At 70.9% G+C, this 52,929-nt stretch carries 50 protein-coding genes; 29 read left to right on the top strand and 21 right to left on the bottom strand.

Features of this window, described 5'->3' with window-relative positions:
• Positions 1–111 precede the first annotated feature (111 nt).
• From AC1DV7_RS12675 to AC1DV7_RS12655, 5 genes are all read right to left on the bottom strand, one after another.
• On the bottom strand, positions 112–933 hold the full coding sequence (locus AC1DV7_RS12675) for a carbohydrate ABC transporter permease (RefSeq protein ID WP_477597492.1): 822 nt from the start codon (positions 931–933) through the stop codon (positions 112–114).
• Positions 934–949: 16 nt separating this feature from the next.
• Positions 950–1,906 carry a carbohydrate ABC transporter permease gene (locus tag AC1DV7_RS12670; RefSeq protein ID WP_477597491.1) on the bottom strand — a complete coding sequence of 319 codons (957 nt, stop codon included), beginning with the start codon at positions 1,904–1,906 and terminating at the stop codon, positions 950–952.
• 1 nt (position 1,907) lies between these two features.
• The gene (locus AC1DV7_RS12665; protein ID WP_477597490.1) at positions 1,908–3,179 is read right to left on the bottom strand and encodes a sugar ABC transporter substrate-binding protein; all 1,272 of its coding nucleotides are present in this window, start codon (positions 3,177–3,179) and stop codon (positions 1,908–1,910) included.
• Positions 3,180–3,225: 46 nt separating this feature from the next.
• Complete coding sequence (locus AC1DV7_RS12660) at positions 3,226–4,284, bottom strand: LacI family DNA-binding transcriptional regulator (RefSeq protein ID WP_477597489.1); 1,059 nt, start codon at positions 4,282–4,284, stop codon at positions 3,226–3,228.
• A 167-nt stretch (positions 4,285–4,451) separates the two neighbouring features.
• A complete protein-coding gene (locus tag AC1DV7_RS12655) occupies positions 4,452–5,393 on the bottom strand; it encodes a sugar-binding transcriptional regulator (protein WP_477597488.1) in 942 nt (313 codons plus the stop codon).
• Between the two features lie 240 nt (positions 5,394–5,633).
• Between AC1DV7_RS12655 and AC1DV7_RS12650 the strand changes: the two genes are divergently transcribed.
• Genes AC1DV7_RS12650 through AC1DV7_RS12630 form a run of 5 tightly spaced genes read left to right on the top strand, consistent with a single transcriptional unit; the run spans position 5,634 to position 11,686 of the window.
• A complete protein-coding gene (locus AC1DV7_RS12650; protein WP_477597493.1) occupies positions 5,634–6,905 on the top strand; it encodes an ABC transporter substrate-binding protein in 1,272 nt (423 codons plus the stop codon).
• Positions 6,905–7,852 (top strand): carbohydrate ABC transporter permease, encoded by a 948-nt coding sequence (locus AC1DV7_RS12645; RefSeq protein WP_477597487.1) that lies wholly within the window; start codon positions 6,905–6,907, stop codon positions 7,850–7,852. The genes AC1DV7_RS12650 and AC1DV7_RS12645 overlap by 1 nt, the downstream gene beginning before the upstream one ends.
• A complete protein-coding gene (locus tag AC1DV7_RS12640; protein ID WP_477597486.1) occupies positions 7,852–8,751 on the top strand; it encodes a carbohydrate ABC transporter permease in 900 nt (299 codons plus the stop codon). Before AC1DV7_RS12645 ends, AC1DV7_RS12640 begins: the two co-directional genes overlap by 1 nt.
• Positions 8,748–10,265 (top strand): mannitol dehydrogenase family protein, encoded by a 1,518-nt coding sequence (locus tag AC1DV7_RS12635; RefSeq protein WP_477597485.1) that lies wholly within the window; start codon positions 8,748–8,750, stop codon positions 10,263–10,265. The genes AC1DV7_RS12640 and AC1DV7_RS12635 overlap by 4 nt, the downstream gene beginning before the upstream one ends.
• Entirely contained in the window at positions 10,262–11,686 is a 1,425-nt protein-coding gene (locus AC1DV7_RS12630; protein ID WP_477597484.1) for a xylulokinase, read from the top strand. Before AC1DV7_RS12635 ends, AC1DV7_RS12630 begins: the two co-directional genes overlap by 4 nt.
• A gap of 65 nt (positions 11,687–11,751) precedes the next feature.
• On the opposite strand, the gene AC1DV7_RS12625 is transcribed toward AC1DV7_RS12630, so the two are convergent.
• On the bottom strand, positions 11,752–12,948 hold the full coding sequence (locus AC1DV7_RS12625; RefSeq protein ID WP_477597483.1) for an MFS transporter: 1,197 nt from the start codon (positions 12,946–12,948) through the stop codon (positions 11,752–11,754).
• A gap of 125 nt (positions 12,949–13,073) precedes the next feature.
• Here AC1DV7_RS12625 and AC1DV7_RS12620 point away from each other — a divergent pair, with 125 nt between their 5' ends.
• Together AC1DV7_RS12620 and AC1DV7_RS12615 are read left to right on the top strand one after the other, a co-directional pair.
• The gene (locus AC1DV7_RS12620; RefSeq protein WP_477597482.1) at positions 13,074–13,529 is read left to right on the top strand and encodes a MarR family winged helix-turn-helix transcriptional regulator; all 456 of its coding nucleotides are present in this window, start codon (positions 13,074–13,076) and stop codon (positions 13,527–13,529) included.
• 38 nt (positions 13,530–13,567) lie between these two features.
• Positions 13,568–14,056, top strand: coding sequence for a cupin domain-containing protein (locus tag AC1DV7_RS12615; protein ID WP_477597481.1), 489 nt, complete (start codon positions 13,568–13,570; stop codon positions 14,054–14,056).
• A 99-nt stretch (positions 14,057–14,155) separates the two neighbouring features.
• Here AC1DV7_RS12615 and AC1DV7_RS12610 read toward each other — a convergent pair whose 3' ends face one another.
• The gene (locus AC1DV7_RS12610) at positions 14,156–15,664 is read right to left on the bottom strand and encodes a PucR family transcriptional regulator (protein ID WP_477597480.1); all 1,509 of its coding nucleotides are present in this window, start codon (positions 15,662–15,664) and stop codon (positions 14,156–14,158) included.
• Positions 15,665–15,766: 102 nt separating this feature from the next.
• Between AC1DV7_RS12610 and AC1DV7_RS12605 the strand changes: the two genes are divergently transcribed.
• The 6 genes from AC1DV7_RS12605 to AC1DV7_RS12580 all read left to right on the top strand — a co-directional run bounded on the left by AC1DV7_RS12605 (position 15,767) and on the right by AC1DV7_RS12580 (position 22,199).
• Positions 15,767–17,035 (top strand): NAD(P)/FAD-dependent oxidoreductase, encoded by a 1,269-nt coding sequence (locus AC1DV7_RS12605; RefSeq protein WP_477597479.1) that lies wholly within the window; start codon positions 15,767–15,769, stop codon positions 17,033–17,035.
• Positions 17,036–17,151: 116 nt separating this feature from the next.
• Entirely contained in the window at positions 17,152–18,366 is a 1,215-nt protein-coding gene (locus AC1DV7_RS12600) for an acetyl-CoA C-acetyltransferase (protein WP_477597478.1), read from the top strand.
• A gap of 70 nt (positions 18,367–18,436) precedes the next feature.
• Positions 18,437–18,736, top strand: coding sequence for a metal-sensitive transcriptional regulator (locus AC1DV7_RS12595; protein WP_477597477.1), 300 nt, complete (start codon positions 18,437–18,439; stop codon positions 18,734–18,736).
• 28 nt (positions 18,737–18,764) lie between these two features.
• Positions 18,765–18,983 (top strand): heavy-metal-associated domain-containing protein, encoded by a 219-nt coding sequence (locus AC1DV7_RS12590; protein ID WP_477597476.1) that lies wholly within the window; start codon positions 18,765–18,767, stop codon positions 18,981–18,983.
• Positions 18,980–19,951: a hypothetical protein gene (locus tag AC1DV7_RS12585; protein ID WP_477597475.1), complete on the top strand. Its 972-nt coding sequence runs from the start codon at positions 18,980–18,982 to the stop codon at positions 19,949–19,951. Before AC1DV7_RS12590 ends, AC1DV7_RS12585 begins: the two co-directional genes overlap by 4 nt.
• Entirely contained in the window at positions 19,941–22,199 is a 2,259-nt protein-coding gene (locus AC1DV7_RS12580; RefSeq protein ID WP_477597474.1) for a heavy metal translocating P-type ATPase, read from the top strand. The genes AC1DV7_RS12585 and AC1DV7_RS12580 overlap by 11 nt, the downstream gene beginning before the upstream one ends.
• 96 nt (positions 22,200–22,295) lie before the next feature.
• On the opposite strand, the gene AC1DV7_RS12575 is transcribed toward AC1DV7_RS12580, so the two are convergent.
• Positions 22,296–23,405: a lysylphosphatidylglycerol synthase transmembrane domain-containing protein gene (locus AC1DV7_RS12575; RefSeq protein ID WP_477597473.1), complete on the bottom strand. Its 1,110-nt coding sequence runs from the start codon at positions 23,403–23,405 to the stop codon at positions 22,296–22,298.
• A 114-nt stretch (positions 23,406–23,519) separates the two neighbouring features.
• The gene (locus AC1DV7_RS12570; protein WP_477597472.1) at positions 23,520–23,870 is read right to left on the bottom strand and encodes a UBP-type zinc finger domain-containing protein; all 351 of its coding nucleotides are present in this window, start codon (positions 23,868–23,870) and stop codon (positions 23,520–23,522) included.
• 98 nt (positions 23,871–23,968) lie between these two features.
• On the opposite strand from AC1DV7_RS12570, the gene AC1DV7_RS12565 reads away from it, so the two are divergent.
• The gene (locus tag AC1DV7_RS12565) at positions 23,969–24,466 is read left to right on the top strand and encodes a DUF427 domain-containing protein (RefSeq protein WP_477597471.1); all 498 of its coding nucleotides are present in this window, start codon (positions 23,969–23,971) and stop codon (positions 24,464–24,466) included.
• 11 nt (positions 24,467–24,477) lie between these two features.
• Here AC1DV7_RS12565 and AC1DV7_RS12560 read toward each other — a convergent pair whose 3' ends face one another.
• On the bottom strand, positions 24,478–25,383 hold the full coding sequence (locus AC1DV7_RS12560; RefSeq protein ID WP_477597470.1) for a hypothetical protein: 906 nt from the start codon (positions 25,381–25,383) through the stop codon (positions 24,478–24,480).
• Positions 25,384–25,597: 214 nt separating this feature from the next.
• Here AC1DV7_RS12560 and AC1DV7_RS12555 point away from each other — a divergent pair, with 214 nt between their 5' ends.
• The 3 genes from AC1DV7_RS12555 to AC1DV7_RS12545 all read left to right on the top strand — a co-directional run bounded on the left by AC1DV7_RS12555 (position 25,598) and on the right by AC1DV7_RS12545 (position 29,454).
• Positions 25,598–26,068: a VOC family protein gene (locus tag AC1DV7_RS12555; protein WP_477597469.1), complete on the top strand. Its 471-nt coding sequence runs from the start codon at positions 25,598–25,600 to the stop codon at positions 26,066–26,068.
• A 134-nt stretch (positions 26,069–26,202) separates the two neighbouring features.
• Positions 26,203–27,756, top strand: coding sequence for a DHA2 family efflux MFS transporter permease subunit (locus tag AC1DV7_RS12550; protein WP_477597468.1), 1,554 nt, complete (start codon positions 26,203–26,205; stop codon positions 27,754–27,756).
• A gap of 51 nt (positions 27,757–27,807) precedes the next feature.
• Positions 27,808–29,454 carry a glycoside hydrolase family 13 protein gene (locus AC1DV7_RS12545; RefSeq protein WP_477597467.1) on the top strand — a complete coding sequence of 549 codons (1,647 nt, stop codon included), beginning with the start codon at positions 27,808–27,810 and terminating at the stop codon, positions 29,452–29,454.
• A 59-nt stretch (positions 29,455–29,513) separates the two neighbouring features.
• Here the strand turns inward: AC1DV7_RS12545 and AC1DV7_RS12540 are convergent, their stop codons facing one another.
• The 3 genes from AC1DV7_RS12540 to AC1DV7_RS12530 form a co-directional block, all read right to left on the bottom strand.
• The gene (locus AC1DV7_RS12540) at positions 29,514–29,945 is read right to left on the bottom strand and encodes a VOC family protein (RefSeq protein WP_477597466.1); all 432 of its coding nucleotides are present in this window, start codon (positions 29,943–29,945) and stop codon (positions 29,514–29,516) included.
• A gap of 159 nt (positions 29,946–30,104) precedes the next feature.
• On the bottom strand, positions 30,105–31,121 hold the full coding sequence (locus AC1DV7_RS12535) for a GTP pyrophosphokinase (protein WP_477597465.1): 1,017 nt from the start codon (positions 31,119–31,121) through the stop codon (positions 30,105–30,107).
• A gap of 49 nt (positions 31,122–31,170) precedes the next feature.
• Entirely contained in the window at positions 31,171–31,725 is a 555-nt protein-coding gene (locus tag AC1DV7_RS12530) for a DinB family protein (protein ID WP_477597464.1), read from the bottom strand.
• A 133-nt stretch (positions 31,726–31,858) separates the two neighbouring features.
• On the opposite strand from AC1DV7_RS12530, the gene AC1DV7_RS12525 reads away from it, so the two are divergent.
• Entirely contained in the window at positions 31,859–32,779 is a 921-nt protein-coding gene (locus tag AC1DV7_RS12525) for a serine hydrolase (RefSeq protein WP_477597463.1), read from the top strand.
• Between the two features lie 65 nt (positions 32,780–32,844).
• On the opposite strand, the gene AC1DV7_RS12520 is transcribed toward AC1DV7_RS12525, so the two are convergent.
• The gene (locus AC1DV7_RS12520; RefSeq protein WP_477597462.1) at positions 32,845–33,882 is read right to left on the bottom strand and encodes a fatty acid desaturase family protein; all 1,038 of its coding nucleotides are present in this window, start codon (positions 33,880–33,882) and stop codon (positions 32,845–32,847) included.
• 163 nt (positions 33,883–34,045) lie between these two features.
• Here AC1DV7_RS12520 and AC1DV7_RS12515 point away from each other — a divergent pair, with 163 nt between their 5' ends.
• Positions 34,046–34,915, top strand: a complete 870-nt coding sequence (locus AC1DV7_RS12515) for a DUF429 domain-containing protein (RefSeq protein ID WP_477597461.1) — start codon at positions 34,046–34,048, stop codon at positions 34,913–34,915.
• A 90-nt stretch (positions 34,916–35,005) separates the two neighbouring features.
• Here the strand turns inward: AC1DV7_RS12515 and AC1DV7_RS12510 are convergent, their stop codons facing one another.
• The 4 genes from AC1DV7_RS12510 to dnaB form a co-directional block, all read right to left on the bottom strand.
• Positions 35,006–35,134, bottom strand: a complete 129-nt coding sequence (locus AC1DV7_RS12510) for a hypothetical protein (protein WP_477597460.1) — start codon at positions 35,132–35,134, stop codon at positions 35,006–35,008.
• Positions 35,134–35,373 (bottom strand): hypothetical protein, encoded by a 240-nt coding sequence (locus AC1DV7_RS12505; protein WP_477597459.1) that lies wholly within the window; start codon positions 35,371–35,373, stop codon positions 35,134–35,136. The genes AC1DV7_RS12510 and AC1DV7_RS12505 overlap by 1 nt, the downstream gene beginning before the upstream one ends.
• 197 nt (positions 35,374–35,570) lie before the next feature.
• On the bottom strand, positions 35,571–35,900 hold the full coding sequence (locus AC1DV7_RS12500; RefSeq protein ID WP_477597458.1) for a VOC family protein: 330 nt from the start codon (positions 35,898–35,900) through the stop codon (positions 35,571–35,573).
• A 118-nt stretch (positions 35,901–36,018) separates the two neighbouring features.
• Positions 36,019–37,404 carry a replicative DNA helicase gene (gene dnaB / locus AC1DV7_RS12495; RefSeq protein WP_477597457.1) on the bottom strand — a complete coding sequence of 462 codons (1,386 nt, stop codon included), beginning with the start codon at positions 37,402–37,404 and terminating at the stop codon, positions 36,019–36,021.
• A 514-nt stretch (positions 37,405–37,918) separates the two neighbouring features.
• On the opposite strand from dnaB, the gene AC1DV7_RS12490 reads away from it, so the two are divergent.
• The gene (locus AC1DV7_RS12490) at positions 37,919–39,226 is read left to right on the top strand and encodes an ATP-grasp domain-containing protein (RefSeq protein WP_477597456.1); all 1,308 of its coding nucleotides are present in this window, start codon (positions 37,919–37,921) and stop codon (positions 39,224–39,226) included.
• Here the strand turns inward: AC1DV7_RS12490 and AC1DV7_RS12485 are convergent.
• A complete protein-coding gene (locus AC1DV7_RS12485) occupies positions 39,213–40,463 on the bottom strand; it encodes an MFS transporter (RefSeq protein ID WP_477597455.1) in 1,251 nt (416 codons plus the stop codon). The genes AC1DV7_RS12490 and AC1DV7_RS12485 overlap by 14 nt on opposite strands.
• A gap of 262 nt (positions 40,464–40,725) precedes the next feature.
• On the opposite strand from AC1DV7_RS12485, the gene dapA reads away from it, so the two are divergent.
• The 8 genes from dapA to AC1DV7_RS12445 all read left to right on the top strand — a co-directional run bounded on the left by dapA (position 40,726) and on the right by AC1DV7_RS12445 (position 48,089).
• The gene (dapA, locus tag AC1DV7_RS12480; protein WP_477597454.1) at positions 40,726–41,637 is read left to right on the top strand and encodes a 4-hydroxy-tetrahydrodipicolinate synthase; all 912 of its coding nucleotides are present in this window, start codon (positions 40,726–40,728) and stop codon (positions 41,635–41,637) included.
• Between the two features lie 210 nt (positions 41,638–41,847).
• Positions 41,848–42,120 (top strand): DUF2277 domain-containing protein, encoded by a 273-nt coding sequence (locus AC1DV7_RS12475; protein WP_477597453.1) that lies wholly within the window; start codon positions 41,848–41,850, stop codon positions 42,118–42,120.
• A 147-nt stretch (positions 42,121–42,267) separates the two neighbouring features.
• Positions 42,268–43,236: an ABC transporter ATP-binding protein gene (locus AC1DV7_RS12470; RefSeq protein ID WP_477597452.1), complete on the top strand. Its 969-nt coding sequence runs from the start codon at positions 42,268–42,270 to the stop codon at positions 43,234–43,236.
• Positions 43,233–44,132 carry a hypothetical protein gene (locus AC1DV7_RS12465; RefSeq protein ID WP_477597451.1) on the top strand — a complete coding sequence of 300 codons (900 nt, stop codon included), beginning with the start codon at positions 43,233–43,235 and terminating at the stop codon, positions 44,130–44,132. The genes AC1DV7_RS12470 and AC1DV7_RS12465 overlap by 4 nt, the downstream gene beginning before the upstream one ends.
• On the top strand, positions 44,129–45,046 hold the full coding sequence (locus AC1DV7_RS12460) for an ABC transporter ATP-binding protein (protein ID WP_477597450.1): 918 nt from the start codon (positions 44,129–44,131) through the stop codon (positions 45,044–45,046). Before AC1DV7_RS12465 ends, AC1DV7_RS12460 begins: the two co-directional genes overlap by 4 nt.
• A gap of 3 nt (positions 45,047–45,049) precedes the next feature.
• Positions 45,050–45,757 carry an ABC transporter permease gene (locus AC1DV7_RS12455; RefSeq protein WP_477597449.1) on the top strand — a complete coding sequence of 236 codons (708 nt, stop codon included), beginning with the start codon at positions 45,050–45,052 and terminating at the stop codon, positions 45,755–45,757.
• Between the two features lie 142 nt (positions 45,758–45,899).
• Positions 45,900–47,372, top strand: a complete 1,473-nt coding sequence (locus AC1DV7_RS12450; RefSeq protein WP_477597448.1) for a DHA2 family efflux MFS transporter permease subunit — start codon at positions 45,900–45,902, stop codon at positions 47,370–47,372.
• Positions 47,373–47,399: 27 nt separating this feature from the next.
• A complete protein-coding gene (locus AC1DV7_RS12445; protein ID WP_477597447.1) occupies positions 47,400–48,089 on the top strand; it encodes a DNA alkylation repair protein in 690 nt (229 codons plus the stop codon).
• On the opposite strand, the gene AC1DV7_RS12440 is transcribed toward AC1DV7_RS12445, so the two are convergent.
• On the bottom strand, positions 48,076–49,275 hold the full coding sequence (locus AC1DV7_RS12440) for an MFS transporter (RefSeq protein ID WP_477597446.1): 1,200 nt from the start codon (positions 49,273–49,275) through the stop codon (positions 48,076–48,078). The two genes, AC1DV7_RS12445 and AC1DV7_RS12440, sit on opposite strands and share 14 nt — an antisense overlap.
• A complete protein-coding gene (locus AC1DV7_RS12435) occupies positions 49,268–50,080 on the bottom strand; it encodes a PIG-L family deacetylase (protein WP_477597445.1) in 813 nt (270 codons plus the stop codon). Before AC1DV7_RS12435 ends, AC1DV7_RS12440 begins: the two co-directional genes overlap by 8 nt.
• A gap of 188 nt (positions 50,081–50,268) precedes the next feature.
• Here AC1DV7_RS12435 and AC1DV7_RS12430 point away from each other — a divergent pair, with 188 nt between their 5' ends.
• Positions 50,269–52,746, top strand: coding sequence for a glycoside hydrolase family 3 protein (locus tag AC1DV7_RS12430; RefSeq protein ID WP_477597444.1), 2,478 nt, complete (start codon positions 50,269–50,271; stop codon positions 52,744–52,746).
• Positions 52,747–52,929: the final 183 nt, after the last annotated feature.

Genomic DNA, 52,929 nt, shown 5'->3' with positions numbered 1-52,929 from the left:
GAGCCGTGAGGCCCACGGCGGCGACGGCTCCCGCACCGACCAGGAGCTGGCGACGCGAGGGGGTGAGGGAAGCTGAGGTGGTCATGTGGGTGAGGCTCCAATCGGGTTGGGTCACTTGATGCCGGTGGTGGCGATGCCTTCGATGACTCGTCGCTGGAGGACGAGGAACAAGGCGAGGATGGGGACGATGACGACCGTGGCCCCGGCGAGGAGCAGCCCGTACTCCGTGGAGTTCTGGCCCTTGGCATAGAGCGAGAGCGCGACGGGCAGGGTGAACTTGCTCTCCTCCTGGGCCACGACCAGCGGCCACAGGAAGTTGTTCCAGCTGCCGAGGAACGTGAGCATCCCGAGCGTCGCGAGGGCCGGCCCGCACAGCGGCAGGATGATCCGGGCGAAGATGCGGAACTCTCCGGCACCGTCGACCCGACCGGCGTCGAGCAGGTCCCGCGGCAGGCCCGAGATGAACTGCCGCATCAGGAAGACCCCGAACGGCGTGACCAGGAAGGGCAGGATCAGCCCCGGCAGACTGTTGGTCAGGCCGATGTTGGTCACGAGGACGAACAGCGGGACGAAGGTCACGACACCGGGGATCAGCAGTGTGGCCATGACGACGACGAACAGGGCCTTCTTGCCCCGGAAGTCGAGCATGGCCAACGCGTAGCCGACCATCGAGCAGAACAGCATGTTGCCGGCCGTGACGGCGACGGCCACGACGGTGCTGTTGAAGAAGTACTGCTTGAAGTTCAGCCGGGAGAACAGCTGGGTGTAGTTGTCCAGGGTCGCGGTCTGCGGCCACCACGTCGGGGGGTTCTGCAGCAGCTCGCCCTGCGTCTTGAAGCTGCCGAGCACCATCCAGACGAAGGGTGCGACGACGACTACCAGCACGACCGTCAGGACGGCGTAGAGCAGCCAGTTGGGGCGGGTCCGAGTCATGGTTTTTCCTCAGTCCTCAGGTGTTCTCGCGCAGCAGCCGGAACTGGATCGCGGTGACGACGGCGATGACGACGAAGATGATGTAGCTCATCGAGGCCGCGTAGCCGTAGTTGCCGAACCCGAACTGCTGGTACGTGTACATGGACAGCGAGATGGTGCTGTTGAGCGGCCCGCCGTTGGTCATGACGAACGGCTCCTCGAAGAACTGCAGGTAGCCGATGCCGGTCGTGACAGACACGAACAGCAACGTCGGGCGCAGCATCGGGATCGTGATGAAGCGGAACCGCTGCCAGGCGCTGGCGCCGTCGATCGAGGCCGCCTCGTGGAGGGACCACGGCACGCCCTGCAGTCCGGCGAGGAAGATGATCATCGCCGTGCCGAAGTTGCGCCATGACGCCATGAGGATCAGACCGGGCATCGACCAGTGCGGGTCGCCGAGCCAGTTGGGCCCGTCGACGCCCACCCAGCCGAGCGCGGTGTTGATGAGGCCGAACTCCTGCTGGAGCAGGAAGCGCCAGACCACGGCCACGGCGACGATCGAGGTGATCACGGGGAGGTAGAAGCCGAGGCGGAAGGTCGACCGGAACCGCGTGATTCCCTTGTCCAGCGCCACGGCTGCTGCCATCGCGATGCACAGGGTGAGCGGCATGCCGATGACCACGAAGTAGGCGGTGTTCAAGGCGGCCTTGCGGAACACCGGGTCGGAGAAGGCCCGCGTGTAGTTGTCGATGCCGATCACGTTGACCGAGAACGGCGTCCGCAGGTCCTTCGACTTGGTGTCCGTGAAGCTCATGAAGAGCGACTGAAGCACCGGCCACGCCGTGAAGACGAGGAAGAGCAGGCAGAACGGGAGGGCGAGCATCCACGCTGCGACGCCCTGTCGGTTCGCACTCCCCGGCCGGCGCCCCTGCCGGGGGGTCGGGCTCGTGGAGCCCTTCCCCCCGACCGGGGTCACCTCGGTGGTGGTGGTCATGTTACTGACCGGTGCCGATCGACTCGGCCTGCTGCTGCACGGTCTTCAGTGCGGCCGCCGGGTCGGCGCCCTGCTTGGTGACCTTCTCCATCTCGGTGTCGAAGCCGGTCACGACCTGCTCCCACGTCGGGAAGGTCGGCGGAGCCTGGGCGGTCTCGAGCTGCTTGCCGAAGGTGGCGAGCTTCTTGTCGGCGCTGATCGACGGGTCCTCCCAGGCGGACTTCACCGAGGGGAGGTCGGCCGACTGCTGGTACCACTTGACCTGGGTCTTGGGGTCACTGAGCCACTGGACGAACTTCCAGGCGGTGTCGCGGTTCTTGGCCTTCTTGAACACCACGAGGTTCGAGCCACCGACGAACGAGGAGCTCTTGGTCTTGGCCGGCACCTGCATGACGTCGTACTGGTCCTTGGTGACCCCGGCCTTCTCGACGGCCGACATCATCCACGGTCCCGAGAGGAACATCGGCACGCGGCCGCTCTTGAAGTCCGGCTCGGTCGTCGGGGTGTTGGGGGCGGCCTTGTCCGAGATGCCGTCGGTGAAGTAGCTCTGGTAGTACTTCACGGCCTCGAGGATCTTCGGGTCGTCGAAGTTGTAGGCCTTGCCACCGTCCTTGGCGAGGTTGGCGTCGTTGGACCAGGCGAAGGGCATGATCGACTGCCACGAGCCCTGGCCTCCGGCCTGGAAGCCCATGCCGTACTTGGCGCCGGCCTTGTCCTGCATGGCCTTTGCCATGGACTTCAGACCGTCCCAGTCGGTCGGCGGGGTGGTGATGCCGGCCTTCTTGGCGAGGTCGGTGCGGTAGAACACCAGTCGGGTCTCGACGTACCACGGGACACCGAACGACGTCCCGTCGACCTCGGTCGTCTTCTGGGCGCCTTCGAAGAAGACGGACTTGTCGATCGACGACGGGGTGGGGTCGAGGGCGTCGAACCCGGCGAACTCACCCATCCAGGTGGTGCCGACCATGGCTGCGTCCGGCGTGGTGCCGGCGGTGATGGCGGTCGCGAACTTGTCGTGCGCCGAGTCCCACGGGATGGCGGTCACGTTGACCTTGACGCCCGGGTTGGCCGACTCGAACTCCTTGGCCAGGGTGGGCAGCTTCTCCCCCTCGGCGCCCATGGCCCACACGGTGATGGTGCCGGTCGCCTTGCCGCTGCCGACGTCCTTGGCGGTCTCGGAGCTGGCGCTGCCGCCGCTGTCGCGGCCGCATGCGGTCAGGGTGAGCGACGCAATGGCCAAGGTGGCCACGGCGAGCGCGGGAGTGCGTCTCATCAGGGTTCTCACTTTCCTTCGGGGGGGAGGGGGCGGGGAGGAGGGTTCAGGGGACGGGGGGAGGGTTCAGTGGGGCGGCGCGTGCCGGGGTGGTGGCCGGACAGCCGCAGGAGGCACGGATCACGACCTGGGTGGCGATGACCTGGGGGCTGTTCTCGGTCGTGGTACCCGTGATCCGGGCGTTCAGCCGTTCTGCGGCCAGCGCCCCCAGCTCGCGGACGGGCTGACGGACGGTGGTCAGTCCGGGCACGACGTACCGGGCGGTCATCACGTCGTCCCAGCCGACGACGGCGACGTCGTGGGGGACGCTCAGGCCGCCCTCACGGAGCCGCTTCATCACGGCCAGGGCCAGCTCGTCGTTGGCGCACACCAGGGCGTCGGCCTTGAGCAGGCCGTCCAGGACGAGATCGGCCAGGTCGGTGCCGTCCTTCTCGCGCAGCTCGACCCGCACCGGTGCAGCGGCACGGCGGTGGGCCTCCTTGTGGGCGGCGACGAACCCGGCATACCGGTCGCGGATGTCGGGACCGGAGTCGGGGTCGCCGGCGAAGAGGACACGGCGCGCGCCGTGGCCGAGCACGTGCGCGGTGATCTCGTGGGCGCTGTGGGTGTTCTCGGAGCTGACCGTGTCGAGGTCGGGGCGCGCGTCACCGGCGATGAGGACGACCGGCTTGCTGCCGTGCAGGGCAGTCACGGCCTCCTCGGGGATCGCGGCGGAGCCGAGCATGGCCAGGCCGTCCACCCTGGTGGCGAGCTTGCGCACCGCGCGGGTGAGGTCCTTCTTGCCCTCGGCGAGCATGAGGACGACGCTCTGCCCGAGGTCGGCCGCTCGCGACTCGAAGCCCATCAGCAGCTCGGAGTAGTAGGGGCCCGACAGCTCGGGCAGCACCAGGCCCTGCGCCTCGTGCCGCCGGACGGCGAGGCTGCGGGCGGCGGAGAGGGGGACGTACTTGAGCTCGTCGACAGCCGTGAGCACCTTGGCCCGGGTCGCCTCGGACACCGTCTGGGACCCCTGCAGGACCCTCGAGACGGTGGCGATCGACACCTTCGCACGGTCGGCGACGGAGTAGATCGTCGCCCCGGAGCGGGTGTCTTGCGAGGACGCCATCGGCTGCCTTTCGTCGTTGAAAGCGCTTACATGATTCCCTCGACTATGCCCGGTGCGTGCTGATCGCGCAAGAGGTCGCTCTTGTCCGGACCATGCTGACGTGCACGAATTGCCCTCATCCGCCAGCGCGCGGCTCCTCGCCGCGAGGGCCGTGCGCAGGCCCGCCGTCAGGGGCGCAGCAGGGCCTCGGCGAGCGACGAGTCGCACACCAGGCTGTGGACCAGACGCCCCGCCAGAGCCGCCCGCACGGCGCGCTCCTTGCTCGCGCCGGAGGCGACCGCGACCACCTCGGGGATACGGAGGAGGTTGTCCGGATCAAGGGTGATCAGCCGCGCAGCAACCTTGGGGCGCAACGGTTTTCCCGCTCCGTCGAAGAAGACGCCCGCCAGCTCGCCGACGACCCCACGCTCCGTCAGCTGCACGCGCTCGGCGGGCGTGAGCAGGTCGTGGATCGTCGACGACCCGGCGGCCCACTGGCCGATCCCGACCACGGCCTTCGTCACCGCGGCAGCCCGTGCCAGCCCCTCGGCGACCGCGGGCTGACGCCGCAGCGCATCGGCGCTGGCCTTGGTGTCGAGGACGAAGGGCGCATAGAACACGTGGGCGGCGCTACCGGCGAGGCGCGAGGCCCGCCGGACGATGTCGACGGCACTGCTGTCGAAGTCCTCGAGCGCGATCGCGCCCGTCAGCTGGACCACCTCGACCCGGGGCAGCGAGGTGAGCGAGGCGACGAGGGCGTGGACGTTGCGGGACCACGGCAGCCCGAGCACGTCGCCGGGCTCCAGCACCTCGGTGAGCAGGTCCGCGGCCGCGCGGCCAAGCAGGGCCAGCACGGCGGACGCGTCGGCGTCGGCGGTGTCGACGACCACGGCATGGGTCAGGTCGAAGCGCTCCTGCAGTCGAGCGGAAGCGTCGACGTCGAGGGAGCCCTGGCGCACGATCTCGATGCGGACGAGACCACGGTCGCGGGCCGCCTCGAGCAGGCGGGCCACCTTGAAGCGGCTGATGCCGAGCTCGTCGGCGATCTCGACCTTGGACTGGTTCTGCAGGTAGTGACGACGCGCCACGGCGGCCAGCAGGACCAGTTCGGCGGGGCCGTCAGCTAACACGTCCTCATCCTTCCCGTTGACAGCGTCGCGAGTCGCCGATTTACTCGACTTACTCGTTTGGGCATCATGCCGCTCATATGAGCGCAGGTCAACACAGAGCCGCCCACGACGACGTGGCCGGCGACGGAGGAGGACGCGGTGCGAAGTCGCAACTCGAAGTCGGGACGGGTGGTCGTCGTGACCGCCACCACCGGCCTGGCCCTCAGCGTCTCGGCCTGCGCCGGCTGGGGCGGGGGCGGGATCGGCGGTGGTGGCGCAGACAGCATCAACGTGCTGATGGTCAACAACCCCCAGATGGTCGACCTGCAGAAGCTCACGGCCGACAACTTCACGAAGGAGACCGGGATCAAGGTCAACTTCACGGTGCTGCCGGAGAACGACGTCCGCGACAAGATCAGCCAGGAGTTCTCGAGCCAGGCGGGCCAGTACGACGTCGCCTCGCTGAGCAACTTCGAGATCCCCATCTACGCCAAGGCCAAGTGGATCGCCCCGCTGGACTCCTACCTCGCCTCCGACACGGAGTTCGACCAGGCCGACATCCTGAAGCCGATGACCACCTCGCTGTCCAGCGAGGGCAAGGTCTACGGCGAGCCGTTCTACGGAGAGTCGTCGTTCCTGATGTACCGCAAGGACGTCCTCGACGCCAAGGGCATCACGATGCCGGCCAAGCCGACCTGGCAGGAGGTCGCCGACATCGCGGCCAAGGTCGACGGGGCCGAGCCCGGCATGAAGGGCATCTGCCTGCGCGGGCAGCCCGGCTGGGGTCAGCTCTTCGCCCCGCTCACCACCGTGGTCAACACCTTCGGCGGCACCTGGTTCGACCAGGACTGGACGCCGAAGGTCAGCTCACCCGAGTTCACGCAGGCCGTGAAGTTCTACGTGGACCTCGTCCGGGCGCACGGTGAGAAGGGCGCGCCGCAGGCCGGCTTCACCGAGTGCCTCAACAACCTCGTCCAGGGCAACGTCGCCATGTGGTACGACGCGACCTCGGCGGCCGGCTCGCTCGAGGCCGACGGCTCGCAGTTCAAGGGCAAGTTCGGCTACGCGCCGGCGCCGGTCGTCAAGACCGACTCCGCCGGGTGGCTCTACGCGTGGTCCTGGTCGATCCAGCAGGCCAGCACCAAGAAGGACAACGCCTGGAAGTTCATCTCCTGGGCCAGCGGCAAGGACTACGAGGAGCTCGTGGGCCGCGAGATCGGCTGGACCAGTGTGCCGGCCGGCAAGCGGGCCTCGACCTACGAGAACCCGGACTACCTCAAGGTGTCCTCTGCGTTCGCCGAGCCCACCAAGGCCGCCATCGAGGCCGCCGACCCGGAGAACCCCGGCGTGCAGCCACGGCCCGCCATCGGGATCCAGTTCGTGGACATCCCGGAGTTCCCCGACCTCGGCACCCAGGTCAGCCAGGACGTCAGCTCGGCCATCGCGGGCAAGACGTCCGTGGACGAGGCACTCAAACGTGGACAGGAGCTCGCCGCGGACGTCGCCGAGCGCTACCAGGCAAGGGGGCAGTGATGTCATCGACCACCGAAACCAGGACCGGGTCCAGCACCCCGACCCGACCACCGGCACCGAGCAAGGCCCTCCAGCGCTCTGGTGACTGGGCCCGACGGGCTCCTCTGCTGCCCGCCTTGGTCTTCACGATCCTGATGACCCAGCTGCCCTTCGTGGCGACGATCGTCATCTCCTTCATGAACTGGAACGCCTACTACCCCGACGAGCGCGGGTTCGCCGGCGTGGACAACTTCGCGCGGGTCTTCACCGACACCAACACCCGCAAGGCGGTGGTCGTCACGATCCTGCTCACCGTGTCGGTGGTGCTCATCTGCCTCGTCCTGGGGCTGGGGATCGCGCTCCTGCTCGACCGCAAGTTCCGTGGCCAGGGGATCGTCCGCACCATGATGATCACGCCGTTCCTCGTCGTTCCGGTCGCCGCGGCACTGCTCTGGAAGCACGCCCTCTACAACCCCGAGTACGGCCTGTTCAACGGACTGCTCAAGACGCTCTTCGGCGACAGCGCACCCCAGCCCGACTGGATCACCAACAACCCGCTGGGGGCGATCATCGCCGCGCTGGTCTGGCAGTGGACGCCGTTCATGATGCTGATCCTGCTCGCGGGCCTGCAGAGCCGGCCGCTGGACGTCGTCGAGGCCGCCCGCATCGACGGGGCGAGCTCGTGGCAGATCTTCACGAACATGACGTTGCCCCACCTCCGGCAGTACATCGAGCTCTCCGGTCTGCTGGGAGCGATCTACGTGGTGCAGAACTTCGACCACGTCTTCACGATCACGTCAGGTGGTCTGGGCACGGCGAACCTGCCGTACTTCATCTACCAGACCTTCTACACCGCCCAGGACTACGGCCGGGCCTCGGCCGCGGGCGTCGTCGTGGTCATCGGCACCATCATCATCGCGACCGCAGCGTTGCGCACCGCATTCAGCCTGTTCAGGGAGGACTCCTGATGAGCACCGCAGCCGAGCCCGAGACCAGCGGCACCCCCACTGGCACCGCCCGTGGGTCCGGGCCGACGCAGGAGATCAACCACGCCAAGCCACCACGCAGCGGGGTGCTCCTCTCCGCCGCTGCGTGGGTCGTGGGCGTGCTGTTCGCCCTGCCGGTGCTGTGGATGATCCTCACGTCCCTGCACAGCGAGAACGACGCGGCCAAGAACCCACCCGACTTCTTCGCACCCCTGTCGCTCGACGGCTACCGGTCGTTCTTCGACGCCGGCCCGTGGCCCCCCTTGCTCAACTCACTCACGGCGAGCGTGCTGTCGACGATCCTGGTGCTGCTGCTGGCGTTCCCCGCGGCCTACGCCCTGTCGATCCGGCCCGTGAAGAAGTGGACCGACGTCCTGTTCTTCTTCCTCTCGACCAAGATGCTCCCGATCGTCGCCGGCATCCTGCCCCTCTACCTCTTCGCCCAGAAGGTCGGGCTGCTCGACAACATCTGGTGGCTGATCCTGCTCTACACGTCGATGAACCTCCCGATCGCCGTGTGGATGCTGCGCTCGTTCCTCGCCGAGGTCCCGGTCGAGATGCTTGAGGCCGCGTCCGTCGACGGGGCGTCACTGACGCGGACGCTCAAGGACATCGTCGCGCCGGTCGTCAGCCCGGGCATCGCCTCCGCAGCACTCATCTGCTTCATCTTCAGCTGGAACGAGCTCCTCCTGGCCCGCGTCCTGACCAGCACGGTGGCGGGAACGGCCCCGGTGTTCTTGACTGGGTTCGTGACCAGCCAGGGCCTGTTCCTCGCGAAGGTATGTGCGGCGTCGTTCGTCGTCTCCCTGCCCGTGCTCGCGGCCGGGTTCGCGGCGCAGGACAAGCTCGTCCAAGGTCTGTCGATGGGCGCGGTGAAGTGACGGGGGCCCCAGCGATCCCCCTGTCCACCACCACGCTCGGCGACCTGGACGCGCGCGTCGGCCGGCCGGCATACGACCGGTCTGAGGTCACCGCGAGCATCGTCCACTTCGGGGTGGGCGGCTTCCACCGCGCCCACGAGGCGATGTACCTCGATGCCCTGATGAACGACGGCGCGGCACTGGACTGGGGGCTGTGCGGGGTGGGGGCCCTCCCCCACGACCGCCGGATCATCGACACCCTGCGGGCGCAGGACGGGCTCTACACCCTGGTGGTCAAGCACCCCGACGGTCGGCGCGAGCCGCGGGTCATCGGGTCCGTCGTCGAGGTGATGTTCGCCCCCGACGACCCGGCGGCGGTGGTCGACCGGCTCGCCGACGAGCAGACGCGGATCGTGTCGCTGACCATCACCGAGGGTGGCTACCTCGTCAACCAGGTGACCGGTGAGTTCGACGCGGGCGACGCCTCGATCCGGGCCGACCTGGCTGCGGACTTCGCCGGCGGCGACGGACCCACGACGGTCTTCGGGTTCATCGTGGCGGGGCTTGACCGGCGCCGCCGCGACGGCCGCGCCCCCTTCACCATCATGAGCTGCGACAACCTGCCCGACAACGGCGACGTCGCCAAGGCGATGATCTGCGCGTTCGCGCGGCTTAAGGACCCGGCGCTGGCTGACTGGATGGAGGCGGAGGTCGCCTTCCCCAACAGCATGGTCGACCGGATCACCCCGGTGACCTCGACCGCTGACACCGAGGCGCTGGCCGCCGAGTTCGGGGTGCAGGACGGCTGGCCCGTGGTCTGCGAGCCGTTCACGCAGTGGGTGCTCGAGGACCGTTTCGGCGCGGCGGGGCGGCCCCCGTTCGAGTCGGCCGGGGTGCAGGTCGTCGACGACGTGGTCCCGTACGAGCTGATGAAGCTGCGGCTGCTCAACGCCAGCCACCAGGCGCTGTGCTACCTCGGCTACCTCGCGGGCTACCGCTACGCCCACGAGGTCTGCCAGGACCCGCTGTTCGCCGACTTCCTGCTCTCCTACATGGAGCGTGAGGGCAGCCCCACCCTCCCCGACGTTCCCGGGGTCGACCTCGACGCCTACCGCCGCCAGCTGGTGGAGCGGTTCGCCAACCCCGAGGTGAGGGACACGCTCGCCCGCCTGTGCGCGGAGTCCAGCGACCGCATACCGAAGTGGCTGGTGCCCGTCATCCAGGCCAACCTGCGCAGCGGTGGCGAGGTCGGGCTCTCGGCCCTCGTGGTCGCCTCGTGGGCGAGGTATGCCGAGGGCACCGACGAGCAGGGCAACCCCATCGAGGTGGTGGACCGGCTGAAGGACCGCGTCATGGCCGCGGCCGCGGCCCAGGGGGACGACCCGCTCGCGTTCATCAGGGACCGTGACCTGTTCGGCGGGCTCGCCGACGACGAGCGCTTCGCCAGCGCCTACACCGAGGCGCTCGAGCAGCTGCACGTGCTGGGAGCGCGGGCGACGCTGAAACGGTGGCGCGACACGGTCGGAGGCTCATGAGCGACGCCCCACGCACCCTCGTCGCCGGGGTCGACTCCTCCACCCAGTCGACGAAGGTCGTGGTCTGCGACGCCGGCACGGGCGAGATCCTGCGCACCGGTCGCGCGCCGCACCCCGACGGGACCGCGGTGCACCCCGACCGCTGGTGGGAGGCATTCAGGGCGGCCACCGCGGACGGCCTGCTGGACGGCGTCGCGGCCATCGCCGTCGGCGGCCAGCAGCACGGGATGTGTGCGCTCGACGAGTCGGGCGAGGTGGTTCGCGATGCGCTGCTGTGGAACGACACCCGGTCGGCTCAGGCGGCTCGCGACCTGACCGAGGAGCTGGGCGGTCCGCAGGAGTGGGTCCGCCGCACGGGGTCCGCCCTGGTGCCCAGCTTCACCGTCACCAAGGTGCGCTGGCTGGCCGAGCACGAGCCCGAGAACGCCGCCCGGGTGCACGACGTGGTGCTCCCCCACGACTGGCTGACGGCGCAGATCCTCAAGGAGGGCCACGCGTTCGACGGGTACGTCACCGACCGCGGCGACGCCTCCGGCACCGGGTACTTCTCCAGCACCGAGAACGCCTACCTCCCCGACCTGCAGACCCTCGCCCTGGGTCGACCCTTCGGGGTGCCGCGGGTGCTGGGACCGCACGACGTCGCCGGCCGCACCTCCGGCGGGATGGTCGTCGGCCCCGGCACGGGAGACAACGCCGGCGCCGCGCTGGGGCTGGGGGTGCGCCCCGGCGACGTCGTGGTGTCGCTCGGGACCAGTGGGGCGGTCTTCGCAGATGCCAGCCAGCCGGTGGCCGACCCGAACGGGCTGATCGCGTCCTTTGCGAGCGCCTCCGGTGGCCACCTGCCGCTCATGGCCACCCTCAACGCGGCCCGCGTGCTCACGGCGGCCGCGCAGCTCCTGGGGACCGACCTGGCGGGGCTCGACCGCCTGGCCCTCGCGGGTGAGCCCGGCGCGGGTGGGCTCACGCTGCTGCCCTACCTCGACGGGGAGCGCAGCCCGAACCTGCCTGACGCCACGGGCACCCTCGGCGGGATGACCCGGACCAACGCGACCCCGTCGAACCTCGCCCGGGCCGCCGTCGAGGGCATGCTCGCCAATCTCGTCGCGGGGGTGGACGACGTGCGCCGGCTCGGGCTGCCCGTCGAGAGGGTCGTCCTCATCGGCGGTGCCGCGGCCTCAGCGGCAGTGCGGGCTGTGGCGCCAGGGCTCTTCGGCGTGCCGGTCGCGGTTCCCCAGCCCGGTGAGTACGTCGGTCTCGGCGCCGCGCGACAGGCCGCCTGGGTGCTGGACGGTGGTGAGGCACCGCCGCAGTGGCCGGTGCGCATCGAGACCACCCTCGACCCGCCGACCGACGGCTCCGGTGCCGCGGTCCTCGAGCAGTACGCCACCCTGAAGTCCACCGTCCACCCCTCCCCCTCCTGACGCCCAGCATCGCGCGACCTCGCCGGAGTCCTTGAGGGTCTGGGCTGCCCTGACAGCCCAACCCCTCACAGACTCGCGTATGCCGCGTGCTCGGCCTGAGGCTCGGAGGTGGTGGCCGTGCGGCGGGCCAGGCGGTCTGCGACGACCAGCACCACGAGGGCGCCGAGGCTGAGAGCCGCGCCGTCCCAGATCGTCGAGGCGTACCCGAGACCGGCGGTGATGGTGAGCCCGCCCAGCCAGGCGCCGGCAGCGTTTCCCACGTTGAAGGCCGCAATGTTGGCGCCACTGGCGAGGGTGGGTGCGCCCCCGGCATACGTCATGATCCGCATCTGGAGCCCCGGCACCGTCGCGAATCCGAAGGCGCCCATGAGCACGAGCCCCACGACCGCCATGACCGGCGACGCGGCGGTGAGCGCGAAGAGTCCCATCACGACCGTCAGCGCCGCGAGCACCACCGTGAGCGTCCGCGACACCGACCGGTCGGCAGCCCGGCCACCGACCCAGTTCCCCCCGAACAGCCCGAGGCCGAAGAGCACCAGCAGCCACGGCACGGTCGACGACGCGAACCCGGAGACCTCGGTGAGCGTGAAGGCGATGTACGTGAAGGCGCCGAACATGCCGCCGAAGCCGAGCACGGTCACGAGCAGCGACAACCACACCTGGCCCGACCGGAACGCTCCCAGCTCCCCGCGCAGCCCCGCATCGTCGGCCGCGACCGGCTGCGAGGGGACCAGGGTGGCCATGCCCACCAGCGCGAGGACCCCAATGACGGTGATGGCCCAGAACGTGGACCGCCACCCGAGCTGCTGGCCGAGCAGGGTGCCGAACGGGACGCCGAGCACGTTGGCCGTCGTCAGCCCGGCGAACATCATGGCGATGGCGCCGGCCCTCTTCTCCGGGGCGACGAGGTCGGCAGCGACGACCGAGCCGATCCCGAAGAACGCGCCGTGCGTCAGCGCTGCGAGGATCCGCCCGAGCAGCATCACCTCGTAGGTCGGCGCGACCGCGGACACGAGGTTGCCCGCGATGAACAGGACCATCAGGGCCGTGAGGACGTGCTTGCGGTTGAACCTGGTGACCGCCGCGGTGAGGCCGATCGCCCCGACGGCCACGCTCAGTGCGTAGCCCGAGATCAGCCACCCGGCAGCGGCCTCGTCGACGCGGTAGTCGGTCGCCACCTCGGGCAGCAGCCCCGCGATGACGAACTCGGTGAGCCCGATGCCGAAGCCCCCGATGGCGAGGGCGAGGAGTCCGAGGGGCATGTCGTGCCTTTCAGTGAGTGGCTTCACGAGGATCCGAGGCTTGTATGCCGCGTGTGCAACTACCAGCGCATGCAGCAAGTTAGTTGCATGCGCTGGTTATTGCAAATGCTGGTTATGATGGGCGCATGGGTATCGCTGACGACGCCGTCGAGGTCCGCGCCCAGGGCTGGCGGACCCTTGCCGCGCTCCACGGGCTGATCGAGTCCGCGCTCGAGCGCGAGCTGACCAGCGGCCACGACCTCTCGGTGGTCGAGTTCACGGTGCTCGATGCCCTCTCGCGCCAGGACGGCTGGCACATGCGGATGTCGCAGCTGGCGCGCGCCGCTGCGCTGTCCAACAGCGCGACGACCCGGCTGGTCAACCGGCTCGAGGACCGCAACCTGATCACGCGGATCCTGTGTGCCGACGACCGGCGCGGCATCTACACCGAGCTGACCCGCTCGGGCGTGAGGCTCCTCGAGGCGGCCCGCCCCACCCACGACCGGGTGCTCGAGGAGACGATCCGGCAGGCCGAGGAGACGCCCGAGCTGGCGCCGCTCGTCGACGCCCTGCACCGGCTCCCACCCGCCGTCGCTGTCTGACCTGCGGCCCGCAGACCGACGGGGCAGGATGGGCAGCCATGAGCTACCCGCCGCCCCTGTACGACCGCGACACCGGTGAGGTCAGCGCCTCGATCCGACTGGCCGACGCGGAGCCGGACCTGGTCTATCCCAACGGGAACCGCGTGCACTACCTGTCGACGGGCGAGTCGACCGGCCGGCTGTTCGGCCTCTACCGCTGGGAGTTCGCCGGGCCGCCGAGCGGTCCCGGCTCGCACTTCCACAAGACCATCGCGGAGTCGTTCTACGTCCTCACCGGCGAAGTGAGCATCTTCGACGGCACCCGGTGGAACACCACGCGTCCCGGCGACTACGTGCACGTCCCGCCGGGCGGGTTCCACGGCTTCCGCAACGAGTCGGGTCCTGCGTCGATGCTGCTGCACTTCGCCCCCGGTGCGTCGCGCGAGGCCTACTTCGAGGGCCTGGCCCGCGTGGCCGCCGGCGAGACGATGACCGAGCAGGAGCGGGCCGAGTTCATGCGCTACCACGACAACTACTGGGTGGACTGAGCCCACCGCCGACTTCGTCTACAGATCGCCGAGCCGGACGAGGTTGGGGTGGTCCGGAGTCGGCAGTTCGTAGACGAAGTCGGGTTGGGGGCGAGTCGGCTAACCCAGTGCGGCGAGCTGGAGCCGGGTCGCGAGGCGCACCACGGGGTCGTCGAGGTCGAGGCCGGCTAGGTCGGCGATGCGGGTCATCCGGTAGCGCAGCGTGTTGGCGTGCACGTGGATCGACCGGGCCGCCTCGCCCGGCGCCCCGGGGTGGTCGAGCCACGCGGCGAGGCTGCGCAGGTAGTCACTGCGGTGCGCCTCGTCATGCTCGCGCAGCACCTCCAGCGGCCCGTAGGTGTCGGCCCCCAGGCTCGCCGCCGCGCGTGAGACCGTGACCTCCGCCCAGACCTCCTCGTGCTCCACTGCCGCAACCCCTTGCGCCGCAACGCGTTCGGTCTCCTGCGCCTCGACCCTTGACCGCTCCAGCTCCGCCGGCGTGTATGCCGCGCGGCCGGCCCGCGCGGTCAGCGTCAGGGACTCGTCCCGCGCCTGCCGGGCGACCGAGGCGAGCCAGCCCCACGTCCCGGGTGAGGTGTCGTCCGAGTCGCGCACGACGGCATACGCGCGGTCGTCGAGGTCGGCGAGCAGGGGCTGGTTCCAGGCGTGCCGGCGACCCACCGACTCCCACACGTCGAGCAGGCGCGCCCCGCCCGCCTCACCACCCAGCGCCACCACGCGCCACGGTCCGCGGGGCAGCCAGTCCTCGGCACCGGTCGCGTTGCCGGACAGCACGCCACGCAACCGCTCGACGGCGACCCGGCGGGAGAGGTCGGCCTGGGCGCGCAGGCGCAGCAGGTGCAGCGCGACGACGCTCGAGGTCTGGACGAGCTCGGCGACCATCGTCGCGGCGGGCCGCTCCTCGACCACCGCCCAGATCGACCCGAGCCACTCACCGCCGGCTCGGACGGGGATGACCAGGCGCGCCCTGGTGCCACGCGCCGCGGGGACGAAGACCGGCTCGGACGAGCGCGCCAGCCGGCGGAACACGCCCTGCGCCCGGAACGTCGCGAGCACCTCGTCGGGCACCCGGCGACCGACGATCGTCGACACGCGGGCCGGGTCGGTGAGGTCCTGGCGCGAGGAGTAGGCGAGCACGCGCGACTGGGCGTCCTCGATCGTCACCGGGGCGTCGACCAGGGCGGCTGCGGCGTCCGCGAGGGCGAACAGGTCGTCCTGCACGGGAGCGTCGGCGCGGCGCCCCGGCCCGACCGCCGCGCGGTCCAGCACCCCACGGAGCAGCCACACCAGATGGGCCCACGAGGCCTGTTCGGCGAGTTCGACGAGGGCGATGCCGCTGCGCCTGGCCCGGTCGCGGACCGTGCGTCGGCGGGCGAGCCCGCGGCGGAGCACGACCCCTCCCGCCCCGGCATCCGCGCTGCGGGCGATGAGCTCGCACGCGGCGTCGGCGGTCTCCAGCCCGACGCCGAGGACGAGGTCACCCGGCTGGCCGACGATCCCCTGCGCGGGCTCGGCGATGGTGAGGTCGTCGACCTCTGCCCCGGCGCGAGGCACCCCCAGGGCGAGCAGGCCGCCGAGGGTACCCACGAGGTCGGTGACGGCGAGCATGCGACCAGCATGAAGGTGCTTGTGGCCGGAGCACAAGTGATGCCTAGGTGTTGGTGTCGGTGGCACAAGGCAGGCCGCCCGCCGCGCTGTCACTCTCGATGCATGGCTCCCATCACCGCAGCAGGTCTCCCCGTCCCCCAGCGCGTCGCCGTCGTCGGTGCCGGCATGGTCGGTCTGTCCACCGCCTGGTTCCTCCAGGAGCACGGCGTCGAGGTGACGGTCCTCGACCGCGAGGGTGTCGCTGCGGGTTCGTCGTGGGGCAACGCCGGGTGGCTGACCCCCGGCATCGCGACCCCGCTCCCGGAGCCGGCCGTCCTCAAGTACGGCCTGCGCGCGGTCCTGTCGCCGTCCTCGCCGGTCTACGTGCCGCCGAGCGCCGACCCCAAGTTCCTCAAGTTCGTCACCGGGTTCACCAGGAACTCCACGATGAAGCAGTGGAAGAAGGCCATGGGCTCGCTCGTGCCCGTGAACGACCTGTCGCTCGAGAGCTTCGACCTGCTGCGTGACGGTGGCGTCCAGGCCGAGACCCGGGAGGCGAAGTCGTTCCTCGCGTCGTACCGCACCGAGGCCGAGCGCGTCACCCTGCTCGAGGAGATCGAGCACATCCACGCCGCCGGCCAGGACATCGCGTTCGACGCCCTCACCGGCGACCAGGCCCGCGCCATCGAGCCGAGCCTGTCCGACGAGATCGGCGCGGCCATCCTGCTCAAGGGCCAGCGGTTCATCGACCCGGGCACCTACGTGCACGCGCTGGCCGACTCGGTCAAGGCCCGCGGCGGCAAGATCATGGACGCCGCGACGGTCGCCGACATCCGCGACACCGGTGCCGGCGTCGTCGTCACCACCTCCGAGGGCTCGGTCGAGGAGTTCGACGCCGCCGTACTCGCGACCGGCGCGTGGCTCGGGAAGCTCGCGCGCCAGTTCGGCGTCAAGAACGTCGTGCAGGCCGGCCGCGGCTACTCCTTCTCCGTCGCCATCGACCACGTGCCCAACGGCCCGGTCTACTTCCCCGCCCAGCGCGTCGCCTGCACGCCGATCGGTGACCGGCTGCGCGTCGCCGGGATGATGGAGTTCCGCAAGCCCGAGGCCGCGCTCGACCAGCGCCGCATCCAGGCCATCGCCGAGGCCGCCCGCCCGCTGCTGCGTGGCGCCGACCTCGACAACCGTCAGGACGAGTGGGTCGGTTCGCGCCCCTGCACCGTCGACGGCCTGCCGCTCATCGGTGCCACGAAGTCGCCGCGCGTCTTCGCCGCGGGTGGCCACGGCATGTGGGGCATCACCCTGGGCCCGGTCACCGGACGCCTCCTCGCCGAGACCATGGTCACCGGCAAGCAGGTCGACCAGCTCAAGCCGTTCGACCCGATGCGCTGAGCCCGAGCGCCCAGCGACATCTCTCAGCAGCCCAGCAGCACGCCCAGCAGCACCCTCCAGCACGGGGGCCGGTCTCGCCGACCGGCCCCCGTGCTGCATGTCGGTACCGTGACGCCATGTCCGACGTCGTCATCTGTGAGCCCGTCCGCACGCCCGTCGGCCGCTTCGGTGGCGCCCTCGCCTCACTGACCGCGGCCGACCTCGCATCGACCGTGGTGCGCGAGCTGGTCCGTCGCACCGGGCTCGGCGAGGGCGACGTCGATGACGTCGTCCTCGGCCAGGGCTACCCCAACGGCGAGGCTCCCGCGGTCGGCCGCGTCGCCGCCCTCGACGCCGGGCTCGGGGTGGGGGTGCCGGGCCTCCAGGTCGACCGCCGCTGCGGGTCCGGCCTGCAAGCCGTGCTGTATGCCGCGGGCCAGGTTGCGACCGGCGCCGCGAGCGTGGTGGTGGCCGGTGGGGTCGAGTCGATGTCGCAGGTCGAGCACTACGCGCTCGGCCTGCGCACGGGGGTGCGGCAGGGCGGGGTCGACCTCATGGACCGCCTCGACCGGGCGCGCGCCACGGCCGGCGGTCGTGACCACCCGGTGGCCGGCGGCATGATCGAGACGGCCGAGAACCTGCGCGAGCGCTACTCGATCCCCCGCGAGGAGCAGGACGCCTTCGCCCTGCGCTCGCACCAGCGCGCCGTGGCGGCGCACGCTGCCGGGTTGTTCGACGACGAGCTCGTTCCCGTGACGGTCCCGGGCCGGCGGGGCGCCGCCGACGTGGTGGTCGAGCGGGACGAGCACCCCCAGCCCGGCACGAGTCTGGAGCAGCTGGCCTCGCTGCGCCCGGTGCGGCTGCGCACCGACCCGCTGGCCACCGTCACGGCGGGCAATGCGAGCGGTCAGAACGACGGTGCCGCGGTCTGCGTCGTGACGACCCTCGACGAGGCACACCGGCGCGGGCTACGTCCCCTGCTCGCCCTGCGCAGCTGGGCGGTGGCCGGGGTCGGACCGGAGGTCATGGGCATCGGGCCGGTCGCGGCGACGGAGCAGGCCCTGTCGCGCGCCGGGATCGCGATGGCCGACCTCGACCTCATCGAGCTCAACGAGGCCTTTGCGGCGCAGGTCCTCGCCGTGCTCCACGAGTGGGGGCTCGACCACGCGGACGAGCGGCTCAACCCCCTGGGGTCCGGCATCTCGCTGGGGCACCCCGTCGGCGCGACCGGCGCCCGCATCCTCGCCACCATGGCCCGCGAGCTGCAGCGTCGCGAGGGCCGCTACGCCCTCGAGACCATGTGCATCGGCGGTGGACAGGGCCTGGCAGCGGTGTTCGAGCGCGTCGGCTGACGACTCGACGGCGGTGCCTCGGCGCGCGATGCGGGGTTGACGAAATACCATAGGGGGGTATGGTGTGAGCATGAGCACGGACGAGACGCACCACGGCTACCACGCCCAGAAGGACAGCCACCTCAAGAGGCTGCGCCGCATCGAGGGCCAGGTCCGTGGCCTGCAGCGGATGGTCGAGGAGGACAAGTACTGCATCGACATCCTCACGCAGGTGTCGGCCGCCACCAAGGCGCTGCAGTCGTTCTCGCTCGAGCTGCTCGAGGAGCACCTCGAGCACTGCGTCGTCGACGCCGCACGCAAGGGCGGGCCCGAGGCGCAGGACAAGGTGCGCGAGGCCTCCGACGCGATCGCCCGTCTCGTCCGTTCCTGAGCACCCCACCACCCCAAGGAGACTCGTCATGAGCACCCAGACCTTCGACGTCGTCGGTATGACGTGCGGCCACTGCGCGAGCGCCGTCACCGAGGAGCTCAAGGCCCTCGACGGCGTCACCGACGTCCAGGTCGACCTCGTCGCCGGCGGCACGTCCGCCGTGAAAGTCGAGGCCGCGCGAGAGCTCACCCCGGCCGAGGTGGGCGCTGCCCTCGACGAGGCAGGCAACTACAGCCTGGCGCCGTGAACACCCCTGTCCGCGTCGCCGCCTTCGGCGCTGGGCTGGTGGTCGCGTTCTCCGGTGCCTTCGGCCTCGGCCGGCTCGCCGACATCGGTCTGCCGAGCCAGGACGTGCCCGCCCACAGTCGAGAGGTCGGGACAGGCGAGGGGGACGCGAGCGCGTCATCGGGTCACGGCCCCTCCACCGGGCACGGCACGGCTGGCCACGGCGAGGGCGCCGAGGCCGGGCAGGCCGCGGCGGACCTGCCCGGAGGGCTGCAGGTCGCCCAGGACGGCTACCGGCTCGTGCTCGACCACCCCGTGGCGAACCCCGGCAGCGGGACGCTCTCGTTCCGCATCGTCGGCGCGCACGGGCGGCCTCTCACGTCATACACCCGCACCCACGACAAGGACCTGCACCTGGTGGTCGTGCGCCGCGACCTGGCCGCGTTCCGGCACGTCCACCCACAGCTCGGGGCCGACGGCACCTGGTCCGTCCCGTTCAGCCCCGCGCCGGGCGCGTGGCGGGTGTTCGCGGACTTCGACCCGGCCGGGGCCGTCGGGCCCCTGACCCTCGGGGCAGACCTGCTCGTCCCGGGCGACTTCACCCCCACGACGCTGCCTGCGCCGGCCCCCACCGCCGAGGTGGACGGCTACACCGTGACGCTGGACGGCACGCTGACCCCCGGTCGCGACTCGACGCTCACCCTCTCGGTGAGCCGGGCCGGGCGGCCGGTGACGGACCTCCAGCCCTACCTCGCGGCATACGGGCACCTCGTGGCCCTGCGCCAGGGCGACCTGGCGTACCTGCACGTGCACCCCGACGGCGAGCCGGGGGACGGACACACCACGGCAGGCCCCGTCGTCGTCTTCCACACGACCCCGCCCAGCGCCGGCACGTACCGCCTCTACCTCGACTTCCAGCATGAGGGTGTCGTGCGCACCGCCGAGCTCACCGTGACCGCCGGCCAGGAGGTGGCACCGCATGGCCACTGACGCGTCCGGGACCGCGACCCGCGACGTCGAGCTCGTCATCGGGGGCATGACCTGCGCGTCCTGCGCCACGCGGATCGAGAAGAAGCTCAACAAGATCGAGGGCGTGGTCGCGACCGTGAACTACGCCACCGAGAAGGCCCGGGTGAGCGTGCCGGAGACCGTGTCGACCGACGACCTGGTCGAGACGGTCGAGCGCACCGGCTACACCGCGACCCTCCCGGCGCCACCGACCGCCGAGTCGGCAGTCCACGACGACCAGGGGGACGCGACCGCGGACCTGCGGCACCGGCTGCTGGTGTCGACGGTCCTGACGGTTCCGGTGGTCGTCCTCGCGATGGTCCCCGCCTGGCAGTTCACCTCGTGGCAGTGGGCCTCGCTCGTGCTGGCCGCGCCCGTCGTCGTCTGGGGCGGGTGGCAGTTCCACCGGGCCGCGTGGGTCAACCTGCGCCACGGCGCCTCGACCATGGACACGCTCGTCTCCGTCGGCACGCTGGCGGCGTTCGGCTGGTCCCTCTATGCCCTCTTCTTCGGCACCGCGGGCGAGCCGGGCATGACGCACCCCTTCCGGTTCACCCTCGAACGCACCGACGGCGCCGGCAACATCTACCTCGAGGCCGCGGCCGGCGTCACGACGTTCCTGCTCGCTGGGCGGTATGCCGAGGCGCGGGCCAAGCGCCAGTCCGGGGCGGCGCTGCGCTCACTCGTCGAGATGGGCGCCAAGGATGTCTCCGTGCTGCGCGGACCGGTCGAGGACGAGCGCGAGGAGCGCATCCCTGTCGGTCAGCTGGCGGTCGGCGACCGCTTCGTCGTGCGTCCCGGCGAGAAGGTCGCGACCGACGGCCAGGTCGTGCAGGGGACGTCCGCCGTCGACGCCTCGATGGTCACGGGTGAGTCGGTGCCCGTCGAGGTCGGTCCGGGCGATGCCGTCGTCGGCGCCACCGTCAACGCCGGCGGCCGGCTCGTGGTGCGGGCCACCCGGGTCGGCAGCGACACCCAGCTCGCCCAGATGGCCCGGCTCGTCGAGGACGCCCAGAACGGCAAGGCCGACGTGCAGCGACTGGCCGACCGGGTCTCGGGGGTCTTCGTCCCGGTGGTCATCGCGCTGGCCGTGGCCACCCTCGGCTTCTGGGTGGGCACCGGAGCGGGCTGGACGGCTGCGTTCACCGCTGCCGTCGCCGTGCTCATCGTGGCCTGCCCGTGCGCCCTCGGGCTCGCGACGCCGACCGCCCTCATGGTCGGCAGCGGACGCGGAGCCCAGCTCGGGCTGCTCATCCGCGGGCCGGAGGTGCTCGAGTCCACCCGGCGCGTCGACACGGTCGTGCTCGACAAGACCGGGACGGTCACGACCGGTCGGATGACCCTCAGCGAGGCCGTGGCGGCGAGCGGCGAGGACCCGTCCGAGGTCCTGCGGCTCGCCGGAGCGGTCGAGGCCGCGTCGGAGCACCCTGTCGCCGTCGCCATCGCCGCGGCCGCGCTGGGCTCCGGGTCGCTGCCCGCGGTCGCGGACTTCAGCAGCACGGCAGGGCTCGGCGTCCAGGGCACGGTCGAGGGGCACGCCGTGGTCGTCGGCCGGCCACAGCTGCTCGCGGACTGGTCCGTCGTCGTCCCTGACGAGCTCAGGGAGGCCGCGCGGTCTGCGCAACAGCGCGGTGCCACTGCCGTGGTCGTCGCCTGGGACGGCGTCGCGCGGGGCGTGCTCGCCGTGGCCGACACCCTCAAGCCGACGTCGGCCCAGGCCGTGGCCGAGCTCCGGGCACTGGGCCTGCGACCGGTGCTGCTGACCGGCGACAACGCCGCCGCGGCAGCAGAGGTCGCCCGGCAGGTGGGCATCGACGAGGTCGTGGCCGACGTCCTGCCCCAGGACAAGGTGGCGGTCGTCGCCCGGCTGCAGGCCGAGGGCCGCACGGTGGCCATGGTCGGGGACGGTGTCAACGACGCGGCTGCGCTGGCCCAGGCCGACCTCGGGCTGGCGATGGGCACCGGCAGCGATGTCGCGATCGAGGCCAGCGACCTGACGCTGGTGCGCGGCGACCTGCGCGCGGCCCCCGATGCCATCCGGCTGGCCCGCAGGACCCTCGGCATCATCAAGGGCAACCTGTTCTGGGCGTTCGCCTACAACGTCGCGGCGATCCCGCTCGCCGCATCCGGCCTGCTCAGCCCGATGATCGCGGGGGCGGCCATGGCGCTGTCGTCCGTCTTCGTCGTGACGAACAGCCTGCGGCTGCGAGGTTTCCAGTCGGCACGCTGAGGTCTTTGATGGATCCGCCACGCCAGGACGTGCCAGATCCATCAAAGACTCCGGCTCCGGGACGCGGGAGCGGGAGCGGCTCGGAGACGCGGGGGGTCAGGCGGTGACGAGGGCAGGGCGGCGACGCATCGACCAGGCGAGCATCGACAGCCCGCCCACGGGGATCTCCATGCCGAACGTGAAGGCCCGGTAGAGCAGCACTCCGGCGGCGGCCAGCGTCGGGTCGACCCTCAGCGCCACGAGCACGCCGGTCATGCCGACCTCGACCACCCCAGTGGCACCGGGGGTGATGACGACCATCGACAGGATCCGCTCCACCGCGAACGCCGCCAGGACCACGGCGGGGTTGACCTCGGCCCCGAGCACCCGCAGTGACAGCCAGAGCAGCATCGCCTGCAACACGGCATACGCGATCTTGCCGAAGGCCATCCGCGCCCAGCCGGTCGCGATCACCGAGGCGCTGTCGCGACGGAAGGCGGCCGCCGTGGCGGCGAAGCCGTCGGCCGGGGGACGGAGCACCCGGACGTGCTGGCTCAACCGGTCGGCGCCCCGGCCGAGCCACCGGACGGTGCGGTCGTCGCGGGCGAGCAGCCACACCACGAGCACGACCACGGTGAGCAGGGCGAGGCCGACGTAGGCCGCGGTGTTGACTGCCCCGGTCACCTCGACCTTCGCCACCGCCAGCCAGCACAGGGCCACGCCCGGGAGCACCAGCTTGAGCGCGGTGTCGAACAGGTTGGTCACGAGGGCCCAGCGCGCGAAGGCCGGTGAGGCGAATCCCCAGGAGCGGGCCATCTTCCAGTTCGCCACCGTCCCGGCGGCACCACCCAGGGGCAGCAGGTTGGAGACGAAGGACCCGGTGAGGTTGAGCATCAGCGCCCGGCGGTGCGAGAGGCCCGGCATCGCGGCGGTCAGGGCGGGGGTGTGTGCCCACAGCCCGGCGATCCAGACGATGCCGAGCAGCACGACCTGGGCAAGCGACAGCCCACCGAGGGCCGTCGCGATGTCGGCCCAGTTGGCGCCGGCGACCCGGGGGAGGGCCACGGCCACGATGCCGCTCGCGAGGGCACCCGTGAAGAGCAGCTTGGCGGCCCTCCGCCCGCCGCGACCCCCCGGTGCGCGACGGGCCGGCTGGGTCGGCGCCGTCAGCGGCCGCACGGGTGCGGTCGGTGCCGTCGGCGACATCAGCGCGAGGTGGAGGGCCATACCTCCACGGTGACGGGGGTTGGCCCACGGCGACATGGGGGCTTGTACCCAGATCGACCCCAGCACTGACTAGTCACCCTCAGGGTCATCCCTGAGGGTCGACGGCCACGAGGGCTAGTGGATCTTGGTGCGCCAGTCGGCCGGCACCCGCCCTGCCGGGCCGGGCGTCGGCTGGTCCTCGGGGCGACTCTGCGGGTCGGCGCGCCGGGGGCCGAGGAACGCCTTGCCGGTCCGGAAGTCCCAGAACCAGTCCTCGCCCGGCTCGAAGCTCATGACCACCGGGTGGCCGGTCTGCTCGAAGTGGTGGGTGGCGTGCTGGGCCGGCGAGGAGTCGCAGCAGCCGATGTGCCCGCACTGTGCACATCGCCTCAGGTGGACCCACCACCCTTGTGCCGCAGTGCATTCCACACAGCCGGTGCCGCTCGGACCCACCTGCGGGTCGATGCCCTCGTCCTGCTCTGCCATCTGGCCACCTCCGTCCCGCCAACGTACCCGGGAACGGCCATCGCCGCGTGACGGTCCTCGGTCGTCGTGGGTGCTCACCGTTGGCCTAGCGTGAGGTCATGAACCGCCCGCACCCCGAGCCCGCCGGCCCGGGCCAGGAGTCCGTCTGGGACTACCCGAGGCCACCGCGCGTCGAACCCAGCACCGAGCACGTCGAGGTGTGGCTTGCCGGCGTCCGGGTGGCTGACACCGCCACGTCGTGGCGGGTGCTCGAGACGAGCCACCCACCGACCTACTACCTGCCCCGGGACGCCTTCGCGCCCGGAGCCCTTCGGGCCGCAGCCGGTATGACGTGGTGCGAGTGGAAGGGGCAGGCCTCCTACCTCGACGTGGTCGCCGCCGACGCCGTGGCACCGCGCGCCGCGTGGTTCTATCCGCAGCCGACCGCGGGGTTCGAGCTGCTCGCCGACGCGGTGGCCGTGATGCCCGGCCTGGTCGAGCGGTGCACCGTCGACGGCGAGGCGGTGCGTCCCCAGGAGGGTGGGTTCTATGGCGGCTGGGTCACCGACCGCGTCGTCGGTCCCTTCAAGGGGGCGCCCGGCACCCTCGGCTGGTGACGCGGTGGGCCTCAGGGCCTCGACCGCGCGGCGTCGAGAGCCGCCCGGGCTGCATCCCGGGCGGCCACGGCCGACTTGCGGGCCCGCACCGCGTCAGTGACCGCCTCGAGCGCCCGCTCGTCGGCCTCCCGGGCCTTGGCCAGCTGACGCTCCACGACGGCCAGACGCTCGCGGGTCTCCTCGGCACGCTCCCTCGCCGTGGTCACGGCAGCGTCGGCCTCCGCGGCCAGCCGGTCAGCCTGCGCCAGCTCCGCCTCGAGGTCGTCCAGGCTGGTTGCCGCTGACGTCTGGTCGCCCGTGCCGTCCGCTGCCTCCGGGTCACCCTCGTCCACCGGCCCTGGCCCGCCCGCACCGCGACCACCCGGCACGACCGTCAGGATCGCGCCCCCGGTCGTGCGGGCAACGGCCTCGGCGAGGTCGACCTCTCCGAACCCGCTGTAGGACAGGGCTCGGGTGAGCTGACCTGACGCCACCGCCGTCATGGCCTGCTCGTCGGCGAGGGCCGCGATCGCGGTGGCGCGGACATCCTGCTGGGCGGCCTGGCTGCAGGTGCGACCGGCGTCGGTGACCAGCTGCACGGTGGTCGCGACCACCTCTGCGAGCAGGGCGTCGCGCTCGGGCCGCAGGGAGGTCAGGGTGTCGGTGTCGAGCCGGCCCTGGGCATCGCGCATCCGCCCGCCGAGGTCGGCGAGGCCGTCGACGAGGTCAGGGGCCTCCCGCGCGAGCAGGTTGACGGCCCACGCGGCGAGGCTGGGCTTGCGCAGGCGGCCAAGCTCGGCTGCCACGGCCGGCTCGCCGGCCGCTTTTGCCTCGGCGACCACGCGCCGGCGCTCAGCCATGAACTCCTCGGGCGTCACGGCATACAGGCTGCGCATCGCGACGGCGAGCGCGGCGCTGGGCGCGGCGTCGTCAGGCATCGTCGACCTCCAACCCCGGCAGGCGGACACACGCGCTCACGGTGGCGACGCTACGGCATACCGGACCGATGAGTTCGACCCTCGACGCTGGTCAACACCACGGGACGATGGGCTCGCCCACCACCCACCCGCTCCACCACCCACCCGCTCCACCACCCACCCGCTCCACCACCCACCGGGCCGCCGCCGGCCCCAGTCACCCGAGGAGACCGCCATGCCACGTCAGTACGTCTGCCTGTGGTTCGACCGCCAGGCCGAGGAGGCCGCCGAGTTCTACACGTCGGTGTTCCCCAACTCGGGCATCGGCACCATCGCCCGCTACCCCGAGGGGAGCGGCGAGCGAGCCGGCGAGGTGATCACCGTGGCGTTCGAGCTCGACGGGGTCCCGTACGTGGGGCTCAACGGCGGGCCGCAGTTCACCTTCGACGAGGCCATCTCGATCACCATCGACTGCAAGGACCAGGCCGAGATCGACCACTACTGGGACGCCCTCACCGCCGACGGCGGCCAGGAGAGCCAGTGCGGTTGGCTCAAGGACAAGTTCGGCCTCTCGTGGCAGGTCGTCCCTGCGGACTGGGACAACATCTTCTCGACCGACCCCGAGCGCGCCGGCAAGGTCTTCGCCGCGATGATGACGATGGGCAAGCTCGACATCGCAGCCCTGGAGGCTGCCGGAAACGCCTGACCTGCACCGGTTTCGCCGCGGTCTGCCGCCGAAAAATGAGGCGGTGCACTGTCGGTGGACGGGCGTAGGCTCGAACGCGCGCTACGCAACGTCGCGGGGGGCGCGGATCATCAACCACCCGAGAGGAACCCGAGTTGTCTGCACCTGCCACAACTCCAGTGGAGTACCCCGACAACATCGACGCCGCCGTGCTCAAGGTCGCTGGCGTCGTCGTCCTCGGGGCGATCATGTCGATCCTCGACATCACCGTCGTCAACGTCGCCCTGCCGGTGTTCCAGCGTGTGTTCGCGGACAACCCGGCCTCGCCCCTCGACTACTCGGCCGTCGCGTGGACCGTGACGGCCTACACGCTCGCGCTGGCGACCGTCATCCCGCTGACCGGGTGGGCTGCCGACCGGTTCGGCACCAAGCGCCTCTACATCCTGGCGATCATCCTGTTCACCGCCGGCTCGGCGCTGTGTGCCGCCGCGACCTCGCTCAACATGCTGATCGGGTTCCGCGTCCTGCAGGGACTGGGTGGCGGCATGCTCATGCCCCTCGGCATGACGATCATGACGCGCGCCGCCGGGCCCGCACGGATGGGCCGGCTCATGGCGATCCTCGGCGTGCCCATGCTGCTCGGCCCGATCTTCGGCCCCATCCTGGGTGGCTGGCTCATCGACATCGCCAGCTGGCACTGGATCTTCCTGATCAACGTCCCGCTCGGCATCATCGCCGCGATCTACGCGTTCCTCGTCCTGCCCAAGGACCACACCGAGCCGACCGAGTCCCTCGACCTGCTCGGGGTGGCGCTGATGTCGCCGGGCCTGGCGCTGTTCCTGTTCGGCGTCTCGTCCATCCCCCAGAAGGGCACGATGAACGCGCCCAAGGTCTACGTCAACATGGCCATCGGGCTCGCGCTCATGCTGACGTTCGTGTGGCACTCGTTCCGCCCGAAGCACCCGCTGCTCGACCTGAGGCTGTTCCGCAACCGCAACCTGACCGTCTCGATCATCACGATGTTCATCTTCGCGGCGGCCTTCTTCGGCGGGCTGCTCCTGGTGCCGACGTACTACCAGCAGGTCCGCGGTGAGTCGACCCTCTCGGCCGGCTGGCTCGTCGCGCCCCAGGGCCTCGGCGCCATGCTGACCATGCCGATCGCGGGCACCCTGGTCGACAAGATCCCCGTCGGCCGCATCGTCCCGTTCGGGCTGATCGGCATCGTCGCGGGCATGTTCGGCATGACCCAGATCGAGGCCGACACCTCGAAGTGGACGATCACGATCCTGCTGTTCATCATGGGCCTGGGCATGGGCGGCACGATGATGCCGATCTTCACCACCGCCCTCAAGACACTGACCCACCACGAGGTGGCGCGCGGGTCCACGCTGCTCAACATCACCCAGCAGATCGCCAGCTCGATAGGCGTGGCGGTCATGTCGGTGGTTCTCACCAACAACCTCAAGGACTCCCCGATCGCCCTGCCCGCGATCGCGTCCCGCCAGGATCCGTCGCTGGTCGACAAGCTCGGCGGGCCCGAGGGTGTCGCCAGGGGTCTGGTCGACGCCGCCCAGGCGTTCGCCGGCTCCTTCTGGGTGGCCGCGGTGCTCGTGGCGCTCACGCTGATCCCCGCGTCGTTCCTGCCACGCAGGCGCGAGGTGTCGCACCTGCTCGACGAGGAGGGGGTGCCCCCGGTCGTCGTGCACTGACCGCGTCCCGCACCGCTGTCGCAACGTCGAGGTGGGCGCTAGGTTCGGCCTGTGGCACTCGACCAGGAGCCGGAGCCGTGGTGGCGCTCCGCCGTGATGTACCAGGTGTACCCGCGCAGTTTCGCCGACGGGAACGGTGACGGAGAGGGCGACCTGCCGGGTCTGCGGGCCAAGCTGCCCTACCTCGCCGACCTCGGTGTGGACGGCCTGTGGATCTCGCCGTGGTTCCCCTCGCCGATGGCCGACGGGGGGTATGACGTGAGCGACTTCCGGGGCATCCACCCGATGTTCGGCTCGCTCGACGACGCGGACGCGGTGCTGCGTGAGGCGCGCGACCTGGGGTTGCGGGTCATCATCGACCTCGTCCCCAACCACACGTCCGACCAGCACCCGTGGTTCCTCGCGGCACTCGAGGCCGGACCGGGATCTGCGGAGCGGGCGCGCTACTTCTTCCGCGACGGGCGCGGCGAACACGGCGAGGAGCCGCCCAACAACTGGATCAGCGCGTTCGGCGGCCCTGCCTGGGAGCGGGTCACCGAGCCCGACGGGACGCCCGGGCAGTGGTTCCTGCACCTGTTCGCACCCGAGCAGCCTGACCTCGACTGGAGCAACCAGGAGGTGCTGGCCGACTTCGACGACGTGCTTCGTTTCTGGTTCGACCGCGGGGTCGACGGGCTGCGGATCGACGCGGCCCCGGCCATGTCGAAGAAGGCTGGACTGCCGGACGCCGACTACGGCGGGGTGCTGCAGTTCCGCACCGTCGACTGGGACGACAACCCCCACTGGGACGTCGACACGGTGCACGACATCTTCCGCCGCTGGCGAGCCATCGCCGACACCTACGAGGGCGACCGCGTGTTCGTCGCCGAGGCGGTCGTCAGCACCCCGGAGCGACTCGCGAAGTACCTGCGTCCCGACGAGATGCACACCGCCTTCAACTTCCCCTACCTCAAGGGACCCTGGGAGGCCGGGCCGCTGCGCGAGGTGATCCAGGCAACGCTGGCGTCGTTCGAGCCCGTCGGGGTGCCGGCCACCTGGGTCCTCACCAGCCACGACGAGACCCGGCCCGTGACGCGCTACGGCCGGCAGACCACCAGCTCGTTCTTCATCACCGACGGAGAGGGCGAGGTGTCGGACCTCGCGCTCGGCACCCGACGGGCCCGCGCCGCGGCGATGCTCATGCTGGCGCTGCCCGGCGGGTCCTACATCTACCAGGGCGAGGAGCTGGGCCTGCCGAACGTCGACGACCTGCCCGACGAGGTGCTGCAGGACCCGATGTTCCTGCGCAGCGGAGGCGAGCTGCGCGGCCGCGACGGGTGCCGGGTGCCGATCCCGTGGAGCGGCGACGCACCACCGTTCGGCTTCTCACCCGACGGCGTCCAGCCGTGGCTTCCGCAGCCCGCCTCGTGGAGCGCATTGACCGTCGAGGCCGAGCTGTCAGACCCCAAGTCGATGCTCTCGCTGTATCGGCAGGCGCTCCGGCTGCGACGCGAGACCGAGGGCCTGGCTGCCGTGGGGCTCGCCTGGCGCGAGTCCACCCCGGAGGTGCTCGACTTCGACCGCGGCCCGGCGCTGCGGTGCGTCGTCAACCTCTCGGACCAGGCCGTGCCGGTGCCTGCCGACCGGGTTCTGCTGAGCAGCGTCCCGCTCGAGGACGGCACCCTGCCCAGCGACGCCACCGCCTGGCTGCGCCCCTGACCGGGCGGGCCGGGGCCGAGCCCGGCCGCACGGCATACCGGTCAGGGACGGTGCGAGACCTACTCCGTCGGAGCGGACCCCGACTGGTCGCCGGCGATGTTGACCATCCAGCCGATGCCGAACTGGTCGACGCACATGCCGAACTCGTCGCCCCACATCTGCTTCTCGAGGGGGACCTGCACCTGTCCACCGGACGAGAGCTTGTCCCAGTAGCCGCGCAGCTCGTCGGCGTCGTCACCGGACAGGCTGACCGCGATGTTGGTGCCGGGGTTGTGGTCCATGCCGGGCGGCGTGTCGGCTGCCATGAGCCGGAAGCCGGAAGGGGTCTCGAGGTTGCCGTGCATGATGCCGTCGGCCCCGGGCTGGCTCGGGTCGCCGTACTCGCCGAACGTGCTGAGCGTGAGCTCACCGCCGAACGTGTCCTTGTAGAACTCGAGCGCCTGACGGGCGTTGTCCTTGAAGGAGATGTAGGGGTTGAGGATCGATGCCATCGTGGGCTCCTGGGGTGTCGGGAGGGTGCCGGGGGCTGGAGAGACCGGGTTTTCCCGGATGCTTCGCACCCTAGACCTCGGCGCCGACACCGTCAGGGGTCGTCGGACCGATGGCAGGTGTCCGCCGGCGGCGATCCCTGCCGCCCCCGGGGCGGCACCTCAGACGGTGCGGATCTTCTCCAGCCGGGCCCGCAGCGCGAGTTCCCGGTGGGCATTGCCGTGCAGCCCGACGTACCGGTTGCCGAAGACGGCGAGCAGCGCGTCGTCGAGTCGCCGTACCGCACCAGCGGGGTAGCGGTAACCCATCCGGGCGTCGATCCCCTCGAGATCGATCGAGGACAGCAGCCCACCCAGCTCGTCGAGGGAGGTGATACCGAGCTCGAGCAGCAGCCCCGAGATCCACGCGTAGTGGTCGGTGCGGGACCAGCCGGCCTCCTGGAACTGCCCGGCCAGGAAGGTCGCGAGGTCCGAGGCACTGATCCGGGGGTCGTCCTCGTCGATCTTCAGCCGCTGGCCCCCCATCGTCGCCTGCAGGGTGTCGCGGATCTCGGAGAACTCGCGGTCGGCCAGCTCGAGCAGCCCGGCCGCCAGCGTGAACCGACGGTCGAGGTCGGGCACGTGCTCCTCGGGGATGGACCCCTTGTAGCGGACGTCGTGCTCGAACTCCGCCCACGCGTGCTGCAGGATCGTGCGGACCTGCACCGAGGCGCTGTGCCCCTCGAGCGGTTCGTATGACGCGGGCAGCACCTTCGTCGGGTCCGTCGCCACCAGCACGTGGCGGCTGGAGTACCCGAACCGGCCCTGCCGCGCCGTCTCCCGACCCATGTCGCGGTCGTCGAGCACGCTGAACTGGTCGGCCAGCAGGCCCGCGACGGCGGCGACGTCGCCGTGCAGGTAGGTCACGACGCGCACGCCGACCTGGTCGGTGACCTCGCGCAGCGGGTCCGCGTAGACGGGCGCCCCGTCGACGGTGCGGCCCGCCTTGGCAGCGAACGACGCGACGCTCTTGGCGCGGCCGGTGACGCTGACGTAGTTGATGCCGGCGTCGTCGAGCAGGGAGGTGATCAGGGCGACGAACTGCTCCGTGCGCACGCGCAGCTCAGGCTGCATCGCGGCATACCGCTGCACCGCGTCGTGCACGGTGCTCGGGTCGGGAGGTGCGGCCTCGTCGCTCACGCAGCACAGGGTATGTGACCTGGGTGCGCCGGAAGGGGTGGGCGGGCCGCTACTGCCCCGTGCGGCCGTCGATGCGCTCTCGGATGAGGTCGGCGTGGCCGCAGTGCCGGGCGTACTCCTCGATGAGGTGGACGAGCAGCTCGCGCAGGGAGATCGGGCCACGGATGGGGTGCGTGCTCATCAGCTCGAGCGACTCGGCACGGTCGACGAACTCCTCGGCATGGGCGACCTCACGACGCCAGGCCTCCCAGGCCTCGGCGACGACCGCATCGTCAGGGACCGCCCCGTTGAAGTCGCCGTCGGGTTCGTCCTCGACATAGAGGCGCGGGATCTCGTTGCCCTCCATGGTGATCCGGAACCAGATCTGCTCGACCTTGGCCAGGTGGCGCAGCAGCCCCAGCATCGACATCGTCGACGGCTCGACCGAGCGCCGGGCCATCTGCTCGGCATCGAGGCCGTCGCACTTCATCTCGAACGTGAGCCGGTAGTGGCGCAGGTAGTCGAGCAGGACCTCGCGCTCGGTGCTGCCCGCACTGTCGTTGCCTCGGGGGTCGTCCTCGGGGTCCACCCACATGTCGGGGTACTTCGTCGCCTTCGATGCCATGGCCCCGATCCTGTCGTTCGGGTGAGCTCGGCGCCAACGCGTTTGGCTCGGGCGGCACATGGAGGTCGACTTCGACCACTACCTCTGGGATCTGCGTCGGGAGCGGCGACGGCCGGGGCTACCCTGAGTGACCATGCGACGTTCCGTGGTGGTGGCAGTGGCGCTGGCATGCCTAGCGCTGGCCGCGTGCGCGGACGATGCGCCGAAGAAGGCCGCGACGATGACCGGTGCGAGCACGACCCCGAGCAGCACCCCGTCGACGCCCACGACGAGCACCACGACGACCACCAGGGCCATCCCGAGGACGACGCCCCCGAAGCCGGCCACCACCTCGAAGAAGCCCACCAGCAGCGCACTGCGGACCAGCCTCAAGGGCGACCCGAACGACGCCTTCGCCTTCGCGCCGCTGTCCGACCCGGGCAACGTCACCGTCGAGGGCAGCGTCTCGAGCTACAAGGCCTGGTCGACCTCGAAGGTCCTGGTGGTCGCCGCCTTCCTCGACACCGTCTGCGACGGCGACCCGACCAGGGCGACCGCGCAGCAGCGGCGCTGGATCACGGCAGCCCTCACGGCCTCCGACATGAACGCCGTCATCGCCCTGCGCGATTCGATCCCCGGCAGCCCGGGCGCGGCGATCAACCGGGTGCTGCGGTCGATCGGCGACACCCGCACCGTGGCGCCCGACACCTCACAGGGCGGGATGCAGTGGACCATCCGCGAGCAGGTGCGGTTCATGGCCGCGCTGGCCTCAGGACGCGTTGTCTCCAAGGCCAGCAGCTCGTACCTGCTCTCGGTGATGCACCCGATCCCGGCCCACCAGTGGGGGCTCGGGAGCATCGGCGCGAGCGCCTTCAAGGGTGGCTGGCTGCGTGCGGACACGGTCACCCGGCAGCTGGGCATCGTCGACGGGTATGCCGTCGCGATCATCACCGACCACGTGGGTCCGGCCGTGGTCCAGACCGACGGCGACGCGGCGCACGTGCAGCAGATGAACTACCTCGCCACAGTGCTCGACCGACGGCTCGCCATCGAGGGCCGCCGCGGCCCGCCCTGAGTCGACCCCGACCCCACGCACGTCCGCGCCGGGTCGGGGCCGGGTCGTGACCGGCGACTGCCGGGTCAGGTTCGCAGGCGCAGTGGTGCACCCACCTCGTGCAGGTGGCGCACCACATCGACGTATGACGACGCGGCTGCCTTCTCGACGTACGGCACGTCGTGACGGTCGCAGAACGACCGCACGATCTGCTGCGCCCGGGGGAGGTTCGCCCGCGGCATGCTCGGGAAGAGGTGGTGCTCGATCTGGTAGTTGAGCCCGCCCAGCGCCCAGTCGACCACCGGCCCACCGCGGATGTTGCGCGACGTGAGCACCTGGCGCAGGAAGGGGTCGGCCTCGTCGGCCTTCGACAGGACCGGCATGCCCTTGTGGTTCGGCGCGAACGAGACGCCGAGGTAGAGCCCGCGCAGACCCTGGTGCACCGCGACGAACACCAGCCCCTGGACCCACGTCGTCGTCGCGACGACCAGCCAGACGTAGGCCGCCGTGTGGACGGCGATCAGGACCAGCTCGCTGCGGCGGTGGCGGAAGCCGGGGCGGGCCAGCCCGCGCAGACCCGCGAGGTAGAGGTTGCCCGCCTCCAGGGTCAGCAGCGGGAAGAAGAGCCAGGCCTGGTGCCGGGTGACCGACGCCAACAGCCCTCGCCGGCCGACGGCCTGGCTGGCGTCGAAGATCAGCACTCCCGCGTGTACGTCGGGGTCGGTGTCCAGGTCGTTGGGGTTGGCGTGGTGGGCGTTGTGCTTGTCGAGCCACCAGGCATAGCTGAGTCCGCTGAGCAGGTTGGCGTGCAGCAGGCCCAGGAGGTTGGCGGTCCGGGCGCGGCGCGAGACCTGGCGGTGGGCGATGTCGTGTCCGAGGAACCCGATCTGCACCGAGACCACCGCGAGGACGGCGGCCGCCAGGAGCAGCCACCACGAGTCGCGCCAGACGACCATCGCGCCGACGACCACGAGCAGGCCGACCAGGTTCGCAGCGAAGAGGACGGCGTACGGGCCGAGGCGACGGTCCATGAGACCGGCGGCGCGCACGGCGGCGAGCACGTCGGGATAGAGCCGGTGCTGCGCGCTGGCTTTCGCGCTCACTGGCAGGGGAAGGCTGCTCATCTCGGACTCCTCGGTGGTGGAAGGCCACCGGGTCCAGGGCAGCTGTTGTCCTGCGAGTCTACGCGCCCGTGGGGTCGGCGCGGCCGGGCTCGTAGTGCCGGCAAGGTCGGGCTCGTGACACGCTGTCGGCAGGTGACCCCGGCACACGACGGGAGGTGGTGGCATGGCTGGTGACGAGCGGGTTGGGCCCTCGGCCGAGGTCCTCGCGGCGGTCGCTGACCTGGCCGCCGCCGTGCGCCGGCTGGCTGACGCGTTGGGGGTCGACCTCGACGGCCTCCGCACCGAGGGGGCCGGGGCGGTGACGTCCACAGGCGGCCCCTCGCCCGCGCCTCCGGTCGAGGTCAGCGTGCCCGTGCTCGGCGTCGACGCCTGCTCGGCGGGGTGGGTCGGAGCCATCCTGGAGCCGGGCGCCCCTCGGCCGCGGATCGCCGTCGCGGCCACCATCGCAGACCTCGTCGAGACGGTGCGTCAGTCGGTCGACATCCAGGTCGTGGCCATCGACATCCCCATCGGCCTGCCCGACACCTCGACCCGCCAGGCCGACGCCTTGGCGCGAACTGCGTTGAAGGTCAAGGCTTCCTCGGTGTTCACGACGCTCACCCGGGCGGCGTACACGCAGTCGTCCCGGCTCGAGGCGGATACCGTCAACCGAGCGCTGACGGGTCAGGGGGTCGGCGCCCAGGCGTTCGCGTTGCGCGCCAAGATCCTCGAGGTCGACGCGTGGGTGCGCACCCGACCCACCCTCATCGTCATGGAGGTGCACCCCGAGCTGAGCTTCGCGGTCATGGCCGGGGCCCCCATCGCGCCCGGGAAGAAGACCGAGGAGGGACGTGCGGCCAGGCTCGCTGCGCTCGCCGCTGTCGGGCTCGCTTCACCCTCGGTCCTCACCGGCAGCGGGTATGCCGCCGACGACGTCCTCGACGCCTGCGCGGCCGCGTGGACGGCAGCCCGGCGGACCGCTGGTGAGGCTCGCCCGCTGCCAGACCCGCCGCAGACCTTCTCGGACGGCATACCGGCCGCGATCTGGGCGTGAGCTCCCGGACAAGACCCCGGGACCGGACCCCGGGGACCAGCCTTGGGACTGGCCCTGGGACCGGCCTTGGGACCGGCCTCGAGACGGGCCTCAGGGGCGCCGCCGCGCCTTGGCCCAGTCGAGCAGGGCGACGACGCCCCCTGTCATGAGGGCGACGACCGCCGTGGTGATGACCGCCGCGAAGACCAGGGCGAAGAGCAGGAGGAACAGGAACCGCATCACCGGGCGCCCATCCCGCGTACCGTCATCGTGGCTGGAGCCTGGGCGGCTTGGCGGTGCATGGCGTGGACCTCGTCGACGGGGACGCCCAGCAGCTTGGCGACGCGGGTCGGGGACTCGTGGTCGTCCAGCAGTGCCGTCACCGATCGCGCCCGTTCCAGCCGCAGGCGGGCGACGTGGTCGAACAGCAGGCCCCGCCCGTCGGTCGCCTCGAAGAACTCTGCGACCCGTGCCTCCACGTCTGCGGCGGCGCGTCGGCTGTGAACCCCCTGTGCCCCCATGCTCCCCACGAACACTCGCCCTCTCGCGCGTCTGCGTGCCACCAGTTGGCGTCGCTGTTTCCCTGAAGGACGCACGGAACGGCGAAACGTGACCCGAGGGCGGTGTGGGACTGCCGAGGTGGATCCGGTGCGCGGAACGGGCGAGGCTGGTCCCGCTACTTCCCACGCAGGCCGATGGGGTTCCCGTCCGGGTCGGTCAGCACGCAGACCCGCGCCTCCGGTGCGACCTGACGCGGGGCGTCGCGTTCGGTGGCTCCGGCCGCAAGCAGGGTCTCCCGGGTGGCGTCGAGGTCGTCGACATCGGCGTAGGCCACCGGTCCACCACCGGCGCCCGCCGGGTTGAGAGCGACCTCGAAGCCGTTGACGTTGTACCCGACGTAGTAGGCCTCGTCGGTGTGCGGTGAGCCGAGCAACGCCGTGTAGACGGCCTTGGTCGCGTCAAGGTCGGACACCGGGATCACCAGACTGCTGATCGTGGGACTCATTTCTTCGGACCTCCTGGTCGAGGCGGTCCTCTGGTCGACCGCCTCATCGATGCCAGACACGCTACGAGCGAGTCGGTGACCGACGCTTCTCGATTCCTGACGGATCCTGTTGACGCGTCTAGAAGTTGTCGCGGGCCATGTTGGCGAACCGGCTGTAGTGACCCTGGAAGGCCAGCACGATGTCCTTGGTCGGGCCGTTTCGGTGCTTGGCCACGATCACATCTGCCTCGCCCTCACGCCCGGACTCGGGGGACTTGTCACGGTGCAGCAGGATCACCATGTCGGCGTCCTGCTCGATGGAACCGGACTCACGGAGGTCGGACATCTGGGGCCGCTTGTCGGTGCGCTGCTCCGGACCACGGTTGAGCTGCGAGATCGCGATGACCGGCACCTCGAGCTCCTTGGCGAGCAGCTTGAGGGCACGCGAGAACTCGGACACCTCCTGCTGGCGGGACTCGACCTTCTTGCCGGACGACATCAGCTGGAGGTAGTCGATGACGACGAGCTTGAGGTTGTGCTGCTGCTTGAGCCGGCGGCACTTGGCCCGGATCTCCATCAGCGACATGTTCGGCGAGTCGTCGATGAACAACGGCGAGTCCGAGATCTGCCCCATGATGCGGGCCAGCTTCTTCCACCCGGCGTCGCCGATGGTGCCCTTGCGGAGGTCCTGGAGCTGGATCTGCGCCTCGGCAGAGAGCACGCGCATCGTGATCTCGGAGCGGCTCATCTCGAGGGAGAAGACGGCCGTGGCCATCTTGTGCTTGATGGCCGCCGCCCTGGCGATGTCGAGACCCATGGTCGACTTGCCGACGGCGGGCCGGGCGGCCAGCACGATCATCTGACCGGGGTGCAGGCCGTGGGTCAGCTCGTCGAGCTCGAGGAAGCCCGTGGGGACACCCATCATCTCGCCCGGGTCGCGGCCGGCGGCGACCTCGATCTCGTTGAGCGTCTCCTCGAGGACGTCACCGAGGGCGACGTAGTCCTCGCCACCGCGCTTGTCCGCCACCGCGTAGACCTCGGCCTGCGCGGCGTTGACGATGTCCTCGACGTCGCCGTTGCCCTGCTGGTAGCCGAGCTGGACGATGCGGGTGCCGGCCTCGACGAGGCGCCGCAGCACGGCCCGTTCCCGGACGATCTCGGCGTAGTAGCCGGCGTTGGCCGCGGTCGGGACGGCCTGGATGAGCTGGTGGAGGTAGGCCTGGCCGCCGACGCGCTGCAGGTCGCCGCGCTTGGACAGCTCGTCGGAGACGGTGATCGCGTCGGCGGGCTCGCCGCGGCCGTACAGGTCGAGCACCGCGTCGTAGATGAGCTCGTGGGCCGGGCGGTAGAAGTCCTGCCCGCGCAGGCCCTCGACACAGTCGGCGATGGCGTCCTTGGACAGGAGCATGCCGCCGAGCACGGACTGCTCGGCGTTGAGGTCCTGGGGCGGGACCCGGTCGCTGCCGCCGGGGGGACCGTCGCCGCCCGAGCTGAACGCGCTCGTGCTCAACTCTGCAAGCGACACCCGCACAACCCCTTCACTGCGTCAGTCACCACGGACCCGAAACAACACCTGCGTGATTCGAGTACATCAGTCGGCGGTGACAAGGTCGTTGACCCATGCCGACGCCCGCCGCGTGAACCCGTGATCCGCTCACCGTAGGGCCGGTCGAGGGGGCACTCAAACCAGCCGTGTGGACAGGATGTGGACAAGGTGTGCGCAACGCCCGCATGCCTTGTGCACAGTCTGTTGAGGACCTGTTGACAGCTGCCCGCATGACGTCGCCAAGCCACGCCTGACCTGCGCAAACGCCCAGATCCACCTGTGGACTGAAAATACTTTCGGGCGTGTCTCACGGCTCAGCTCCACCATGAGCCGACCGGCGCCTGCGTGCTAACCTCGCCGGCGGCTCGGTCGATTCATGACTRTCGACCTCAGGTCCACGGCGCACGTGGGCCTGCTCTCGTCGACGCGTCGGAACCGTCGGGCCGCACCTGTGTCGCGGCCTCCCCATACAGCGAGAGGCTGGCTGCACGCGATGACGCCCACAGGGCCACGCACGGAGACACTCAGGCCCAGAGCCTTCCTCCTCTACGGGAGCAACAAGGTCCTCACCCGCTATCCCGAGCTGTACCAGGCGCTGCGCGACAGGGGGCTCAAACCCTTGGTCATCACCGAACCCCAAGAGCGTCACGGGGAGCTGCCCGAGCTCATCCGCAACCCGGCGCACCCCTTGTCGGACATCGTGGCCGTCGGCTATCACGACAGGACCGACTTCGAGGGGATTCTCGGGACTGTGTCCGCGTGGCGCGGCGAGTACACCATCGTCGGAGGCTTCTCGATCGGCGAGTACTTCGTCGAGCCGTCGATCATCGTCAACGACTACCTCGGCCTTCCCTCCCCCGGCCTCCGCGCCGGCAGGGTGTGCAGGAACAAGCACCTGCAGAGGCTCTACCTCGAGGAGTTCTCGCCCCGCTGGCGCAGGGTTGCCCCCACGCAGCGCGAGGAGGCAATCACCTCGGCGGCCTTGTCGTCCGGGATCGTCAAGCCCGTAGGACGGAATTCGAGCTCGGGCGTCTACCGTTTCTCATCGGTCGAGGACCTGAGTGAGCAGATCCAGACCTACCCTGCGGACGAGACGCTCCTCATCGAGCAACACATCAGCGGCAACGAGGTGTCAGTCGAGGCCCTGGTGCAGGGCGGGAAGGTCATCTTCTCGGGAGTCACCCAGAAGTACGTGGGCGGCGGCTTCGTCGAGGTCGGGCACGAGTTCCCTGCTGACCTTCCCGAGTGGCAGACGCGCGCCCTCGTCGACACCAACGAACGCATCCTCACCCGGCTCGGCTTCGAGAACGGGATCTCACACGCCGAGTACAAGATCGACCCGGGAGGAAACGTCTACCTGATCGAGATCGCGGCGCGTTTTCCCGGCGACAGCATCGTCAGTCTCTACAACCTCGCCACCGGCGCGTCATTGGCGGCCGCGATCGTGGACATCGCCCTGGGTAACCGCGTGACCTACCCCAGCCCTGCCAGGTTCGCCAAGCAGGTGTACGTCGTCCCCCCACCCGGCACCCTCGCCGAGGTCTCGACCGTCGGGGACCTGGGCACCGAGGTCAGCTGGGTGGCCAAGACCTGGATGTGGCCGGAGCTCGCCGAGGCGCGCGCCGACGCGCCCCCCGCGCTGCGCGTCATCATGTGCGACAAGTCCGTCGGCGACACCATCGGCCCCCTGGAGAGGTCATTCGACCGCGTCCTCACGTTCGTCGTGGACGCACCCACGCGCCATGAGCTGCACGCGCTGGCCGAGAAGGTCGAGGCGTCCATCCTCGTCAAGACGGTTTGACGGTCTCACCGACGTTCGAGGACTCGGTCGGGCTGGTGGTTGCCGGCGCGCGCCTCGCGGAGGGATCAGCGACGCCCCTCCACAGGAAGTAGGCAGCGACGGCCACCAGACCGCCCGAGGACACCCAGAACAGCAGTGCGCTCCGGGGCCACGCGACGAGGGCGGAGGTGGCCGAGGCGATCCCGAGCCACGAGCCCAAGGACTCTGCACCGCCCCGGACAGCACCGGCGATCCCGTAGGCCGCGAACGGCGACAGGCGACCCTTGACGTTCGGGATCTCCGAGTCGTACGCCGGTGCCCAGACCAGCTCGGAGAGGGTGAAGAGGGCCATCGCGCAGTAGATGACGCCCAGTGACGTGCGACCGGTGAAGCCGAACGCAAACAAGGAGACCCCCAGTGCAAGGTGCGCCACGGGTAGGACCGTGCGAGCAGCCAGGCCGGGGCGACACCTCCTCAGTCGCTCCACCGCGCCCGTGATCGGCGCCTGCAGCACGATGACCAGGGCTGAGTTGAGGATGAACAGGTAGGAGATCGACTGCGTGCCCACCCGGTCAGCCGAGAAGGTCGGCAGCACATTGAAGACCTGGGAGTAGGCGACCCAGGTGATGCCGGTGAAGAGCAGGAAGAGCCCAAAGGGGAGTCGGCCGCCCGCCACCGAACTCTCGGGCGGTGACTGCTGTTCCTCCTCGGCATCCGCGGGGACGAGCCTGAGCAGGACGAGTGCGGACGCGTAGAGCACCGTGGCGGCCCAGGCAAAGAAGCCGGGGCCGTGTGCCATGAGGAAGCCCCCCGCCGCGATCCCCGCCGGGGCGCCGGCATTGACTGCCAGATAGAGCCGGGAGAACGCCCAGAGCCTTTGCTCCGGCGCATAGGCGACGACGACCAGGGCTTTGAGGGCAGCCGTCGCCGAGGAGAAGGACAGACCGAAGAGGGAGCCCAGCACGATCCAGACGGCCAGGTTCCCACCGGGATACAGGGCCATGGCGGACACCGTCGCCGTGGAGGCCGCGTAGGCGAAGACGACCGAGCGGTGCAGCCCCACCCTGTGCAGGAGCCGCGCGACGAGCATCCCGCCTATGCGGCCGAACAGGAGACACAGCGCGACGACCGTCGCCGCCCCGGCACCCGACAGTCCTCGGTGGTCGATGAGCCAGAGGGCGAGGAAGGGCACGAGCAGGAAGTAGGCAGCCGCGCTGAGACCACGCACCGCAAGGAAGGACAGCTCGGCCCACTTCATCGGTGAACCACCCCCGTCCTGCTCAGATCCCTCCACGGCGAACGGCACATGGTGCACATGCCCGGCGTGCCCTGCAACCTTGACCGTGCGTCGGGTAAAGACTTTCCCAAGTCGCGGAGCTTCCAGGAGACGCCGGTTCCGAAGCCTTGTGTCGGAGCCACGGTTCCAGTACCAAGTCACGAGCGACGAGTGCGCGAAATCTCAAGTCCCAGTGCGGGTTTCAGCGACCGCGACTGTGAGACACCACCAACGAGGAGTGCGAGTGACCATCACCGGACAGGCCGTGGGCGGGGTTCTCCTGCCGCTGGTGACCCCGTTCGAGGACGGGGAGGTCGACACGGCGTCACTGTCGCGACTCCTCGACAGGTACCGGACGTCAGGGATCAACGGCGTGGTGCTGGCCGGCACCACCGGGGAGTCGCCGACCTTGTCGCGCGGCGAGGTCGAGCGCGTGGTGAACCACGTGGCGATGACGCTGGACGGGTCCCTCCCGATCTACCTGGGCGTTACCGGCAACGACACCAGGTCCGTCGCCACAGACGTCGCGGGGCACCACCGGCTCCCCGTGGACGGCTACCTGGTGACCGCTCCCTACTACAACCGCCCCAGCCAGGCGGGGCTCGGCGCCCACTTCGACGCCGTGGCGGAGCAGACCGACCGGGGCATCATCGTCTACAACATCCCGTACCGGACCGGCGTCAACCTCTCCAACACCACGCTGCTCGCACTGGCCGACCGACACGCGAACATCGTCGGCGTCAAGGACTCCTCGGGCGAGATCAAGCAGAGCCTCGAGCTGATCCGCGAGGGTGCTGGACGCCTGGCCGTCATGACCGGCGAGGACCACCTCTTCTTCCTGTGCGTCGCCTTGGGCGGAGCCGGCGGCGTCCTCGCTGCAGCCCACGTGGTGCCAGAGCTGTTCGTCAAGGTCTTCGCAGATCTCACCGCTGGACGTCGTGACGAGGCGTTGAGCACCTGGAACCAGCTCAGCCCCTGGATCCCGCTCCTGTTCGACGAGCCCAACCCGGTTCCCCTCAAGGCATGGCTTGCCAGCCAGGGCCTGATCTCGTCACCGGAAAGCCGCCCGCCCCTGACCCCCGTCACCCCCGAGCTGCTGGCATCCATGCGCGACCGGCTCCCGCGGGACCAGTTCTCGCGCGACCACGTGGGCTGAGAGCCCGGCGTTCGAATCGGGGGTGTGGAAAGGCTGTGGACAAGGTGTGCGCAACGCCCGGGTCACTTGTGCACAGCCGGGGGATAAGCCTGTGGATTTCGCGACGGCCCGTCGCGCTGCAAGCCTCTGACCTGCACAGACGTCGTCCACTGGATGTGGACTCAGGAAAGGTTCGGGCGTGTCCAACTTGTCCGACGTAGCCTGACGGACATGTGCCGAAACATTCGTCAGCTCCACAACTTTGAGCCGCCGGCCACCAGCGACGAGGTCCGGGCCGCGGCCCTGCAGTACGTCCGCAAGGTCAGCGGCAGCACCAGGCCCAGCGCCGCCAACCAGGCCGCGTTCGACGAGGCCGTCGCCGAGGTCGCGCACGCCACCCAGCACCTGCTCGAGCACCTCACCACCAGCGCGCCCCCCAAGGACCGCGAGGTCGAGGCCATCAAGGCTCGCGCCCGCGCGCAGGCGCGCTACGGCGCGGCCTGAGCCACCCGCCATACGGGGGCGCCGCAGGGGTATGCCGTGTGGGCGCCGCGTCCGCGAACGGCGGCGACCCGGGGTTGTCCCTGATCTCCCCCGGACCTTCACACAACCTGCACCTATTGCCAGCACACCGCGGCTAGCGTGACGGGCGTGGAACCAGTCGTGCGCACGCAGGGACTCACCAAGGACTACGGTCCGGTGCTGGCCCTCGACGCGCTGACGGTCGACATCCTGCCGGGGATCACCGGCCTGGTGGGCGCCAACGGAGCCGGCAAGTCCACGCTCCTGAAGATCCTGCTCGGCCTCATCCCGCCGACGACCGGCCACGCCGAGGTCCTCGGGCACGACATCGCCACCGAGGGCGGCGCCATCCGTGCCGCTGTGGGCTACCTGCCCGAGCACGACTGCCTGCCGCCCGACGTGAGCGCCAGCGACTTCGTCGTCCACCTCGCGATGATGTCCGGGCTGCCGCGGGTCGCCGCCCGCGAGCGCGCCGCCGAGGTGCTGCGCCACGTCGGCCTGGCCGAGGAGCGCTATCGGCCGATGGGTGGCTACTCCACCGGCATGCGCCAGAAGGCCAAGCTCGCGCAGGCGCTCGCCCACGACCCGCGCCTCGTCCTGCTCGACGAACCCACCAACGGCCTCGACCCGGCGGCCCGCGACGAGATGCTGGGGCTGGTGCAGCGGATCGGCCGCGACTTCGGCATCGCGGTCATCGTCACGTCGCACCTGCTCGGCGAGCTCGAGCGGGTGAGCGACAACGTCGTGGTCCTCGACGGTGGACGGCTGCTGCAGGCCCGCAGCACCGACGAGTTCCTCGACCTCACCGGCGCCCTGCTGGTCGAGGTCCTCGGTGACGACGCGCAGGCGCGGATGGCGGCCGCCCTGGCCGACGCCGGGGTCGCGGTCACCCCGCGCGGGGCGATGCTCGTGGTCGACGGGGCGGGGGGCACGGACGTGCACGACCTGATCCGTGACACCGCGACTGACCTCGGGCTCGGGCTGGTCCGGGTGCAGGCCGACCACCACCGCATCGAGGACGTCTTCGCCGAGCAGGAGCCGGCTGCGGCGTCCGCGCCGGCAAGCGAGCCCGCAGCCGTCGGGGGTGAGTCCCGATGACGGACCCGACCACGGCCACGCCCGCCGGCAGCAGCGTCATCCACGACCTCGGCTACCGCCCCTACACCGGACCCCGCCTGGGCGAGCAGGCCATTGCGCGGGCCCTGGTGCTCACAGGCTTCCGCAACACCTTCGGCCTCGGGCGGTCGGCCAAGTCCAAGGTGCTGCCCTTCATCCTGTTGGCCCTCAACGTCTTCCCCGCGGTGATCATGGTCGGCGTCCTGGTCCTGACCGGGGCCGATGAGCTCCCCATCGGCTACGCCCAGTACGCCTCGGTCACGCAGGTCATCCTCGGCATCTTCGTCGCCGCGCAGGCCCCCGTGATGTTCTCCCGCGACCTGCGGCACGGGTCCATCGCGCTCTACCTCGCCCGCCCGCTGCGGTCCGGGACGTACGCCCTCGCCCGATGGACCTCGCTGCTGCTCGCGACGCTGGTCTTCCTGTTGCTGCCGATCCTGCTCATGTTCGTCTTCGCGCTGCTGGCGGGGCTGGACGTGAGCGACCAGGTCGATGCGACGGCCCGCGCCGTCGGGGTCGCCGTGCTGCTCGCCCTCAGCCTGACCGGCGTCGCAGGGCTCATCGCGAGCTGGAGCACCCGGCGAGGCTTCGCGGTGGTCGCCACGATCGCGGTGCTGCTCATCGGCAACGGCATCGTCATGGCGGTGCAGGGCATCTCCGGCGAGGAGGGCAGGACCGACATCGGAGAGGTGGCCGGGCTCTTCTCCCCGTACTCGCTGTACCGGGGCGTCGCCCACGCGTTCGCCGACGGCGAGATGCCGATGGCCCCGCCGACAGGTACGGGCATGCAGGCGGCCTACGTGCTCGTGTTCCTGGCCATCTCGGCCGCTTGTGTGGGCGGCCTGCTCTGGCGCTACCGCAAGGTGGCCTCCGGGTGAGCACCATCACGCTCGACACGGTCTCCCGCTGGTACGGCAACGTCGTGGCAGTCAACGGCATCTCGATGACCGTCGGCCCCGGCATCACCGGGCTGCTCGGACCCAACGGAGCCGGGAAGACCACCCTCATCGCGATGATGGCCGGGTTCCTGGCGCCCTCGGCCGGGACCGTCACGATCGAAGGTCAGACCATCTGGCGCAACACCGGCGTCTACCGCGCGATCGGGCTGGTGCCCGAGCGAGAGGTGAGCTTCGGGTACCTCACCGGGCGACAGTTCGTGCGCGCCAACGCCGAGCTGCAGGGACTCCCCGACCCCGGCGCCGCCGCCGAGCGGGCGCTGGCCGTCGTCGAGATGACCGAGCCCGCAGGTCGCCGGATCGGCACGTACTCCAAGGGCATGCGGCAACGGGTCAAGCTCGCCTCGGCCCTGGTCCACGACCCTGCGGTCCTGCTGCTCGACGAGCCGTTCAACGGCGTCGACCCACGGCAGCGCCTGCACCTGATGACGTTGCTGCGCGAGATGGGCGCCGAGGGGCGCACGGTGCTGTTCAGCTCGCACATCCTCGAGGAGGTCGAGCAGGTGGCCCGCCAGATCGAGGTCGTCGTGTCGGGCCGGCACGCGGCATCCGGTGACTTCGGCCAGATCCGCCGGCTCATGACGGACCGTCCCGTGCAGTACGTCGTGACCAGCGACGACGACCGCGCCCTGGCCAGCGCGCTGATCGCCGAGCCGTCCGTGGTCGGGGTCTCGCTGGGTGCTCCCGCAGCAGGGCTCGCGGTCTCGGTCTCCGACTTCGGGGCGTTCGCGGTGCGCCTGCCCCGCCTGGCGCGCGACCAGGGCATCCGGGTGCTCGAGCTGCGGCCGACCGACGAGTCGCTCGAGAGCGTGTTCGCCTATCTGGTGGGGGGCTGAGCGGTGAACCAGACCATCGTCCGACTGTCCGCGCAGGCGCTGTTCGGCCGCCGGCGCGGGATCGTCCTCCTGCTCGTGCCGGGGCTGACCATGGCGCTGGCCGTGATGGTCCGGCTGCTCACCGACCAGGGCTCCGGTTACGACGAGGTCGTGGGCATCGGCTTCACGCTGGGGCTGCCGATCGTCGCGCTGCTCGCCGCCGCAGCCGTGCTCGGCCCCGAGATCGACGACGGCTCGGTCGTCTACCTGCTCTCCAAGCCGGTAAGCCGGCACGTCGTCGCGATCAGCAAGTACGCCACCGCCTGGGCGGCCACTGCCGCGCTCGGTGCCCTGCCGCTGCTGGTCACCGGGCTCGTCCTCGACTCCTCCGACCCCCGCCGCGCGCTCGCCTGGGCCGGCGGCGCCCTGCTGGCGGGCACGGCATACAGCGCCTTGTTCCTCGGCCTCGCCGCGCTCACCCGGCACGCCGTCGTGATCGGGCTGCTGTTCGCCCTCCTGTGGGAGGGCCTGCTCGGAAACCTCCTCGAGGGGATCCGCTGGCTGGCGATCGGCGCGTGGGGCCGGGGGCTGGCAGCCGAGATCAGCCCGCACGTCACCGGTGCGACCACCGGGCTGGCCTACCCGATCGTCGCGGGCGCCATCCTGACCCTGGCCGCCGTGTGGTTCACGGGGGACCGGCTCCGCTCGTTCACCCTGCGCGGCGACGAGTAGGGCAGATTCGCTGCTGGGAAAAGGGTTTGAGGGCTGTCAGTGCCGACCGTGAGAATGGCGGACGCCCACCACCGATGAGTTCCGGCGCCGACCCGGGTCTGACGGTGTGAGACCAGTTCCTCCCACTCCGAAGGACCCACCCATGACTCAAGCCACGGCCACCACGGTCGACACAGCTGAGGGAGCCCCCGCCGTCAACGTCACCAGCGTCCTGCGGCTGCTGGTGCTCGCCACGTTCGTCGTGATCCTCAACGAGACGATCATGGTCAACGCCATCCCGCGGCTGATGCGCGAGTTCGCCGTCCCAGCCACGAGCGCCCAGTGGCTCTCGACCGCGTTCATGCTGACGATGGCGGTCGTCATCCCCGCGACCGGCTGGTTCCTGCAGCGCGTGACGACACGGACCGCCTACGCCCTGGCCATGGGGCTCTTCCTCACCGGCACGGCCCTTGCCGCCGCTGCCCCGGCGTTCTCCGTGCTGCTGGTCGCCCGCGTCATCCAGGCCAGCGGCACCGCCGTCATGATGCCGCTGCTCATGACCACCCTGATGACGCTGGTCCCGGTGCACGAGCGGGGCAAGGTCATGGGCAACGTCATGCTCGCGATGTCCGTGGCACCGGCCCTCGGCCCGGCCGTCTCGGGGCTGCTCCTCGAGCTCGGGTCGTGGCGGCTGATCTTCGTCGTCGTCCTGCCCATCGCCGGGGCGGTGACGGCCCTCGGCCTGCGCGAGCTGGTCAACATCGGCGAGCCCCGGGCCAGCCGCATCGACTCCTCGAGCGTCGTGCTCTCGGCCGTCGGGTTCGGCGCCCTGGTCTACGGACTGAGTGGTCTCGGCGAGGGCTCGCGCGGCACGCACACCGTGCCCCCGGCGCTGGTCACCGTCCTCGGTGTGGTCGCCATCGCCGCGTTCGCCTGGCGCCAGCTGCGGCTGCAGCGTGACGGCGCTCCCCTGCTCGACCTGCGAACCCTGGCCTTCGCCCCGTTCACCATCGCGCTGGGCGTCATGTGCCTGGCCTTCATGGCGATGATGGGCGCGATGATCCTGCTACCGCTCTATCTGCAGGACGTCCTGCAGCTGAGCACCCTGTCGACGGGTCTGCTGCTCATGCCCGGCGGGCTGGCCATGGGTCTGCTCGGGCCGCGGGTGGGCGCGCTCTACGACCGGCTCGGTGCCCCGCGCCTGGTCGTCCCGGGCGCGGTCGTGATGATGGTCGACCTGGCGCTGTTCACCCAGGTCGGGCCGCACACGTCGCCCTGGCTGGTCCTGGCGGGTCACGTGGTGCTCATGGCGGCGCTGGCCTTCATCTTCACGCCGGTGTTCACCTCCGGGCTGTCCGTGCTGCCCCCACACCTCTACTCCCACGGCAGCGCGATCCTCGGGTCACTGCAGCAGGTCGCCGCTGCAGCCGGCACGGCGATCGTCGTCAGCGTCATGGCGGGCCGGGCTGCCGCTGCCGCCGCCGACGGTCGGACCCCGCTCGACTCGCTCAGCTCAGGCATCGCCTGGGGGTTCGGGGTGGGTGCAGCCCTCTGCGTGGCCGTCGTCGCCGTCGCCCTGGCAGTCCGCACCCCGGCGCTGCCGGAGGGCGCTGAGGACGTCCCCGGGCACCACTGACCAGCCGCGACAGGCATGCTGGCTCCCGTGACACACCCCGTCGTGCCTGCGATCAGGTCTGCCCTGGCCGGCGCGGGGGACCCCGAGCGCGCTGCCGCACAGCAGGCCTACATGAAGTCTGCGATGCCCTACCGAGGCATCACCTCCCCCGAGCTCAAGGTCCTGCTGCGCCCGCTGCTCGCCGACCCCGACCTGCAACCTGCCACGCGCGACGAGTGGGAAGGGGCGGTGCGCGAGCTGTGGGACGAGGCCACCCACCGCGAGGAGAGGTATGCCGCGACGGCCCTCACCGGGCACCGCGCCTACCGCGCGTGGCAGGACCCCGAGACCGTGCCGTTGTACCGCCACCTGGTGGTGACCGGCGCCTGGTGGGACCACGTCGACGAGGTCGCCAGCAACCGGATCGGCCCGATCCTGTTGACCCACAAGGCAGAGGTCACGCCGGTCGTCGAGCAGTGGATCGAGCACGAGGACCTCTGGCTCCGGCGGACCTCGATCATCTGCCAGCTGACCTTCAAGGACCGCACCGACCTCGGCCTCCTGCGAGCCGCCATCGAGCCGAACCTCGAGGACCCCAGCTTCTGGATCCGCAAGGCGATCGGGTGGGCCCTGCGACAGCACGCGCGCACCGACGCCGACTGGGTGCGGGCGACCGTGGCCGAGTACGACGGCAGGATGAGCGGGCTGAGCCGGCGGGAGGCGCTCAAGCACCTCTGAGGGCGGGGTCGTCGACACCCCGGCTGACGACCGTGCGAGCGATCGTGAGCGCCACGAGCGAGGCGGCAGCAGCCATGAGGAACGTTCCCCCGATCCGCCCCGAGTCCGACAACGCCCCGGCCGCCGCAGCACCCACGGACGAGCCGACGAGGAACGCGGAGATCAGCCAGGCGAACGCCTCGGTCGTCGTGCCCGGGGGCGCGAGCCGGTCGACGAGCTGGAAGACGCAGGTCAGCACCGGGGGCAACCCGACCCCGCTCGCCACGGTGAGCAAGCCCGTCACCCACACGGCCGACGGGACGGTGGCCAGCGCGGCATACGTCACGACGAGCACCCCCAGCCCGAGCAGCAGGTCACGACGCGGGTCGCGGTGCGGCGCGCGCGGGCTGTAGGCCACGCCGCCGACCAAGGCGCCGAGGGCGTTGGCGGCCACCAACCACGGCGCCAGCCCGCGGTCGCCGGCCTCCTCGGCGTAGGCGACCAGCGCCACCGCGGGCACCCCGACCGTCAGGCCCACCATGACGATCGACGCGTAGAGCACGCACAGCCGCCGCGAGCGCAGCGGCCCGAGCCAGTGCCGGTCCTCGTGGACGGGTGGGACCCAGGCACCGGACGCGCGTGAGGCGACGAACCACGCCGTGCCGGCCATCCCCACCACCCCGGCCGCGACGAGGCCGCCGCCGCTGCCGCCGAGCTGCGCGACCAGCACGACGAGCGGGCCGAGGACGAAGATCAGCTCTTGCGCGGCGGCATCGAGCGCGAAGGCCGAGGGCACCTGCCGGGGCGAGAGGACCGAGGGCCACAGGGTGCGCAACGCCGGCTCGAGCGGTGGGGTCGCGAGGCCAGCGACGAGCGCCACCACGAGGGCCGCCCGCGCGGGCGCCCACGGCAGCACCGCGAGCGCCGCTGACGAGACCACGCCACCGAGGACGAGCGCTGCGCGCTGTCCGCGCAGGTCCATGACCCGCGACAGGGCCGGTCCGCCGAGGCAGCAGCCGAGGGAGTATGCGGCCGTGAGCAGGCCCGCCCTGCCGTAGCCACTGCCGGTGTCGCGGGCGAAGAGGACGAGTGCGAGCGGCACCATGCCGTTCGGGAGGCGGCCGACGAGGGCGGAGAGGAGCAGTCGAGCCACCTGCGGGAGGCGCAGCAGGGCGCCGGGCCCCAGTGCCGTGGCCGGCTCAGCCACCGAACGGCCAGCCGACCTGCATCGTCGGGTGCTGCTCCTTGTCGATGCCGGGCTCGACGTAGTGCTCGCGGCCGAAGAACATCGCGAAGAACTCCGGTGGCATCGAGAGCATGCCCTCGATGTCCGTGGCCTGGCTGCGATGAGCCTCGAGCGAGGCCCGTCGCTGGGTCAGGAACGCGCTGGTGTCGACCTGCCAGGTGATGTCGGCCTCGGGAGTGCCCAGCGGGTTGCCGTCGTCCATGGGGCTGTCGGGGTCGAAGGCCTGGTCCTCTGCGCCCGCGGCCACCGCAGCCTGGAACACGCCGCGCACGATGTCGCGGTTCATGGTCGACTCCAGCAGCCGCGGGCGCCGGGCGGCGAGGTCGGCTGCACGGTGGACGACGGCGTGGACCTTGACGTGGTCGGGGTGGCCGTAGCCGCCGTGCCAGTCGTACCCGACGAGGACGTCGGCACGCTCCTCGTCGAGGATCGCGGCGAGCCGGCTCGCTGCCTCGTCGACGTCGGCGACGTGGAAGGCGTTCTCGTGCGAGTTCTGCTCCCACCCGGTCATGCCGGAGTCGGCGTAGCCCAGCCAGGCGATCCGCTGCACGCCCAGGGCATCCGCGCTGGCCTGCGCCTCCCGCCGGCGCCACTCGACCAGCGTCTCACCCTCCGGGAGCCCGACAGCCGGCAGCTCGCCGTGGTCCCCGTTGGTGGCGAACACCGTGACGACGCGGTGCCCCTCGCTGACGGCCCGGGCCATGGCTCCCGCGGTCTGCGAGGCCTCGTCGTCGGGGTGGGCGTGGAGGAAGACGATGGTGGACACGTCGCCATCATGCCAACCAGCGGCGACGGCGGCATGAACCGGACGGACCCCACCGGGGACACGACGCACCGAGGCGACCCCACCGCATACCCGGGCGCCCGGGCGCGCCCAGTCCCCACTCGTCTCGGATGGCGAAATAGTTAGGTGTATCTATTTACGCAATCGCACCCGAGGTCGACACTGGCTCAGTGACCTCCACAGACTTCTCCGCCCTGATCGCCCAGCTCGACCTCGAGACCAAGGTCCGGCTGCTCACCGGAGCCACCTCGTTCACGCTGCACGGCGAGGACTCGATCGGCCTGGCGCCGATGGCGTTCTCGGACGGCCCCACCGGGGTGCGCGGCCTGAAGTTCACCGGCGGTGACCACGTGGCGCTGTTCCCCAACGCCACCCTGCTCGCCAGCGCGTGGAGCGAGGAGACCGCCCGCGAGGTCGGCGAGATGCTCGCCGAGGAGGCGGAGCGCCAGCAGATCCACGTGGTGCTCGGCCCGACCATCAACCTGCACCGGTCCCCGCTGGGCGGGCGGCTGTTCGAGGCCTACTCCGAGGACCCGCTGCTGACCGGCCGCCTCGCCGCGGCCTACGTCCAGGGGTTGCAGGCCAAGGGAATCGGCGCCTGCCTCAAGCACCTCGTGGCCAACGAGTCCGAGACCCTTCGCAACTACATGAACTCCGTCGTCGCCGAGGACGTGCTGCGAGAGGTCTACCTCCTGCCGTTCGAGATCGCCGTCGAGGAGTCGCAGCCCTGGTCGATCATGGCGGCCTACAACGACGTCAACGGCGTCGCGGCCACCGAGCAGGGTCACGTCAACAACGAGGTGGTCAAGGGTGAGTGGGGCTGGGACGGCCTGCTCATGAGCGACTGGTTCGCGACCAAGACCTCGGCACCGGCCGCCCTCGGTGGGCTCGACCTCGTCATGCCCGGCCCGGACGGACCCTGGGGCGAGGCGCTCGTCGCCGACGTGCGCTCCGGCGCCGTGGACGAGTCCGTCATCGACGAGCACCTCACCCGGCTGCTCCTGCTCGCCGAGCGGGTGGGCGCCCTCGGCGGTCCCGAGGCGCACCGCGCCTGGCCGACGGACTCCCTGGCTGCCGATGCCCCCGAGCGCCGGGCGCAGCTGCGGCGGCTGGCCACGGATGGCATGGTCGTCCTGCGCAACGAGGCCGACGTCCTGCCGTTGACGACGACCGGGTCGGTCGCCCTCATCGGACGCCACGGGGTCGACACCGTCTGCATGGGTGGTGGCTCGGCACAGGTGAACCCGCCCCACCAGGTCTCGATCGCGCAGGGACTGCGCGAGCAGCTCGGTGACCGACTGACCGTCGTCGACGGCGTCGAGGTCCGCGAGCGCCCGCTGCCGGCGCTCGCCACGGCCATCCGCGACCCGCACACGGGCGAGCCCGGGCTGCACGTGGAGCACGTCGACGCCGAGGGTGTCGTCATGCTGGCCGAGCACTCCGGCGACAGCCAGGTGACGACCGGCTGGGACGACACCCTGCCGCGTCCGACCGAGCAGCTGCGGCTGTCGGCGACCTTGGTCGAGGGCGGCCCCGTGCGCGTCGGCGTCAGCGGCACCGGCACCTGGCGCGTGACCGTCGACGGCACCGAGGTCGGCGCCGTCGAGCTGGCCGCCGAGGGCGCCGACCCGGGCGAGTCGATGCTGAAGCCGCCGGTGTGGTGGACCGACACGGAGGCCCCCGCCGGGGCCCTGGTCGAGGCGGTCCTCACCGTCGTCCGCACCGAGGCTCAGCCGGGTCCCGACGGCAAGATCAGCACGCTGTCGCACGCGATCGCCTCCGGCATGGGCATCAAGGCCCTCGTGGCCGGCCCGGTCCCGGCGCCGGTCGAGCAGACCCTCGACGCCGTGACCGAGGCAGCACGAGCGGCCGAGTTCGCCGTGGTCGTCGTCGGCCTCACCCCCGAACAGGAGACCGAGGGCACCGACAAGACCACCCTCGCGCTGCCCGGCGAGCAGGACGCCATGGTCCGCGCCGTCGCCGCGGTGGCCCAGCGCACCGTCGTGGTGGTCAACGCCTCGACCCCCGTCCTCATGCCGTGGGCCGAGGACGTCGACGCCATCCTCGTCGTGGGTCTGCCCGGCCAGGAGGGGGGCGACGCCGTCGCCGACGCGCTCCTCGGGCTGCGCGAGCCAGCAGGACGCCTCGTCACCACGTGGCCGGTCGCCGACGAGGCCGTCCCTGCCTGGGTCGTCGAGCCGACCGACCTGCAGCTCGAGTACACCGACGGGTCGTTCATCGGCTACCGCGGCTTCCACGCGGGCCGGGCCGACGCGCCCGCGTACTGGCTGGGAGCCGGCGAAGGCTACGGCGCCTGGGACTACGAGCGCGCCGAGCTCGTGGGCCCCACGGACGGTGCCGCGCCGACCGTGTCGGTCACGGTCCGCAACACCAGCGTCCGCGACTCCCGTGAGCTGGTGCAGGTCTACCTGCAGCCCATCGAGACCGACCAGCCCGTACGGCTCGTCGGCTGGACCACCGTCGACGTCCCTGCCGGTGAGTCACAGACGGTCGAGGTGACGACGGACCCGCGCATGTGGCGCCGCTGGGACACCGCGGCCGACGCCTGGGCGAGCCTGGCCGCCGGCGGCGAGCTGCTCGTCGCGCGCGGCCTGGGCGACATCCGGCACCGCCTGCCCCTGTCCTGACCGACCAGCAACCCGGCGACTTCGTCTACACAATGCCGCATCCGTCCCCCAACAACGGGGGCGGATGCGGCTTTGCGGATACAAAGTCGCAGAGAGGGAGGAGCTGGTGAGCACACGGCATACAGTCGGGCTCATGGCGACCGACCCGGCGACCCGCACCGCGAGCGCACCCCGTCGCGGGCG

The sequence above is a fragment of the Pedococcus sp. P2_E4 genome (assembly GCF_056403935.1).
The sequence above is the reverse complement of the archived record's forward strand: the minus strand, read 5'-3'. Positions and strand labels throughout refer to the sequence as shown.

What these genes read in the sequence shown, in the direction of transcription:
- AC1DV7_RS12675 (WP_477597492.1), bottom strand. Translation starts at nt 933, where the DNA reads ATGACTCGGACCCGCCCCAACTGGCTGCTCTACGCCGTCCTGACGGTC.
- AC1DV7_RS12670 (WP_477597491.1), bottom strand. Translation starts at nt 1,906, where the DNA reads ATGACCACCACCACCGAGGTGACCCCGGTCGGGGGGAAGGGCTCCACG.
- AC1DV7_RS12665 (WP_477597490.1), bottom strand. Translation starts at nt 3,179, where the DNA reads ATGAGACGCACTCCCGCGCTCGCCGTGGCCACCTTGGCCATTGCGTCG.
- AC1DV7_RS12660 (WP_477597489.1), bottom strand. Translation starts at nt 4,284, where the DNA reads ATGGCGTCCTCGCAAGACACCCGCTCCGGGGCGACGATCTACTCCGTC.
- AC1DV7_RS12645 (WP_477597487.1), top strand. Translation starts at nt 6,905, where the DNA reads ATGTCATCGACCACCGAAACCAGGACCGGGTCCAGCACCCCGACCCGA.
- AC1DV7_RS12640 (WP_477597486.1), top strand. Translation starts at nt 7,852, where the DNA reads ATGAGCACCGCAGCCGAGCCCGAGACCAGCGGCACCCCCACTGGCACC.
- AC1DV7_RS12630 (WP_477597484.1), top strand. Translation starts at nt 10,262, where the DNA reads ATGAGCGACGCCCCACGCACCCTCGTCGCCGGGGTCGACTCCTCCACC.
- AC1DV7_RS12625 (WP_477597483.1), bottom strand. Translation starts at nt 12,948, where the DNA reads ATGCCCCTCGGACTCCTCGCCCTCGCCATCGGGGGCTTCGGCATCGGG.
- AC1DV7_RS12620 (WP_477597482.1), top strand. Translation starts at nt 13,074, where the DNA reads ATGGGTATCGCTGACGACGCCGTCGAGGTCCGCGCCCAGGGCTGGCGG.
- AC1DV7_RS12615 (WP_477597481.1), top strand. Translation starts at nt 13,568, where the DNA reads ATGAGCTACCCGCCGCCCCTGTACGACCGCGACACCGGTGAGGTCAGC.
- AC1DV7_RS12610 (WP_477597480.1), bottom strand. Translation starts at nt 15,664, where the DNA reads ATGCTCGCCGTCACCGACCTCGTGGGTACCCTCGGCGGCCTGCTCGCC.
- AC1DV7_RS12605 (WP_477597479.1), top strand. Translation starts at nt 15,767, where the DNA reads ATGGCTCCCATCACCGCAGCAGGTCTCCCCGTCCCCCAGCGCGTCGCC.
- AC1DV7_RS12600 (WP_477597478.1), top strand. Translation starts at nt 17,152, where the DNA reads ATGTCCGACGTCGTCATCTGTGAGCCCGTCCGCACGCCCGTCGGCCGC.
- AC1DV7_RS12595 (WP_477597477.1), top strand. Translation starts at nt 18,437, where the DNA reads ATGAGCACGGACGAGACGCACCACGGCTACCACGCCCAGAAGGACAGC.
- AC1DV7_RS12590 (WP_477597476.1), top strand. Translation starts at nt 18,765, where the DNA reads ATGAGCACCCAGACCTTCGACGTCGTCGGTATGACGTGCGGCCACTGC.
- AC1DV7_RS12580 (WP_477597474.1), top strand. Translation starts at nt 19,941, where the DNA reads ATGGCCACTGACGCGTCCGGGACCGCGACCCGCGACGTCGAGCTCGTC.
- AC1DV7_RS12575 (WP_477597473.1), bottom strand. Translation starts at nt 23,405, where the DNA reads ATGGCCCTCCACCTCGCGCTGATGTCGCCGACGGCACCGACCGCACCC.
- AC1DV7_RS12570 (WP_477597472.1), bottom strand. Translation starts at nt 23,870, where the DNA reads ATGGCAGAGCAGGACGAGGGCATCGACCCGCAGGTGGGTCCGAGCGGC.
- AC1DV7_RS12565 (WP_477597471.1), top strand. Translation starts at nt 23,969, where the DNA reads ATGAACCGCCCGCACCCCGAGCCCGCCGGCCCGGGCCAGGAGTCCGTC.
- AC1DV7_RS12560 (WP_477597470.1), bottom strand. Translation starts at nt 25,383, where the DNA reads ATGCCTGACGACGCCGCGCCCAGCGCCGCGCTCGCCGTCGCGATGCGC.
- AC1DV7_RS12555 (WP_477597469.1), top strand. Translation starts at nt 25,598, where the DNA reads ATGCCACGTCAGTACGTCTGCCTGTGGTTCGACCGCCAGGCCGAGGAG.
- AC1DV7_RS12540 (WP_477597466.1), bottom strand. Translation starts at nt 29,945, where the DNA reads ATGGCATCGATCCTCAACCCCTACATCTCCTTCAAGGACAACGCCCGT.
- AC1DV7_RS12530 (WP_477597464.1), bottom strand. Translation starts at nt 31,725, where the DNA reads ATGGCATCGAAGGCGACGAAGTACCCCGACATGTGGGTGGACCCCGAG.
- AC1DV7_RS12525 (WP_477597463.1), top strand. Translation starts at nt 31,859, where the DNA reads ATGCGACGTTCCGTGGTGGTGGCAGTGGCGCTGGCATGCCTAGCGCTG.
- AC1DV7_RS12520 (WP_477597462.1), bottom strand. Translation starts at nt 33,882, where the DNA reads ATGAGCAGCCTTCCCCTGCCAGTGAGCGCGAAAGCCAGCGCGCAGCAC.
- AC1DV7_RS12515 (WP_477597461.1), top strand. Translation starts at nt 34,046, where the DNA reads ATGGCTGGTGACGAGCGGGTTGGGCCCTCGGCCGAGGTCCTCGCGGCG.
- AC1DV7_RS12510 (WP_477597460.1), bottom strand. Translation starts at nt 35,134, where the DNA reads ATGCGGTTCCTGTTCCTCCTGCTCTTCGCCCTGGTCTTCGCGGCGGTC.
- AC1DV7_RS12500 (WP_477597458.1), bottom strand. Translation starts at nt 35,900, where the DNA reads ATGAGTCCCACGATCAGCAGTCTGGTGATCCCGGTGTCCGACCTTGAC.
- AC1DV7_RS12490 (WP_477597456.1), top strand. Translation starts at nt 37,919, where the DNA reads ATGACGCCCACAGGGCCACGCACGGAGACACTCAGGCCCAGAGCCTTC.
- AC1DV7_RS12485 (WP_477597455.1), bottom strand. Translation starts at nt 40,463, where the DNA reads ATGAAGTGGGCCGAGCTGTCCTTCCTTGCGGTGCGTGGTCTCAGCGCG.
- AC1DV7_RS12475 (WP_477597453.1), top strand. Translation starts at nt 41,848, where the DNA reads ATGTGCCGAAACATTCGTCAGCTCCACAACTTTGAGCCGCCGGCCACC.
- AC1DV7_RS12465 (WP_477597451.1), top strand. Translation starts at nt 43,233, where the DNA reads ATGACGGACCCGACCACGGCCACGCCCGCCGGCAGCAGCGTCATCCAC.
- AC1DV7_RS12450 (WP_477597448.1), top strand. Translation starts at nt 45,900, where the DNA reads ATGACTCAAGCCACGGCCACCACGGTCGACACAGCTGAGGGAGCCCCC.